Here is a 55,130-nt window from a genome sequence, read left to right on the forward strand (position 1 = left end):
GTTCAGAGCACTGGTTGATCAACGGTACACCCGCAGCGTGCCCAGGTGCGCAGGGCATCGGGTGCTTCCCGCAGCGAAATAAAGGAGGAGCGAAGCGGGGGACATTCGCGGAGGGAAGTACCCGGTGTCCTGTGCACGCACAAAGAATGACCCCGTGCGCCGCCGAGACAAGACCGCGGTCAACCGTGCGAATGCCAGAGCACCGCAAAGAAGTGGCAAGTGCTCCCAGCCAGCACGAACAAGTGCCACACCGAATGGGCGTAACGTACCTTGTTGTCGAACAGGAAGACAACCGCACCGGCCGTATAGAACAGCCCGCCGGCCACCAGCCAGCCCAGCCCCGCCGCCGACATGCGCTCGTACAAAGGCACCGCCGCCATCAGCGCCATCCAGCCCATCGCCACGTACAGGCCCGTCGACCACAGCGGATGCTGCAGCCGGTTGAACAGCTTGGCACTTACACCGAGAACAGCTGCCGCGCAGATCGCGCCGAACAGCGTCCAGCCCAATGGTCCACGCAACACACCGAACAGGAACGGCATGTAGCTGCCCGCGATGAACAGGTAGATCGCTGCGTGGTCCAGCCGGTTGAACCATGCCTTCGCACGGCCCATCGGCAGTGCGTGGTACAGCGTCGAGATCAGGTACAGCACGATCGCCGTGCCCGCGAACAGGCAGGCACCGACCACGCCCGCGGCCTGGCCCTTTTGCGAGGCGCTGTAGACCAGGATCGGCAGCGAGGCAATGGCCAGCAGCAGGCCCAGGCCGTGGCTCAGCGCGTTGAAGAGTTCTTCCATCCCCGTCTGGTCGCGCGCTGCCAAAACTGGGGCGCGTGGCGAGGGACGTGTTTGCGAAGGAGCAGTCATCAGGAGCGGGACCTCACGAAAAGATGTGCGTTGCGGCTTCAAGCTTGCCAGAACCGTGCCGCGCACCCGGGCCGCTTGACCAGCTTGCGAGCAAGGATTTTCCTGCCGGCCGATGTATCTACCTACCGGCCGGCCTGCCTGCCTACTTGACCTGCTGCTTGCCCAGCTTGCGCGCCAGCGTGCGCCGGTGCATGCCGAGCCTGCGCGCGGTTTCGGAAATGTTGAAGCCGGTCTCGGCCAGCGTCTCGTGGATGCGCTCCCACTCGAGCGTCTTGATCGACGTCGAGCGGTTGGTCAGCTCCACCTCGGTCGTGCCGGTGGCGCGGCCGAAGGCGGCTTCGATGTCGTCGGTGTTCGACGGCTTGGCCAGGTAGTGGCAGGCGCCGAGCTTGATGGCTTCCACGGCGGTGGCGATGCTGGCAAAGCCCGTCAGCACCACGATGAGCATCTTGGGGTTGTGCCGGTGCAGTATCTGCACGCAGGCCAGGCCCGAGGCCTCGCCGTTGAGCTTGAGGTCGACCACGGCATAGCCGGGCGAGCGGGTTTCGAGCAGCGTCTCGACCTCTTCGAGGTTGGTGGCCTGCGTCACCGTGTAGCCGCGGCGCTCGAAGGAGCGGCCGAGCGTGCGCGCGAAGGCATCGTCGTCTTCGACGATCAGCAACTGGCGCTCAGCTTCGGTTTCGGTCATGGCTTTCCATTTCGACGGTTCCGTCTTCGGCGGCCCCGTCTTCGTCCTCGTCGTCTTCCTCTTCCAGCACGATGGCCGCCAGCGGCAGCGTGATCTTCACGATGGCACCGCCTTCGGGCCGGTTGCCCGCCGCCACGCGGCCGCCGACGGTGCGCGCCACGTTGACGACCAGGAACAGCCCCAGCCCGCCACCGGGGCGGCCCTTGCTCGACTGGTAGGGCTTGCCGAATTCCTTGAGGATGCCCGGCAGGAAGCCGGGGCCGGCGTCGCTCACGGTGATGGTCAGGGCATCGCCATCGTGTGCCGCCTCCAGGCGCAGCCAGTGCGGCGAGGCCTCCAGGGCATTGTCGAGCACGTTGCAGATCATCTGCTTCAGTGCCGAGTCGGAAACCATGGGCAGGTCGTGCCCGAAGCGGTTGTCGTAGTCGAAGTCTTCCACGGGGCGCGTGGTGCGCCATTCTTCGACGAGGTCGTCCAGGAAGGTACTGACGGTGGTTTCTTCCGACGACTCGCCGCGCGCCTCGCCGGCCGACAGCAGGATGCCGCTCACGATGCTCTTGCAGCGCTGGATCTGCAGTTCCATTTCGGCCACTTCGGTCAGCAGCTCGGGGTCGGAGCTGAAGTGCGGCAGCCGGCGCCAGTCGCCGAGGATCACCGCCAGTGTGGCCAGCGGCGTACCCAGCTCGTGCGCGGCGCCGGAAGCCAGCAGGCCCATGCGCACGATGTGTTCTTCTTCGGAAGCCCGCTGGCGCAGGTCGGCCAGCCGTGCGTCGCGCGCGCGCAGGTTGCCGCTGATGCGGGTGATGAAGATCACCAGCAGCGCCGCGTTCAGCGCAAAGCAGATCAGCATGCCCTGGATGTACGGGCTCCACAGGCCGCGGTCGTGGTCCAGCGGCAGAGCGAGCGGGCGCGAGAACAGCGCCAGCAATGCAAAGCAGAAGCTGGTGACGACCACGATGGTCCAGGTCGACCAGGCCTTCAGCAGCACCGCGCCCAGGATCACCTGCAGCAGGTACAAAAAGACGAAGGGGTTGGTGGCGCCGCCGCTCAGGTAGAGCTGGGCCGTGAGCATGGCCACGTCGACCAGCAGCGCCAGGAACAGCTCGCCGTTGGTCACGCGGCGGTGCGTGCGCGAGCGCAGCAGGCTCACCACGTTGAACAGCGCCAGGCAGGTGAGCACCTGCAGCATGTGGTCCAGCGGCAGGCGGATGCCGAAGCCGTAGTGCACCACCAATATGGTCACGACCTGCCCGACCACGGCGAACCAGCGCAGCTGGATCAGCTGCTGCATGTTCTTGTGGCCGGTGGCGTTGTCCAGGCTCGCCACCCCGGCGCGGGGGGCATGCAGCTCCCCCGCGACCGCGATGGCTTCAGTCGCGGCGGGCATCTTGGGCGGGGCTGGCGTCGGCATGGGCGGCATTTTCGCCGTTGCCGTTCTTGTCGCCGTGCTTGTCCTTGTCGTTGCCCGGGCTCTGGCGGCGCCGTGCGTCGCGCCACACGAACCAGCCCGCGCCCAGCACCATCAGCGCCAGGCCGTACCAGGTGAGGGCGTAGACCAGGTGGCTGTTGGGGAAGGCGATGACCGTCAGGCCGCCGGCGGGCCATGCGGGGGCATCGCTGGCGCTGCCCGGGGTGGCTGGGGCGATGGGCACGGCCTCGGCGTCGATGAAGTAGGGCGCCGCATCGTTCAGGCCGCGCGCGGCGGCAATGGCCTGCACGTCGCGCGAAAACCAGCGGTCGGCCGCCGGGTCGTTCTTGCGCAGGAAGCCGCCCGCCGGCTCGGTCATGCGCAGCAGGCCGGCCACGGTGGTTTCGCCCTTGGGCTCGGGTGCGGTGCGGGCCGCGCGCTCGCGTGCCTCGGGCGGCACGAAGCCGCGGTTGACCAGCACCACGGTGCCGTCGGCGGCCTGCAGCGGCGTCAGTACCCAGAAGCCGGCACCGAGCCGGGTGCTGGCCTGGACCAGCGTCTCTTTGTCGTGAAGGAATGTGCCAGCGATGCGCAGGTGCCGGTATTCGTCGTTGGCCGCGGTGATGCGCGGCCAGTCGTTTCGCCCGGGGGCCGTGGTGGCCGGGGCGTGCACGCGTTGGTCGACGCGGGCAATGAGATCGAGCTTCCAGGCCCTGCGCTCGACCTGCCAGGTGCCGAGCGCGATGAAGCCGGCAAAGGCGGCGGCCAGGAAGACCACCAGTGCCACCAGCCCGGCCGCGGAGCGCTTGCGGCCGGTGGCTGCGTTGCCGCCGACGTTGTTGCTGTCGTCGTTGCGGCTGTGGACTGGCGGCGGGGGCGTCAAGGCATGTTCTTCATGTCGTGCATCGACGGCATCATGTTGGTGTTCATGTGGTACATGACCCACAACGAACCCGCCAGGGTGATGACGACGACCACGATCGTGAAGATCAGCGCCAGCATGTTCCAGCCGCCTTCGGACTTGGCGTCCATGTGCAGGAAATAGACCATGTGGACCACGATCTGCACCACGGCGAAGGCCAGGATGACGAGGGCGGTGGTGTTGGGCTTGTCGAACACCTTGGCCATCACCAGCCAGAACGGAATGGCGGTGAGGATCACGGCCAGCACGAAGCCGGTCATGTAGCCCTTGAAGGTGCTGTGGCTCGCGGGACCATCGTCGTGATGGTCGTCATGGCCATGCGTGCCGTGGCCGGCGTTGTCGATATGCGTCGTCGTGCTCATTGCAGCGATCCCATCAGGTACACGAAGGTGAAGACGCCGATCCAGACCACGTCCAGGAAGTGCCAGAACATCGACAGGCACATCAGGCGGCGGCGGTTGGCGGCGGTGAAGCCGTGCTTGGGCAGCTGGAACATCAGCACGATGAGCCAGACGATGCCGAAGGTCACGTGCAGGCCGTGGGTGCCCACCAGCGCGAAGAACGACGACAGGAAGGCGCTGCGCTGCGGGCCCGCGCCCTCGTGCAGCAGGTGCGCGAATTCGTACAGCTCCAGGCCGATGAAGCCCGCGCCCAGCAGGCCGGTGATGGCCAGCCAGACCAGCACGCCGCGCATGCGCTTGCGCTGCATCTCGAGCATCGCGAAGCCGTAGGTGATGGACGACAGCAGCAGCAGCGACGTGTTGATGGCCACCAGCGGCAGGTCGAACAGGTCGGCGCCCGAGGGGCCGGCCGCGTAGTTGCGACCCAGCACGCCGTACACCGCGAACAGGCAGGCAAAGATGAGGCAGTCGCTCATCAGGTAGAGCCAGAAGCCCAGCAGGGTGCCGTTCTCGGGGTGGTGGTCCTCGTTGCGGACGTGGAACAGCTCGAACGTCGGGACGCTCGCTGCGTTGCCCACCGAGTGGGTGTGGCTGGAGGGGAGGGCGGTACTGTTAGACATGGGCAGCCATCAGGCGCGTGCGCGCGTCTTCGGTGCGAACGACTTCTTCCGTGGGGATGTGATAGTCGCGCTTGTAGTTGAAGGTGTGGACGATGATCGCGACCAGCATGGCCACGAAGCCGATGCCGGCCAGCAGCCACATCTGCCAGATGAGGGCAAAGCCGCACACCGCGCTCAGCGCCGCGATGATGAAGCCGGCGGCCGTGTTCTTGGGCATGTGGATCGGCGAGAAGCCTTCCAGCGGACGCTGGTAGCCACGTGCCTTCATGTCGGACCAGGCGTCGTTGTCATGCACGCGCGGCGTGAACGCGAAGTTGTAGGCCGGCGGGGGCGACGAGGTCGACCACTCCAGCGTGCGGCCGTCCCACGGGTCACCCGTGGTGTCGCGCAGCGATTCGCGGCGGATGAAGCTCACCACCAGCTGGATGATGAACGAGGCGATGCCCAGAGCGATCAGCACGGCGCCGAAGGCGGCGACCTGGAACCAGATCTGCAGCGACATGTCCTGGAAGTGGCTCATGCGGCGGGTGACGCCCATCAGGCCCAGGATGTACAGCGGCATGAAGGCGAACCAGAAGCCGACGATCCAGAACCAGAACGAGCACTTGCCCCAGAACGGGTCGAGCTTGTAGCCGAAGGCCTTCGGGAACCAGTAGGTGATGCCGGCCAGCATGCCGAACAGCACGCCACCGATGATCACGTTGTGGAAGTGGGCGATCAGGAACAGGCTGTTGTGCAGCACGAAGTCGGCCGGGGGAACGGCCAGCAGCACGCCGGTCATGCCGCCGATCACGAAGGTGATCATGAAGCCGATGGTCCACATCATGGGCAGCTCGAAACGGATGCGGCCGCGGTACATGGTGAAGAGCCAGTTGAAGATCTTCGCCCCTGTCGGGATCGAGATGATCATCGTCGTGATGCCGAAGAACGAGTTCACGCTGGCGCCGGAGCCCATGGTGAAGAAGTGGTGCAGCCACACCAGGTACGACAGGATGGTGATCACGACCGTGGCGTACACCATCGAGGCGTAGCCGAACAGGCGCTTGCCCGAGAAGGTGGAGACCACTTCCGAGAAGATGCCGAAGGCCGGAAGAATCAGGATGTACACCTCGGGGTGGCCCCAGATCCAGATCAGGTTCACGTACATCATGGCGTTGCCGCCGAGGTCGTTCGTGAAGAAGTTGGTGCCGACGTAGCGGTCGAGCGACAGCAGGGCCAGCACGGCGGTCAGCACCGGGAAGGCGGCAACGATCAGCACGTTGGTGCACAGGGCCGTCCACGTGAACACCGGCATCTTCATCATCGTCATGCCGGGCGCGCGCATCTTCACGATGGTCGCCAGCAGGTTCACGCCGGAGAGCAATGTGCCCACCCCCGCTATCTGCAGTGACCATATGTAGTAGTCGACACCCACGTCGGGGCTGAAGAGAATGCCCGACAGCGGCGGGTAGGCCAGCCAGCCGGTCTTGGCGAACTCGCCCACGAACAGCGAGGCCATCACGAGGCCGGCGCCGAAGGTGGTCATCCAGAAGCTGAAGTTGTTCAGGAACGGGAAGGCCACGTCGCGTGCGCCGATCTGCAGCGGCACCACGAAGTTCATGAGGCCCGTGACCAGCGGCATCGCCACGAAGAAGATCATGATCACGCCGTGGGCGGTGAAGATCTGGTCGTAGTGGTGCGGTGGCAGAAAGCCGGCGTTGTCGCCGAAGGCCAGGGCTTGCTGGGCCCGCATCATCAGTGCGTCGGCAAAGCCGCGCAGCAGCATCACCAGGCCCAGGATGATGTACATGATGCCGATCTTCTTGTGGTCGATGCTGGTGATCCAGTCGCGCCACAGGGTGCCCCACAGCTTGAAGTAGGTCACCGCGCCCAGCATGGCCAGGCCACCCAGGATCACGGCCGCGAAGGTCACGAGCAGGATGGGCTCGTGCAGGGGAATCGCCTCCCACGAGAGGCGGCCGAAGACGAGCTTCGTCAGGTCAAGGTTCTGCAACATCTTATTCTTCGGTAGTGCACATCGCGGTGACGTACTTGCGCTTGGGCGAATCGACGAGGGTGTCGGTTTCCCAGGCCTGCTTGGTGGCAACGTTGAAGGCGCCGGGCTTGCCCATGCCGCCGTCGGCGTCGATGGCCATCATTTCCTTCATGCACATCTTGTTGCGGTCGACGCACAGGTTCAGGATGGCGTCGTACAGGGAGGGATCGACGGTGGCGTAGTGGCGCACGGGTTCGCGCTCGCTCGGCACTTCGAGCTTCTTGTATTGCTCGCGGGTGAGTTCGCCTTCCTTGCCGGTCTTGACCTTGGCAATCCACTGGTCGAAGCCTTCGTTGGTCAGGCCGTGGAACTTGAAGCGCATGCCCGAGAAGCCGGCGCCGCTGTAGTTGGCGGAAAAGCCTTCGAACTCGCCCGGCTTGTTGATCACCGCGTTGAGCTTGGTCTGCATGCCCGGCATGGCATAGATCTGGCCGGCCAGCGCGGGAATGAAGAACGAGTTCATCACCGAGGAGGCCGTGATCCTGAACTCGATCGGGCGGTCCACCGGGGCCGCCAGCTCGTTCACCGTGGCAATGCCCTGCTCGGGGTAGATGAAGAGCCACTTCCAGTCGAGTGCCACCACTTCGACCACCAGCGGCTTGGTGTCCGCGGGAATGGCGCGCTGGGCGTCGAGGCGGCGCAGCGGCTGGTAGGGGTCGAGCGTGTGGGTGCTGATCCAGGTGATGGCGCCCAGCGCGATGATGATGAGCAGCGGCGCCGCCCAGATCGCCAGTTCGAGCTGGGTGGAGTGGTCCCAGTCGGGGCTGTAGGTGGCTTCCTTGTTCGACTGGCGGTAGCGCCAGGCGAAGAAGATCGTCAGCGCGATCACCGGGATGATGATGATCAGCATCAGGATGGTCGAGACGACGATCAGGCGTCCCTGCTGATTGGCGATGTCGCCGGAGGGGTTCATCAACACCGTGTTGCAGCCCGCCAGGAGGATGGCGGGAAGCAAGAGGAGTGATCGGCGAAGGTTCTTGAGGATAGGCATGCCGAAGGGAGAAAAGGGAGCGGGACGGCGCAAAAAGACCCCACAATCTACGCCCGATGGCGGGTTTCGCCTATTGGACGTTTTGTCCTATGGCGGTAAACGGATTTCAGTGAGACGCTATAGGTTGTCCAGAGTCTTATGTGTCGCGTTGCGACGTGACACCCGAATTACAGCAAGCAATGACGACGTCCAGCATCAGTCCCCAAGGCGCAGAGCCTGTGCCGCACTCGCCTCCTCGCGGCAGTGACGGCAACGCCCGGCAGGGTGACGCCGACCATTCGCACATCGCCCCCGGCGAGATCGCGGTCGGCGTGATCATTGGCCGCGCCTCCGAATATTTCGACTTCTTCGTCTACGGCATCGCCTCGGTGCTGGTGTTCCCGGCGGTCTTCTTCCCGTTCGAGCAGAAGCTCGAGGGCGTTCTCTATTCGTTCCTGATCTTTTCCTTCGCCTTCATTGCGCGGCCGTTCGGAACTGTCATTTCCATGGCAATCCAGCGACGATTCGGGCGAGAAGCCAAGCTGACCCTGGCGCTTTTCGTGCTCGGCACGTCGACCGCCGGCATCGCCTTCCTGCCGGGCTACGCCAGCCTCGGCTTCACGGCCATCGTGCTGCTGTCGGTGTTCCGCTTCGGCCAGGGCCTGGCGCTGGGCGGTTCGTGGGACGGCCTGCCTTCGCTGCTGGCCCTGAACGCGCCCGCCAACCGCCGCGGCTGGTACGCCATGCTGGGCCAGTTGGGCGCGCCCATCGGCTTCTTCATTGCCAGCGCACTGTTCGCCTACCTGTACTCCAGCCTGCCGAGCGAAGACTTCCTCGACTGGGGCTGGCGCTACAGCTTCTACGTGGCCTTTGCCATCAACGTGGTGGCGCTGTTCGCCCGCCTGCGCCTCGTGGCCACCGACGACTACGCGCGCCTGCTCGAAGAGCGCGAACTGGAGCCCACCAGCGTGACCGAACTGGTCAGCTCGCAGGGCGCCAACATCCTGATCGGCGCGTTTGCCGCGCTGGCCAGCTACGCGCTGTTCCACCTGATCACCGTGTTCCCGCTCTCGTGGATCACGCTGTATTCGGACCAGTCGGTCACCGAATTCCTGGTGGTGCAGATGATCGGCGCGGTGCTCGGCGCCGGCGGCATCGTGGCCTCCGGCCTGCTGGCCGACCGCATCGGTCGCCGCTTCACGCTGGGTGGCCTGGCCGCCGTGATTGCCGCGTTCAGCGGCTTTGCGCCCACGCTGCTCGACGGTGGCCGCATCGGCCAGGACATCTTCATCCTGGTGGGCTTCGTGATCCTGGGCCTGTCGTACGGCCAGGCGGCCGGCGCCGTGACCTCGAATTTCGCGCCCAAGTACCGCTACGTCGGTGCCGCCCTGACGGCCGACGTGGCCTGGCTGGTCGGCGCGGCCTTCGCACCGCTGGTCGCCCTGGGCCTGTCGGCCCACTTCGGCCTGGCCTATGTCAGCGTGTACCTGCTGTCGGGCGCCGTTGCCACGCTGGCCGCGCTGGGCCTGAACCGGGCGCTGGTGCGCGACTGACCGGCACTTTCGCCGTTCCCGGCGTTCTTTCTTTTCAAGGGGCCTTCTGGCCCCTTTGTCATTTCCGGCGCAACGGTCGGCGCACTGGCTTAGCATTCACCGCATGTTTGCCGCCGCCATTTTCGACATGGACGGGCTGCTCATCGATTCGGAGCGGCCCATCATGGCCGCCTGGATCGAGGCCGCCCGCACGCTCGACATCGAGCTTTCGCACGGCCAGTACCTGCAGGTGGTCGGGCTGGCCACCGTGGAGTCGGAGCTGATCCTGGCGTCGCTGCTCGGCGGCCCGGAGACCTACCAGCATGCCGTGGCGCATGTGCGCCGGCGCCTGCAACTGGAGCGCGTGGACGGCACGCCGCTCTTTCCCATCAAGCCCGGCGCGAACGAGTTCCTGACTGCCTTGCGCGAGCGCGGCACGCGCTGCGCCGTGGCGTCGTCGTCCACCAGCGGCCAGATCCAGGCCTGTCTTGGCAGCCTGGGCCTGTTGCACCATTTCTCGGCCTTCGCGGGCGGTGACGAAGTGGCGCGCGCCAAGCCCGACCCGGCGCTCTACCGGCTCGCTGCCGAGCGGCTGGACGTGGACCCGACGCAGTGCATCGCCTTCGAGGACAGCGAGAACGGCGCCAAGGCGGCGCTGGCCGCCGGCATGCGCGTGGTGGTCGTCCCGGACCTGAAGCATCCGCCTGCCTCGATCACCGAACGCGCATTCCATGTGCTCGATTCGCTGCACGATGCCGTGGCGCATGTGCCGCGCTGGTTTCCCGTGCCGCGGGAGAAGCTGGGGTGATCAAGATCGGCACGCTCTGCCATGTGGTCGACAGCTGCCTGGCGTCGCCAATGACCGAGCGTGCGGTGGGCCGCATCGTCGAGGTGGTCTCGCTGCCCTACGAAGCACCGAGCGATCGCTACCTGCCGGGCACGTACTACGACGTGCTGTTCGAAGGCTGGACCTTCTATTGCCGCAGCGACAAGCTGGTGCCGATCAACGACCCCGATGCGGACGTCGGCCGGTGGGAGGACGAATTTGTCGACCCGCCGGCGAGCGCGGCTCAGAGCACTTCGTCGCGCAACTGCGGGAACACCTTCGACACCTTCGCCAGAAGGTAGTCGCCGTAGCGGCCGCTGAAGGCGTGCACGTTGGCGCGGTCCCAGCGCTCGGCACTGTCGTCCAGCGCCTCGGCGCCCGCCAGGCCTTCGATGCGCTGCACGCGGGCCTCGAAATTGGGATCGAAGAACAACGGAAACGACAACCGGTCGCGGCCCGAGGTGTTGCGCTTCACGCGGTGCGGCGTCGACTTGTAGAGCCCGCCGGTCATGCGGTCGAGCATGTCGCCGATGTTGCAGATGAACGAGCCTGGAATCGGCGGCGCATCGATCCAGCCCGCAGGCGTGTGCACGGCCAGGCCGCCCACGTTGTCCTGGTGAAGGATGGTCAGCAGGCCGTAGTCGGTGTGCTCGCCCACGCCCCATTGCACGTCGAGCCCTTCGGGAACGGCCTGTGTGGGGTAGTTGAACAGGCGGAACAAGATGAGCGGGTCGGCCGTGTAGCGCTCGGCAAAGTACGAGGCCGGCAGGCCGAGGCTCAGCGCAATGCCTTCCATCAGCCGGTGGCCCAGTTGCGCAACGGCCGCCATGTAGTCGAGGATGGTCTCGCGAAAGCCCGCCACATCGGGGAACAGGTTGGGCCCGTGCACCGGCGTCTTCGCCTGCACCAGCGGATGCGAGGTGGGCAGTTCGGTGCCGAGGTACAGGCCTTCTTTCCAGTCGGGCCGGCCCGAGGTCAGCTCGCCGCCGAGCGGGAAGAAACCGCGCCACGCACGGCCGCCCAGGGCCATGCGCCACTGCATCTTGGTTTCTTCGGGCAGCTCGAAGAACCGGTGGCTCAGGTCTTCGAGCCGCTGGACCAGTGCAGCATCGACGCCATGGCCCGTGACGTAGAAGAAGCCGTGCGCCCGGCAGGCCGCGCCGATCTGCGCGGCCACGGCGTCGCGTGCGGGCGTGCCGGCCACCAGTGGCGCGACGTCGATCACGGGCAGCGAGAGAAGGTCGGAAGAAGAGGTGGTGGTCATGGGGTCACTGTCGTGAAGAGCATGTCATGCATTGCGCGAGAACGGCGAGCGGATGTCCGAAAGAAACTGCTGCGCGCGGGGATGCTGCGGGCGATTGAAAAAGTCGTCGGGCGTGGCGCGCTCCAGCACGCTGCCTTCGTCCATGAAGAGCACGCGGTCGGCCACTTCGCGCGCAAAGCCCATCTCGTGCGTCACGCAGACCATGGTCATGCCGTCGCGCGTGAGGTCGCGCATCACCAGCAGCACTTCGCCCACCATTTCGGGGTCGAGCGCGCTGGTGGGTTCGTCGAACAGCATCAGCGGCGGCTGCATGGCCAGCGCGCGCGCAATGGCCACGCGCTGCTGCTGGCCGCCCGACAGTTCGCTCGGCCAGGCATTGGCCTTGTTCGACAGGCCCACGCGGTGCAGCAACGCCATCGCGCGCTCGTCGGCTTCCTTGCGCGTGAGGCCGCGCAGCTGCATCGGCGCCATGGTGCAGTTCTGCAGCACCGTCAGGTGCGGGAACAGGTTGAACTGCTGGAACACGAAGCCGATGCGCGAGCGGAAGGCATTCACGTCGGTGCCCGGCGCATGGATGTCCTTGCCCTCGACCCTGATGCGGCCCGACTGGATCGGCTCCAGCCGGTTGAAGGTGCGAATCAACGTCGACTTGCCCGAGCCCGAAGGCCCGCACACCACCACCACTTCGCCCTTGTGGATGGTTTCGGTCACGTCGACCAGGGCGTGGTAGTTGCCGTACCACTTGTTGACTTTGTCGAGCTCGATCATGCGGGCACCTTGGCGGAAGAGGCGACTGTGGAGAGGCCGCGGCGCGCGAGCCGGCGTTCCAGCCAGTAGGCGAAGCGCGACAGGCCGAAGCACAGGATGAAGTAGGTCAGGCCCAGGATCAGGTAGATCTGCGCGGGCTTGGTGAACACCTGCGTGTTGATCTGCGTCGCGATGAACGACACCTCGGCCAGCCCGATGATGTAGCCCAGCGAGGTCTCCTTGATGGTCGACACGAACTGGTTCACCAGCGACGGCAGCATGCTGCGCAAAGACTGCGGCAGCACCACCAGGCGCATGGCGCGGCCATAGCTCAGGCCGAGCGCGCGGGCGGTTTCCATCTGGCCGCGCGGCAGGCCCTGGATGCCGGCGCGCACGATCTCGGCCAGGTAGGCGGCGTCGAACACCACCAGCGCGATCAGCATGGTGGTGAACTGGTCGGTCTTGATGCCGGTCACGCTGGGCAGGAAGAAGTAGGCCCAGAAGATCACCATCAGCAGCGGCAGGCCGCGCACCACGAACACGAAGGCCGTGACGGGCCAGCGCAGCCAGCGCCACGGGCTCACGCGCGCCAGGCCGAGCGCGATGCCCAGCGGCAGCGCCAGCACCAGCCCGCAGGAGGCCAGCAGCAGCGTGAGCACCAGGCCGCCGAGCGGCCCGTTCGGGTACTGCCCGATGAGAAAGTAGACCCAGTAGTCGTTGATGATTTCGATCATGTGGCCCGCCCCGTCAGATGGTCCGCACCGGGAACCGGTGCTGGTACCAGGTGGCCAGCCCGGTGATGGCCAGCGACACCGTGAGGTAGGCCGCGCTCGCGAACGCGAACGACTCGAAGCTGCGGAAGGTCGCGCTCTCTACCTGGCCGGCCTGGTACATCAGCTCGGCCACGCCGATCACGGTGGCGATGGAGGTGTTCTTCCACAGGCTCAGCGTCTGCGAGATGAGCGGTGGAATGGTCACGCGCAGTGCCTGCGGCAGCACCACGCGGCGCATGGTGGCCAGGTAGCTGAAGCCCATCGCACGCCCGGCCTCGAACTGCACCGTGGGAATGGCGCGGATGCCGCTGCGGATGTCTTCCGCCATGAAGGCGGCCGTATACAGCGCCAGCGCAATCACCGCGCTGAAGGCCTCGATGTGGCCCGCATACAGCCACTGCTTGATGCCCTCGGGCAGCAGCTCGGGTGCGCCGAAATACCAGAACAGCATGTGCGCCAGCAGCGGGATGTTGCGGATCGACTCGACGTACGCAAAGCCGAGCCAGCGCAGTGGCGCGAACGGCGAGAGCCGCAGCAGCGCCACCACCAGCGCGATGGGCAGCGCCAGCACCAGCGCGGCCGCGAGCAGCTGCAGCGAAAGCAGCAGGCCCGCGACAAGCATGTCGTGGTACTTGCCGGTGAGCAGCAAGGAATAGTCGAACAGGGGCATGGGGGGCGACAGTATCACCGTCGCGAGGGGAATCTTCTCCCTCCCCCGCTGGGGGAGGGTTGGGGTGGGGGCACGACGGCGATCGATACGCCGCGGGCTGTGCAAAAGCCGTCAGCCCCCATCCCGGCCTTCCCCCGGAAGGGGAAGGAGAAACACAAACGCGGGGGCTCAGTCGATCTTGTCGGTCTCGAGCTTGAAGTCGCGCGTCTGGAAGCCCGACGCCGTGTTCGGGCCGTACCACTTGATGAAGATCTTCTGTGCTTCGCCCGACTTCTCGAGCTCGCGCAACGTGTCGTCCACCACGGCCTTCAACGCGGTCTCGCCCTTCTTGATGCCGATGGCCAGCGACTCGGTGCTCAGGTTCTGCTTGAGCACCACGTACTGCGCCTTCTGCGGGCCGAGCTTGGCATAGCTGCGCAGCAGCGCGGCCTCGTCGTCCACGTAGCCCACGCCCTTGCCCTGCTGCAGGGCCTGGAAGGCTTGCTGGCTCGTGTCGAAGGTCACGACCTCGGCCGTGGGCACGGCCTTGCGGATGTTCGGCTCCTGCGTGCCGCCGCGGATGGTCAGCACCTTCTTGCCGCCGAGTTGCGGCACGTCGGTGATGCCGCTGTCCTTCTTCACGATGGCCTTCTGGCCGGTCACGAAAGTGGTCAGCGAGAAGTCGATCTGCGCCTCGCGCTCCTTGTTGTGCGTGAGGCCGGCAGCCACCAGGTCGACGTGGCCCTGCTGCAGCTCGGGAATGCGCGCGGCCACGGCGATCTGCTTGAGCGTGGTCTTCACGCCGATCTTCTTGGCGATGGCGTTGGCCAGGTCGACTTCGTAGCCGACGATCTGGCGCGTCTTGGGATCGATGAAGGTGGCGGGCTCGTCGGTGCCGAGCACGCCGACCACCAGTTCGCCCTTCTTCTTGATGTCGGCCAACTGGTCGGCATGGGCCACCGTGCCGAGCAAAAGGGTGGAGGCGGCAACGGCCGCGGCAATCAGGTTCAAGCGCATGTTCTTCTCCTTCTGGGAAAGCAAGAGCGGCACCTTATCAATAAAACTTCAGATCATTAAATGGTCAATTCATATATCGACATGTGCGTGCGGCTATGAGCGGCGCACGGCTCATTGCTGCGGCTCCCACGGCATCAGCTTATCCGTGCCGCTGCTCCCGCAATACGGCCAGGGCTCGGCACCGCGTGTGCCGGTGTAGGAGGCGCCGAAGTTGGCGTTGAACAGGCGCCAGCTTGGCGGAGGCGGTGGCTCGTTGGCCGTGCGAAAAAGCTTGCCAAGGAATGAACGCTGCCCGGCAGGCGGCGGCGGTTCGACTTCGAAGATGCCCAGCATGGTCTCGAGCGATTGCCGCCATTCGGGGCCTGTGCCCACCATGCCGCCGATCTGGCTGGTGTCTAGGTGGACGTACTCAAAGGGCGTCCGTACCAGCATCGAGGCGAACTGGTTCAGCCAGACCGGGTCAATGCCTGGGAAATGCGAGATCAGCCGCGGGCGCCGCGTGTCGAGCATGGCGATGGCCTGCGTTCTCTTCTTGGCGAGGTAGGGCCAGACATCGTCCGATTCCTCCGACTCCCTGCGGTCGGCGATGTCTTCGCCATCGAACATGGCGAGCCAGAACAGCGGCACGTGGTACTTGGAGAGCAGATAGGGAGAGCTTTCCGAAAGCTCCCCGCGCCCCGGAGGTGACTTGGCCTCAGAAAAGTACAACTCCGAATAGCTTCCCATGGTCTTGCCTCCTTTTGCGAACAGATCCAGATAGTCATTTCGCCGTCTTGGCGCGCCGCGCGGATGCATTCTGCCTTTGGGGATGCTGAAGGTTTCTCTGCCGGGCTGGGGTAAATTCGCGGCGCGAAAAACGCGCTTCCGTCGTTTTCGCGGTTCCTCTTTCAGCGAGCTTTCCATGATCATCAAACCGCGTGTGCGCGGCTTCATCTGCATTACGACCCACCCCACGGGTTGCGAAGCCAACGTTAAGCAACAGATCGACTACGTCAAGGCACAGGCGCCCATCGCCGGCGGCCCGAAGCGGGTGCTGGTGATCGGCGCATCGACCGGCTACGGCCTGGCCGCGCGCATCACCGCGGCCTTCGGTTGCGGCGCCGACACGCTGGGCGTGTTCTTCGAGCGCGCCGGCAGCGAGACCAAGCCCGCATCGCCCGGCTGGTACAACACGGCCGCCTTCCATTGCGCCGCCACGGCCGAAGGGCGCTACGCGAAGAGCATCAATGGCGACGGCTTTTCCGACGCGGTGAAGCAGCAGACCATCGACACGATCCGGGCCGACCTCGGGCAGGTCGACCTGGTGGTCTACAGCCTGGCGGCGCCGCGCCGCACGCACCCCAAGACCGGCCAGGTCTTCAACTCCACGCTCAAGCCCATTGGCAAGGCGGTCAACCTGCGCGGCCTGGACACAGACAACGAGGTCGTGAAGGAGTCGGTGCTGCAGCCGGCCACGCAGGAAGAGATCGACAACACCGTGGCCGTGATGGGCGGCGAAGACTGGCAGATGTGGATCGACGCGTTGCAAGCCGCGGGCGTGCTGGCCGATGGCGCAAAGACCACGGCCTTCACCTACCTGGGCGAGCAGATCACGCACGACATCTACTGGAACGGCTCCATTGGCGCGGCCAAGAAAGACCTCGACCAGAAGGTGCTGGGCATCCGCGAGACGCTGGCCGCGAAGGGCGGCGACGCGCGCGTGTCGGTGCTGAAGGCGGTGGTCACGCAGGCCAGCTCGGCCATTCCGATGATGCCGCTGTACCTGTCGCTGCTGTTCAAGGTGATGAAGGCGCAGGGCACGCACGAGGGCTGCATCGAGCAGGTGCACGGCCTCTATGCCGAGAGCCTGTATGGCGCCGCGCCGCACGTCGACGACGAAGGCCGCCTGCGCGCCGACTACAAGGAACTGGCGCCGCAGGTGCAGGCCCGCGTGCAGGAACTGTGGCCGCAGGTGACCAACGAGAACCTGTACGAACTGACCGATTTCGCGGGCTACAAGACCGAGTTTTTGCGGCTCTTCGGCTTCGCCGTCGAGGGCGTGGACTACGAGGCCGACGTGAACCCCGATGTGGGAATTCCGGGCCTCATCCAGGTCTAGGAAGCCCGTGGAGGGATACTCCCGGGCATGCAGATTCAAGAAAAACCGCCAGCCGGAACCCCCTTCGAGTGGATCGGCGGCGAACCCAAGGTAGAGGCGCTGGTCGAGCGCTTCTACGACCTGATGGACCTCGAGCCGGCCTACGCGCAACTGCGTGCCGTGCACGGCACCAGCCTCGACAACGCACGCCAGCGCCTGTTCTGGTTCCTGTGCGGCTGGCTGGGCGGCCCGCAGCACTACACCGACCGCTTCGGCCACCCGATGCTGCGTGCGCGCCACCTGCCGCAGGCCATCGGCGGCCACACCATCGGCATCAAGGAGCGCGACCAGTGGCTGGCCTGCATGGACCAGGCGATGGGCGAGACCGGCGTGCCCGATGCCCTGCGCGAGCGCCTGCGCGGATCTTTTTTCCAGACCGCCGACTGGATGCGCAACCGCGGCGAATGACCGCCCGAATCACGACTCCGAAAGACTGTTCTTCACCATGAATTCCATCGTCATCATCGGCGGCGGCCACGCCGCCGCCCAGCTCTGCGCCGGGCTTGCCGAAGCCGGGCAGGGCGCGCGCGTGCACCTGGTCTGCGAGGAGGCCTGCGAGCCCTACCACCGGCCGCCGCTGTCCAAGGCCTTCCTGAGGAGCGCCGAGGAAACGACGCAGCCGCACAAGGTCGCCGACTGGTACCGCGAAGCCGGCATCACGCTGCATCTGGGCGACGCGGCCACGGCCATCGACCGCGAGGCGCGCACCGTCACGCTGCGCTCGGGCGCTGTCTTGCCGTGGGAGCGCCTCGTGCTGGCCACCGGCACGCGCGCGCGGCAGATGGTCGACCTGAAGCCGGGGCTCGAGAACGTGGCCAGCCTGCGCGCCGCCGACGAGGCGCATCGCCTGCGCGAGCGGCTTGCCGGGGCTGAACGGGTCACGGTGCTGGGCGGCGGTTTCATCGGGCTCGAAGTGGCGGCCACCGCCAAGGCGCTCGGCAAGTCGGTGCAGGTGCTCGAAAGCGCACCGCGCCTGCTGGGCCGCGCCGTGTCGCCCGAACTCTCGGCGCACGTGCTGGCCACGCACCGCGCGGCCGGCATCGACATCGTGCTGGGTGCGAAGACCGGTGCCTTCGAGGTGGACGGCGACCGGCTGGTGTCGATCGAAGTCAACGGCGCGAAGCAGCCGGTGGACCTGCTGCTGCTCGGCATCGGCGCGGTGCCCGAGACGGCGCTGGCGCAGGCCGCCGGCATCGAATGCGCGGACGGCATCGTGGTCGATGGCCACATGCAGACCAGCGCGGCCGACGTGCTCGCGGTGGGAGATTGCACCCGCTTTCCCGATCGCCGCGCGGGCCGCTCGCTGCGGCTCGAATCGGTGCAGAACGCCAACGACCAGGCCCGCACGGCCGTGGCCACCCTGACCGGCGCGGCGCGCGCGCACGATGCGGTGGCGTGGTTCTGGTCCGACCAGGGCAGCATGCGTTTGCAGATGGTCGGCCTGATGCCGGCCGAAGGCACCCTGGGCCTGACCAGCGTGCGCCGCCCGGGTCCCAAGCCCGAGGCGTTCTCGCTGTTCCACTATGTCGATGGGCAGCTGGTGTGCGTGGAATCGGTCAATGCGCCGGTCGATCACATGATGAGCCGCAAGCTGCTGGAGGCCGGGCGCAGCCCGGATGCCGCGGCGATTGCGGATGCGGCGATTCCGCTGAAGAACCACCTGGCCTAGCGCCGTATTGCTCCCTCCCCTCCCGGGGGAGGGCTGGGGTGGGGGCACGACGGCCTCATCGCATGCACGGCGCTTGTCCGAAGGCCTGCCCCCATCCCAATCTTCCCCCAAAGGGAGAGGGAGAAAAACTCAGCGCCGCACGGGCGCGAGCAACACCACCAGCGCACCCGCCCCGCCTTCGGCCGGCTTGGCCTGCACGAACGCAATCACCTCGTTCTTCTGGATCAGCCAGCGCTGCGTCTTGGTCTTGAGCACGGGCTGCTTGCCCGGCGAGCCCAGGCCCTTGCCGTGCACCACGCGCACGCAGCGCAGGCCCTGCTTGTGAGACGTGCGGATGAAGCCGCCGAGCGCCTCGCGCGCCTCGTCGCTGCGCAGGCCGTGCAGATCGACCTGGGCCTGGATCGACCAGTCGCCCTTGCGCAGCCGCGCCGTCACGTCGGTGCCGATGCCGGGGCGCCGAAAGCTCATGGCGTCGTCGACGTCGAGCAGGGTGGTCACGTCGAACTCGTCGGACAGCGATTCGCGCAGCACGCGCTGCTCGTCGAGCTGGTGCTGCACCGGAATCGGCGCCGGGGGCTCGGGCGTGAGCGGCACGGTGGCCTTGCGGCGCAGCGGTTCGGTGGCGCCGATGGCACGGGTGAACAGGTCTTTTTCGGCGGCGCGCCTGCGCTCGGCGGTGGCCCTGGCGGCGGCCTCGGCGGCTTCGCGCTCGCGGGTTTCGGCAATCACGCGCTGCACCTGCTTGAGGTCGGCGAGGTTCTTCAGCGTTTTCGGCGAGGAGGGGCGCGAGGCCATCAGAGCAATCCTTTTTCGGCCATCGAGAAGCTTTGTCCCGGGCTCACGATGATGTGGTCGAGCACGCGCACGTCGACCAGCGCCAGCGCGGCCCGCAGCGTCTGCGTGAGCGATTCGTCGGCGCGCGAGGGCTCGATGCTGCCGCTCGGGTGGTTGTGCGCCAGCACCACGGCCGCGGCCTGGTGGTGAATGGCCCGCGTGACCACTTCGCGCGGGTAGACGCTGGTTTGCGTCAGCGTGCCGCGAAACAGTTCTTCGAGCGAGATCAGGCGGTGCTGCACGTCGAGGAACAGCACCGCGAACACCTCGTGCGGGCGTGAGCCGATGTGCAGTTGCAGGTACTGCTTGACCGCATCGGGCGAATCGAACACCGTGCGGGCCTTGAGCTTTTCGCCCATGGCGCGGCGCGCCAGTTCGAGCACCGCGATCAGCTGGGAGCGCTTGGCATCGCCGCCCATGCCCTTGACGGCCTTGAGGTCGTCGGCGCGGGTGTGCAGCAGGCCCGAAAGGCCGCCGAAGCGCTCGAGCAACTGCTGCGCAAGTTGCAGCACGTTCATGCCCGCCACGCCGGTGCGCAGCAGCAGTGCCAGCAGCTCGGCGTCGGCCAGCGCGGCGGCGCCCCGGGCGATGAGCTTTTCGCGCGGGCGGGCGTCGATTGGGAGATCCTTGAATGCCATGAAACCCTGCTGAAACCTTGGAGGACGCGGGTCGAAGCCCCGATCCTTAAAATGAGGGCCAGTTTATCGGGACACCCACCTTGTCTTTGCCCACCTCTGATGCCTCCATGTCCCATGTTGTGACTTCCGGCTCCTTCCTGACCCTGCACTACCGGCTGGCCGGTCCGGCGGGCGACATCATCAACACTTTCGCCGACAAGCCCGCGACCCTGTCGCTCGGCACCGGCGAGCTTTCGCCTGCCATGGAGCAGCGCCTGCTGGGCCTGGAAGAGGGCACGCATGCCACCTTCGAGCTGCCCGCCGGCGAGGCTTTCGGCGAGCGCAACCCCGACATGCAGCAATGGGTGGCCAGGAAGCTGCTCGCGCAGATGGGCGACCCCGACGAAAAGTACGCCACCGGCGACGTCGTGCAGTTCCCCACGCCCGACGGCACGGGCAGCTACGCGGGCGCGGTGGTCGAGTCGAGCGACACCGCCGTGCGCTTCGACTTCAACCACCCGCTGGCCGGCCAACCCGTGACCTTCGAAGTGAAGCTGATCGGGGTTCTATGACGCCCCCACGCTCATCGCTTCGCGTATCGCTGCCCCCCGAGGGGGGGCGTGCCTCCTTTGGGGCGGCCCGGCAGGAGGCACCATGAACCCCGACATCTCCGAAGTCCTGCTCGCCGAACCGCGCGGCTTCTGCGCCGGGGTCGACCGTGCCATCGAGATCGTCGAGCGCGCCATCGCCAAGTTCGGCGCGCCGATCTACGTGCGCCACGAGATCGTGCACAACACCTACGTGGTGAACGAGCTCAAGGCCAAGGGCGCGATCTTCATCGAGGAACTGTCCGACGTGCCGCCCGGCGCCACGCTGGTGTTCAGTGCGCACGGCGTGAGCAAGGCGGTGGAGCAGGAGGCGCGCGACCGCGGCTTCGAGATCTTCGACGCCACCTGCCCGCTGGTGACCAAGGTGCACGTCGAGGTGGCCAAGCTCGCCAAGGAAGGCTTCGAGTTCATCATGATCGGCCACAAGGGGCACCCCGAGGTCGAGGGCACCATGGGCCAGCTGTCCAGCGGCATCCACCTGGTGGAAGACGTGGCCGACGTGGCCACGGTCTCGCCCTTGCAGACCGACAAGCTCGCGGTGGTCACCCAGACCACGCTCAGCGTCGACGACGCGGCCGAGATCGCCGCGGCCGTGCGCGCGCGCTTTCCCAACGTGCGCGAGCCCAAGCAGCAGGACATCTGCTACGCCACGCAGAACCGCCAGGACGCGGTGAAGATCATGAGCCCCCAGGTCGACCTGGTGATCGTGGTCGGCAGCCCCACCAGTTCCAACAGCAACCGGCTGCGCGAACTGGCTCAGCGCCTGGGCACCGAGAGCTACATGGTCGATTCGGCCGACGAGCTCAAGCCCGAGTGGTTCGATGGCAAGACCCGCATCGGCCTCACCGCCGGCGCATCGGCCCCCGAAGTGCTGGTGCGCGAGGTGATCGACCGCGTGCGCGCGTTCGGCGCGGTGTCGGTCCGCAAGATGGACGGCATCGAGGAAACCATCAAGTTTCCGCTCCCCAAGGGCCTCAAGCTCGACGACATTCCGCCCCCTGGGCATATCTCTTGAATACCATGAACATCACCAATTGGCGCTCTGAAATAGATAGCGCCGCCCGCAGGCTGCGTGAGCGCTCCGGCAATTTCTTGCGCGAAACCCCGCTGTGGAAGCTGCCCGCCGCCGCTTTCGGCGTCGCGGTGCCCGGCGCCGAAGTCTGGCTCAAGCTCGAGCACATGCAGGTCAGCGGCAGCTTCAAGGCGCGCGGCATGATGAACCGGCTGCTGGCCAACGACATTCCCGAAAGCGGCGTGGTCGTGGCCTCCGGCGGCAATGCAGGCATTGCCACCGCCGCCGCCGCCAAGGCGCTGGGCGTGCGCTGCCAGGTGTTTCTGCCCGGCGTGTCGCCCGAAGTCAAGCGCGCGCGCCTGCGGGCGCTGGGTGCCGAAGTGGTCGTGGTCGGCGAGCTGTACCCCGACGCGCTGGCCGCCTGCCTGACGCGCCAGAAAGAAACCGGCGCGCTGCTGACCCACGCCTACGACCAGCCCGAAGTGGTGGCCGGTGCCGGCACGCTGGGCCACGAGATCGAAACGCAGGGCGGCCTGCCCGACTCCGTGCTGGTCAGCGTGGGCGGCGGTGGCCTCATCGGCGGCCTGGCCGGCTGGTTCGAGAAGCGCGCCCGCGTGGTCGCGCTCGAACCCGAGAAGTCGCCCACGCTGTTCCGCGCCCGCGAGGCCGGCGAGCCGGTCGACGTCGACGTGAGCGGCATTGCCGCCGATTCGCTCGGTGCGCGCCGCATCGGCGCCATTGCCTGGGAAATCACACAGCAGCAGGTGCAAGACGCGCTGCTGCTGTCCGACGAGTCGATCCGCGCCGCGCAGCAGTGGATGTGGAAAGAAATGAAGCTCGCCGTCGAGCCCGCCGCCGCACTGCCGCTGGCGGCGCTGCAGACCGGCGCCTATGTGCCGCGCGAAGGCGAAAAGGTCTGCCTGATCATCTGCGGCGCGAACGTCGATCCGGCCACTGTCGCCTGATACTGCGGGCAGGGTGGGGCGGCCGATGCCGCGCCCCACCTAAAATCGGCGGATGCTCGACATCACCCTGCTCCGCAAAGACCTGGCCTCCGCTGTGGCCGGCCTCGAAAAACGCAAGAAGAACCAGCCTTACCTCGATGTGTCGGCGTTCAGCGCGCTCGAAGCCGAGCGCAAGACGCTGCAAACCCGCACCGAGGAAATCCAGGCGCGCCGCAACACGCTGAACAAGCAGATCGGCCCGCTCAAGGCCAAGGGCGAATCGACCGACGCGCTCATGGCCGAAGTCAACGCGCTCAAGGCCGAGCAGGAGTCGCAGTCCAAGCGCCTGGAAGAAATCCAGCCCGAACTGCACGCGCTGCTGCTGGCCGTGCCCAACCTGCCGCACACCAGCGTGCCGCTCGGCGAAGACGAAACCGGCAACGTCGAAATGCGCCGCTGGGCTCCGCAAGGCGGCGCCGGTGCCGACGCCAAGCCGCTGGCTTTTGCCGCCAAGGATCACGTCGATCTGGGCGCGCCGCTGGGCCTCGACTTCGAGATGGGCGCCAAGCTCTCGGGCTCGCGCTTCACCGTCATGAAGGGCCCCATCGCCCGCCTGCACCGCGCGCTTGCGCAGTTCATGCTCGACACGCAGACCGAGAAGCACGGCTATGCCGAGTGCTACGTGCCCTACATCGTCAACGCCGCCACCCTCAACGGCACCGGCCAGTTGCCCAAGTTCGAAGGCGACCTGTTCGCCGCGAAAAAGGGCGGCCAGGACGGCGAGCCCGCGCCCGACCATTCGGCGCTGTACCTCATTCCCACCAGCGAAGTGCCGCTGACCAACTTCGTGCGCGACGAAGTGGTGGCCGAGTCGCAACTGCCGATCAAGCTCACGGCCCACACGCCGTGCTTCCGCTCCGAGGCCGGCAGCGCAGGGCGCGACACGCGCGGCATGATCCGCCAGCACCAGTTCGACAAGGTCGAGATGGTGCAGATCGTTCACCCCGAGAAGAGCTACGACGCGCTCGAGCAGATGACCGGCCACGCCGAAGCCGTGCTGCAGGCGCTGGAGCTGCCGTACCGCGTGGTGCTGCTGTGCACCGGCGACATGGGCTTTACCTCGACCAAGACCTACGACCTGGAAGTGTGGCTGCCGGCGCAGAACACCTACCGCGAGATCAGCTCCGTCTCGAACTGCGAAGCCTTCCAGGCGCGCCGCCTGCAGGCCCGTTTCAAGAACGCGCAGGGCAAGAACGAACTGGTCCACACCCTCAATGGTTCCGGCCTGGCGGTGGGGCGCGCGCTGGTCGCGGTGCTGGAAAACCACCAGAACGAAGACGGCTCGATCAACGTGCCCACGGCGTTGCGGCCATACATCGGCGGCGCAGAAGTGTTGCGCGGTTGAGGCCGGGACTTCAAAAAGTCGAATTTCCTCGGCTATAATCGAAGGCTCGACAGCACCGGAGAGGTGGCAGAGTGGTCGAATGTACCTGACTCGAAATCAGGCGTACTAGCGATAGTACCGAGGGTTCGAATCCCTCCCTCTCCTCCAAGAATGGCCCCGCAAGGGGCTATTTTTTTGCCTGTTCCAACCTGGGTACAAGCGCCCACGCGCGACAGATATAGGCTGGACACCGATGAAAAGATTTGCCTCTCGCGAATGCTGCTCGCGGTTCAGCCCTCTTTCCTCGCGCCAGCATTTCCTGGCGAGGGCGATTCTTTGGCCCCTGCTGGGCATCGGCCTTGGCATTGCGCTGGTTCCCCAGGCGCGAGCCAGCGACGGCCCGCAGATCGCGCAAGCACCCGCCGCAGCCGCCCCTCGGGCTGCTGTCGTGCAAGACAGGCAGCGCGCTGCCGAAACCGATCTCGGCGTCACGCCCGAAGAGTTCCGCCAACGGTTCAACACCCTGATCGATTTGCTCGACAAGAACTGGCGGCTGGCTGAGCTGGAAGTGGAATCCGGCAGTAACGAGAACGTCTTCAACCGCAAGCTGGATGGCATTTCTATCATCGGCGGTGTCAGCAAGCAGACCGGCAGAGTGCTGAGCCTGCACTTCGCAGTCGAACTCGGGCGCGAGGCAAATACCGACTTTGCCTATGCCGTGTTGTTCGTGAGTGCGCGTGCCGTGACGAAAGGCGCGACCACGCAGGCGCTCGGGGATGCAATCACCGTCGTGATGGCCGAGGCCGTGGGCCGGCTCGACCAGACACCGATGGAATCCGTCACGCGAACGGTCGGGAATCGAACCGTTTCGGGCCTGGCCAGCACGGCAGCCGGGCTCCTCATCAGCGTCTATCCGACAGAGTAGCCGGCGAGCCTTGCCCTCATCCGGGCAGCCGCCATGGCGCACGCATCGCGTGTGCCTTTCCGTGTCCATTCGCGACGCGGACTCCCTGCGCCTCAGCACGGTGCCCACCCGCGCCATCCCGGGGCACTTCGCCCACCAAGCGCCCGTTCCAGCCCCCACATAAACACAAATCGGCTGGCATGCAACCTGCTAAATACACCGATAAGATATTTTAGATATCTTTCTAATATATTAGTGATTCGAGGGAGCCCGCTTCCTCACGCACCGACCTTCATCCACACCAGGAGCATTCACCGTGAGCAATCCCCGCTGGCAAGGCATCTTTCCCGCCATCACCACCAAGTTCCACGCCGACGAAAGCATCGACGCCGAAGGCACCGCCCGCCACATCGACTTCCAGATCCGCAACGGCATCCACGGCCTGGTCACCTGCGGCTCGCTGGGCGAAGCCAGCACGCTGACGCTCGAAGAGAAATTGACCGTTGCCAAGATCGCGCTGGAAGCCGCCGATGGCCGCATTCCGGTGCTGGCCAACGTGTCGGAAACGAGCACCCGCGAAGCACTGCGTTATGTAGACGGCGCCAACAAACTGGGCGTGGCCGGCTTCATGGTGATGCCCTCTGTGATCTACGTGGCCGATGCGCGCGAAGCCATGCTCAACGTGCGCACCATCGCCAACGCGGCCCAGCAACCCATCATGGTCTACAACAACCCGGTGGCCTACCGCGTGGACCTGAAGCCCGAGCACATGGTCGAGCTGGCCGACTGCGAGTGGATCGCGGCCATCAAGGAGAGCACGGACAACATCCGCCGCATCACCGACCTGCGCAACACCGTGGGTGACCGCTACCAGCTGTTCCTGGGCGTGGACGACCTGGCCTATGAAGGCCTGGCGCTGGGCTGCGATGGCCTGCTGGCCGGCGTCGGCTGCGCGTTCCCGCGCGAGACCGTGGCGCTGTACGACCTCATGAAGGCCGGCAAGTTTGCCGAGGCGCTGAAGCTGTACCAGTGGATGACGCCGATGCTGCACCTGGATGTGTCGACCAAGCTGGTGCAGAACCTCAAGCTCATCGACGCACTGGTGGGCGTGGGCTCCGAGCACATGCGCCGCCCGCGCCTGCCGCTGGTCGGCGAGGAGCGTGCCTTTGTCGAAGCGGTCGTGAAGAAGGCGCTGGCTGCGCGTCCCGCCCAGTACCAGTCGGTCGCCTGACGCGCCGACGCACCGAGCAGTTTGCGCGGAACCCATCGCATGGACACGGACATCATTCTCGAGACGCAGGGGCTCACCAAGGAGTTTCGCGGCTTCCTCGCCGTGCGCAACGTCGACCTGCGCGTGCGGCGCGGATCGATTCATGCGCTGATCGGGCCGAACGGCGCTGGCAAGACCACGGTCTTCAACCTGCTGACCAAGTTTCACATCCCGACCAGCGGACACATCCTGTTCAACGGCGCGGACATCACGCGCGAGAAACCCGCGCAGATCGCACGGCGCGGCGTGGTGCGTTCGTTCCAGATCTCGGCGGTGTTTCCCGAACTCTCGGTGCTGGAGAACGTGAAGATCGCGCTGCAGCGCAAGCTCGGTGTCGACTACCGCTTCTGGCAATCGGTGTCGGCCATGCGCAAGCTCGATGCGCCCGCAATGGCACTGCTGGAGCAGGTCGGCCTGCCGCGCTTCGCAACGTCGCTGGCCCGCGACCTTCCGTACGGCCGCAAGCGCACGCTTGAAATTGCCACCACGCTGGCACTGGACCCCGAGCTGCTCTTGCTCGACGAACCCACGCAGGGCATGGGCCATGAAGACGTCGACCGCATCAAGGACCTGATCAAGAAGGTCTCGGCCGATCGCACGGTGCTGATGGTCGAGCACAACATGAAGGTGGTCGCGGACATCAGCGACACGATCACCGTGCTGCAGCGCGGCGAGGTGCTGGCCGAAGGCCCGTACCCCGTGGTCTCGGTCGATCCGGCCGTGCGCGAAGCCTACATGGGAACCGAAGAGCATGAATGACGCGCACGTCAACGCCAACGTCAACGCCAACGTCAACGCCAATAGAAAGCCGGCCTCGGCCATGCTGACCATCCGCAACCTCAACGCCTGGTACGGCGAGTCGCATGTGCTGCAAGGCATCGACCTCGACGTGAAGGCCGGCGAGTGCATCACGCTGCTGGGCCGCAACGGCGCGGGCCGCACGTCAACATTGCGCGCCATCCTCGGGCTGGTCGGCAAGCGCACCGGCTCGATCCAGGTGGCGGGCACCGAGACCATCGGCATGCCGCCGCATCGCATCGCGCGGCTGGGCCTGGGCTACTGCCCGGAAGAGCGGGGCATCTACGCATCGCTCACGGCCGAAGAAAACCTGCTGCTGTTGCCCAAGGTCGGCAACGCGGGCATGTCGCTCGAGCAGATCTACGGCATGTTTCCCAACCTCAAGGAGCGCGCCTCGAGCCCGGGCACGCGGCTCTCGGGCGGCGAGCAGCAGATGCTTGCCATGGCCCGCATCCTGCGCACCGGCGCCAACCTGCTGCTGCTCGATGAAATCACCGAGGGGCTGGCACCAGTGATCGTGCAGAAGCTCGGCCAGGTGATCCGCGAGCTCAAGGCGCGCGGTTTCACGATGGTGCTTGTCGAGCAGAACTTCCGCTTCGCCAAGCACCTGGCGGACCGCCACTACGTCATCGAGCACGGCCAGGTGGTCGAGGTGATCGAGCGCAACGAAGTCGAGGCCAAGCAGGACCGCCTCAACGAATTGCTCGGCATCTGAGCCCGACCCGTTTCTCCGCCTTTTCCACACCTTGTCTTCCCGCCTTTAACCCTGGAGCCTTTCATGCATTTCAAGAAACTTTCCGCGTGCCTGATGACCGGCGCGGCACTCGCGGCCCATGCGCAGGTGAGCGACGACGTCGTCAAGATCGGCGTGCTCAACGACCTGTCGGGCATCTACTCCGACCTCGCGGGCCAGGGCTCCGTCACGGCGGCGCGGATGGCCATCGAAGAGATGGGCGGCAAGGTACTGGGCAAGCCGGTCGAGCTGGTCTTTGCCGACCACCAGAACAAGCCCGACGTGGCCGCCAACCTGGCGCGCGGCTGGTTCGACCAGGGCAAGGTCGACATGGTCACGGACTTTCCCACCGCATCGACCGCGCTGGCCGTGATGGAAATTGCCAAGCAGAAGAACCGCATCGTCATGCCGTCTTCCGGCCTGGCCACCGCGATCCTCGGCGAGAAGTGCACGCCGCTCACGGCGCAGTGGACCACCAACACCTACGCGCTGGCGGCCGGCACGGCGCGCGCGCTGGTCAAGGACGGCAAGAAGAGCTGGTACTTCATTACCGCCGACTACACCTTCGGCCACTCGCTTGAAAAAGACGCCACCGACGTCATCAAGGCCGACGGCGGCACCGTGGTCGGCAGCTCGCGGCATCCGTTTCCGGGCAACGACTTTTCTTCGTTCCTGCTGAAGGCGCAAGCCTCGAAGGCCGACGTGATCGCGCTCGCCAACGCGGGCAACGACACGGTCAATGCCATCAAGCAGGCCAACGAATACGGCATCACGCGCAAGCAGGTGGTGGCACCGCTGCTCACCTACATCTCCGACGTGCACAGCATCGGCCTCGAGAAAGCGCAGGGCATGTACCTGAGCGAAGCCTTCTACTGGGACTTCGACGACCGCTCGCGCGCCTGGTCGAAGAAGTTCTTCGACAAGCAGAAGCGCATGCCCACCGCCGCGCAGGCCGGCGTGTACTCGGCCACGCTCAACTACCTGAAGGCCATCCAGGCCGCGGGCACCGACGAGGCCAAGGCCGTCATGGCGCAGCTGCGCAAGATGACCATCGACGACGCGGTGATCCGCAACGGCAAGCTGCGCGAAGACGGCGCGCTGGTGCACGACATGCTGCTGCTGCAGGTCAAGACGCCGGCCGAGTCGAAGGCGCCGTGGGACTACTACAAGGTCAAGTCAGTGCTGAAGGGGGCCGACGTGTACCCGCCGCTGAACCCCGCCTGCCAGATCGGCCAGAACGGCAAGTAACACCCGCACCATGTTCGATATCTCGATGCAGGCCCTGGCGGCCCAGCTGCTGGTCGGCCTGATCAACGGCTGCTTCTACGCCATGCTGAGCATGGGCCTGGCCATCATCTTCGGGCTGCTCAACATCATCAACTTCGCGCACGGCGCGCAGTTCATGGTGGCGGCGTTCCTGGCGTGGATCGGGTTCACGCAGCTGCCGCTGCTGCTCGGCCCCACGTTCCAGGTCAACTTCTGGGTGGCGCTGCTGCTGGCGCCCGTCATCGTCGGCGGGCTGGGCGTGCTGCTTGAGAAGACGCTGCTCAAGCGCCTCTACCACCTGGACCATCTCTACGGGCTGCTGCTGACCTTCGGCGTGGCGCTGGTGCTCGAAGGCGTGTTCCGGCATTTCTACGGCATCTCGGGCGTGAGCTACGACCCGCCGCCGCTGCTGCAGGGCGGTGTCGACCTGGGCTTCATGTTCCTGCCCATCTACCGGGCCTTCGTGGTCGTCGCGGCCATCCTGATCTGCCTGGTGACCTGGTATCTCTTCGAGAAGACCAAGCTCGGTGCGCTGCTGCGCGCGGGCACCGAAAACCCCAAGCTGCTGCAGGCGTTCGGCGTGAACATCCCGTTGATGATCACGCTCACCTACGGCTTCGGCGTGGGGCTGGCGGGGCTGGCCGGCGTCATGGCCACGCCCATCATGCAGGTCAACCCGCTGATGGGCGCCAACCTGCTCAACATCGTCTTCGCGGTGGTCGTGATCGGCGGGCTTGGCTCCATTGCGGGTGCCGTGGCCAGCGGGCTCGCGCTGGGCATTCTCGAAGGCCTGACCAAGGTGTTCTATCCCGAAGCCTCGACCGTGGTGGTCTTCGTGATCATGGCCATCGTCCTGCTGACCCGTCCCGCTGGCCTGTTCGGCAAGGAGAAATAAAGCATGAAGTCGATTCCGACGCCCATCCGCATCCTGCTGGTGCTGCTGGTTCCCGCGCTGCTGGTGCCGGTCTTTCCGGAAATTGCGTACCCGGTCTTCGTGATGAAGGTGCTTTGCTATGCGCTGTTTGCGCTGGCCTTCAACTTGCTGATCGGCTTCACCGGGCTCGTGTCCTTCGGGCATGCCGCCTTCTTCGGCTGGGCCGGCTACACCACCGGCATATTGATGATCCGGTTCTCGGCCAGCGGCTTTCCGGTCGAGCTGGCCATCCTGGCCGGCGTGGCCGTTGCCGTGGCCATCGGCTGGCTGATCGGCACGCTGGCCATCCGCCGCACCGGCATCTACTTCGCGATGATCACGCTCGCGTTGTCGCAGGTGGCCTACTTCCTGGCGGTGCAGATTCCCTGGACCGGCGGCGAAGACGGCATGCAGGGCATTCCGCGCGGGCACCTGCTGGGGTTGGTCGACCTGTCGGACGACAACCACATGTACTACTTCACGCTGGCCGTGTTCGTGGCCGGTTTCCTGGCCACCCATCGCATCGTGCATTCGCCGTTCGGGCAGGCGCTGAAGGCGCTGCGCGACAACGAGCCGCGCGCCGTGTCGCTGGGCTACGCCACCGACCGATGCAAGCTCTACGCGTTCATGCTGTCGGCCGGGCTGGCGGGGCTTGCCGGTTCGCTCAAGGCGCTGGTGCTGCAACTCTCGGCGCTCAACGACGTGATGCTGAGCACATCGACCGAGGTGCTGCTGATGACGCTGCTCGGCGGCCTGGGCACCAGCTGGGGCCCGGTGGTCGGCGCGACGCTGGTCGTCAGCCTGCAGAACCAGCTTGCGGCGCTGGGCGGCGTGGTCACCATCGTCATCGGCATGACCTTCATCCTGTGCGTGTCGTTCTTCCGGCGCGGGCTGGTGGGGGAGTGGCAGGCATTGCTGGAACGGCGGAAAGAGAAATTGCAGCAGCGGTGATGCCGCGCGGCGGCGGCATCACTCTGCCCTCTGCCCTCTGGCTCAAGGCATTGAAAAACGCGGGGCCGCCGCTGCGACCACACCACCTTGTGCCAACGCCAGCGTGCCCCGCGCGCGCAGGTGCGGATGCCGGGCCGCTTCGTCCAGGTCGAGCACGGGCGCGAAGCAGACGTCCGTGCCTTCCAGCAAGGCGCTCCATTCGTCGCGCGTGCGGGTGGAAAACAACGCGGTGAACCGCGCCTTCAATGCCGGCCAGGTCGTGGTGTCGTATTGCAGCGCGGGGTCTACATCGGCCAGCCCGAGCTTGTCCAGCAGCAGCTTGTAGAACTGCGGCTCCATCGCACCGACCGTGATGTAGCGGCCGTCGGCGCAGGCATACACGTCGTAGAACGGCGCATCGTGAAAGGGGCTGGGCCGCTCGCCGCCGATCTGTCCGGCCGCATGGACCCAGTGCGCGAGCCCGCCGAGCATCGACGTGATGTCGACGATGGCCGCATCCACCGTGCGCCCGCGCCCGCTGGTGCGTGCCTCCAGCAGCGCACAGACGATGCCGAAGGCCAGGCCTAGCGCGCCGCTGGCATCGCCCACCACCGTCGGCGGCACGATGGGCCGCTCGCCCCGGTGCGCCGACAGCGACAGCAGCCCCGTCAGTGCGACGTAGTTGAGGTCGTGGCCGGCAGCCTGGGACAGCGGGCCGCTCTGGCCCCAGCCGGTCATGCGGCCGTAGACCAGCTTCGGGTTGCGCACGGCGCACTCGGCCGGGCCCAGGCCGAGCCGCTCCATCACGCCGGGCCGGTTGCCTTCGATGAGCGCATCGGCCGATGCCACGAGCGCCATCGCCTCGGCCACCGCGTCCGCGGCCTTCAGATCGAGCAGCACGACCTTCTTGCCGCGGCGCAGCGGGTTTGCCTCTGTGCCGCCGAGCTGCTTCGTCACCGCGCCTTGCTGCGGCCGCGCGATCACGGTCACTTCAGCGCCCATGTCGGCCAGCATGCGGCCAGCCAATGGCCCGGGGCCGATGCCTTCGAACTCGACGATGCGCACGCCTTCCAGCGGGCGGCTCATGCGCCCAGCTTTCGTGCGATCAGGTCTTTCATGATTTCGCTGGTGCCGCCGTAGATGCGCTGCACGCGCGCGTCGGCATACATCCGCGCGATCGGGTACTCGACCATGTAGCCGTAGCCGCCGAAGAGCTGCAGGCATTCGTCGGTCACCTTGCCCTGCTGCTCGGTGCACCACAGCTTGGCCATGTAGGCCGCCTGCTGGTCGAGCGTGCCATCGACCAGCCGCTGGATGCAGTCGTTGACGAAGCTGCGCACCACATGCGCAATGGTCGCGCACTCGGCCAGCTTGAAGCGCGTGTTCTGCATGTCGAACACGGTCTGTCCGAAGGCCTTGCGCTGCTGCGTGTATTCCACGGTCAGCTCGACCGCGCGTTCGATCACCGCGGCGGCCGGCACGCACAGGAACAGGCGCTCGTAAGACAGCTGGCTCATGAGCTGGATGAAGCCATCGCCTTCCTTGCCGCCGAGCAGGTGGTCGGCCGGCACGCGCACGCCGTCGAAGAAAATTTCGGCGGTGTCCGATGCATGCTGTCCCAGCTTTTCGAGCCGCCGGCCCACGCGAAAGCCCGGCAGGTCTTCGGTCTCGAGCACCACCAAAGACACGCCTCGGCTGCCCGCTTCGCCGGTGCGCACGGCCACCACCAGCAGGTTGCCCGTGAAGCCGTTGGTGATGAAGGTCTTGGCGCCGTCGATCACGTAGTGGTCGCCTTCGCGCCGTGCGCGGGTGCGCAGCGCCTTCAGGTCCGAGCCGCAACCGGGCTCGGTGAGCGCAATGCCGGCCAGCATCTCGCCGCTGGCGAGTTTGGGCAGCCAGCGCTTCTTCTGCTCGTCGGTGCCGTAGTCCAGGATGTAGTGCGCCGCCAGGTTGTGCACGCCGGTGTTGGCGGGAATCTCGGCCTTGGCCAGTTCGTCCTGCACCACCATCTGGTAGGCCAGCGAGGCGCCGGCGCCGCCGTAGGCTTCATCGAGCTCGGGCAGCAGGAAACCCATCTGCCCGAACGGGCGCCAGACCTCGCGCGGAATGAAGCCCTGGCGGCGCCAGCCGTCCAGGTGCGGCGAGAGCTCGGCCGCCACGTAGCGGCGCACCTGTTCGCGAAAGGCGTCGATGTCCTCGTCCATCCACCGGTGGCGCAAGAGTTGAGGCAGCATGCGTCAGAACCCCGTGAGGCCGCCGCTGCACACCAGCGTCTGGCCGCTGATGTAGTCCGACTCCGGAATGCACAGCAGGTACACCGCGCCCGCCGCCTCTTCGGGCGTGCCGCCGCGGCCCAGCGGAATGCTGCGCTCCATGGCGGCCATCAGGTCGGGGTTGACGCCCACCTTGATGTCGCGCCCGTCGATGTTGGCCGTGCCGCCATCGGCCGCGTTGCCCGTCAGGCGGGTCTTGATGAGGCCGTAGGCCACGCAGTTGACGGTGACGTTCATGCGGCCCCATTCCTTGGCCAGCGTCTGCGTCATGCCGGTGATGCCGGCCTTGGCCGCCGAGTAGTTGGCCTGGCCCGCGTTGCCGAACAGGCCGGCCATCGACGAGATGTTGACCACCTTGCGCATCACGCGCTGGCCGGCTTCGGTCTCGGCCTTGCCGAGCGCGCGGATCACGGGCTGCGCGGCGCGCAGGATGCGAAACGGTGCCGTCAGGTGGCAGTCGATCATGGCGTACCACTGCTCGTCGGTCATCTTCTGGATCACGTTGTCCCAGGTGTAGCCGGCGTTGTTGATGACGATGTCCAGGCCCTTGAATTCGCTCACGGCGGTGCCGACGAAGCGCTCGGCGAAGTCGGGTGCCGTGACGTTGCCGACACAGGCCACGGCCTGCCCGCCGGCCTCGCGAATGGCCTGCACGGCCTCTTGCGCCGGTTCGTTGTCGAGGTCGTTCACGACGATGCGTGCGCCTTCGCTGGCCAGCTTCAGTGCGATCGAGCGGCCGATGCCGCGGCCCGAACCGGTGATGAGCGCGACCTTGCCTTCGAGTTTGCGTGTCATGGTGTTCTTGTCTTCTTGAAAAGGAGGGGAGGGGAGGGGTTCAGGGCAGCGCCACGAAGGCTTCGCCGACGATCTTGGTCTGGCCGAACTGGTTGGTGCTTTGCAGTTCGATGCGCACGCCGCGTTCGCCGTTGCGCTCGGTCTTTTCCGCGATGCGGCCGGTGCAGCGCATGGCGTTGCCCAGGTGCGTGATGCCCTGGAAGCGCGCCTCGAAGTGGCGCAGCCGGCTTTGCGGCGCCCACTGCGTGAGCACGCGGCCCAGCCAGGCCATGCCCAGCATGCCTTGCGCAAACACGTCGGGCATGCCCGAGCGGCGCGCCATGTCGGTGTCGATGTGAATCGGGTTGTGGTCGCCCGAGGCGCCGGCAAAGAGCGCGAGCGTGGTGCGGTTCACGGCCGGCAACTGCACGGCCGGAAGCTCGTCGCCGACCTTTACGGAGTCGAAGGTGGGGGAGGTCATGAGCGGGCCTTTCTTCAGTTTCTGCAGACGATGACCGTGCGCAGCTCGGCCACCAGCTCGTCGCGCTGGTTGGTGGCGCGCGCGGTCTTCACGACGAATTCGAGCGCGCCGTTCTTCTTGTCGTAGATGTCGCTGATGGTGGAGCGAACCGTCACGGTGTCGCCCACGCAGGCGGCGCGGTGGTAGCTGAAGCTCTGCTCGCCGTGCAGCAGCTTGGCCAGCGGAATCTGCAGGTCGATCAGCAACTGGTCCGAGGCGCCCGAGTCCAGTTCGGCCGCGAACAGGAAGGTGGGCGGCGCCGGCAGGTCGGGGTAGCCGGCATCGCGGGCCGCGGCGGCGTCGGTGTAGACCGGGTCGGTCTCGCCGATGGCCTTGGCGAAGAACTGCAGCCGGCTGCGCTCGATGGGCAGCACCGACGCGGGCAGCTCGTGGCCGATCCATTTCTTGTCGATCATGCGTGCTCCCTTCAGACGCGTTCGTAGAGCGTGACCACGCAGGCGCCGCCCAACCCGAGGTTGTGCTGCAGCGCCAGCCGCGCGCCTTCCACCTGCCGTTTGTCCGCCGTGCCGCGCAGCTGCTGGACCAGCTCCGTGCATTGCGCAAGGCCTGTGGCCCCCAGCGGATGGCCCTTCGAGAGCAGGCCGCCCGACGGATTGGTGACGAACTTGCCGCCGTAGGTGTTGTCGCCATCGACGACGAACTTCTCCGCGCCGCCCACCGGGCACAGGCCGAGCGCCTCGTAGCTGATGAGTTCGTTGTGGGCAAAGCAGTCATGCAGCTCGACCACGTCGACGTCCTGCGGGCCGATGCCCGCGGCCTCGTAGACCTGGCGCGCGGCCTCCCGTGCCATGCTGAAGCCGACGACCTCGCGCATGTCGCGCGCCTCGAAGGTGATGGGGCGGTCGGTGGTCATGGCCTGCGCCCTGATGCGCACGCTGCGGTCCAGGCCGTGGCGCTGCGCGAATTCGGCCGAGCACACGATGGCGGCCGCCGCGCCGCAGGTGGGCGGGCAGGCCATCAGCCGCGTCATCACGCCGGGCCACATCACGGGGGTGGCCAGCACTTCGTCTTCGGTCACGACGTTGCGGAACAGCGCCACCGGGTTGTTGGCCGCATGGCGGCTGGCCTTGGCGCGGATCTTCGCGAAGGTCGACAGCTGCGTGCCGTATTGCTTCATGTGCGCCAGGCCCGCGCCGCCGAAGTAGCGCAGCGCCAGCGGAATGCCGGTTTCGCTGACCAGTTCGTCTGTGGCCGCGTCGAACCGCGCGAAGGGGCTGGGCTTGTCCGCGAACACCGAGCCCAGCGCACCGGGGCTCATCTGCTCGAAGCCCAGCGCCAGCACGCAGTCGGCGGCGCCGCTGGCCACGGCCTGGCGCGCCAGGAACAGGGCGGTCGAGCCGGTGGAGCAGTTGTTGTTGACGTTGACCACGGGAATGCCGGTCATGCCGACTTCATACAGCGCGCTCTGGCCCGCCGTCGAATCGGCGTAGACATAGCCCACGTAGGCCTGCTGCACCAGTTCGTAGCCGATGCCGGCATCGGCCAGCGCGCGGCGCGTGGCGTCGGCGGCCATCTCCTGGTAGGGCGCGCTGGCGCCCGGCTTGGTGAAGGGGATCATGCCGACCCCGGTAACGAAGACATCGTGGCTCATGGGAGTTTCCTGAGGGTTGAAAAGACGTGAGAAAAATGAAGCGGGCGCGTCAGGCGACAGCGCGCTCGCGGCCTTGCCAGAAGGGTTCGCGCAGCTTGGTCTTGAGCACCTTGCCGGCGCCCGACAACGGCAGCGCCTCGACCAGGTCTACGCTGCGCGGGCACTTGTAGCCGGCAATCAGCTGCTTGCAATGCGCGATGAGTTCCGCCGGTGCCGCGGCCTGCCCGGGCTTGAGCACCACCACCGCATGCACCGACTCGCCCCATTCGTCGTCGGGAATGCCTATCACCGCGCAGGCGGCAATGGCGGGGTGCTGGGCCAGGGCGTTCTCGACCTCGGCCGAATACACGTTCTCGCCGCCGCTGATGATCATGTCCTTCAGGCGGTCGGCCACGAAGATGAAGCCGTCGGCGTCCATGTAGGCGCCGTCGCCGGTGTGCATCCAGCCGTCGCGCAGGGCCGCGGCCGTCAGCTCGGGCTGGTTCCAGTAGCCCTGCATCACGTTGGGGCCGCGCACCAGCACCTCGCCCACGGTGCCGCGCGGCACCTCGTTGCCCACGGGGTCGACGATCTTCACCTGCATCGCGAAGCTGGCGCGTCCGGCCGAGCGCAGCTTGCCCAGCTTGCGCGCCTCCGCCCGGTGGTAGAGGGCCGGGTTGATGGTGGCCACCGGCGACAGCTCGGTCATGCCGTAGGCCTGCACGAAGTCGACGCCCGGCAGTGCCTTCATGGCGCGATCGATCACGGCCTCCGACATCGGCGACGCGCCATAGACCACCGTGCGCAGCTGGCTCAGGTCGCGCGGCTTCTGCATGGCGGGGTGGTCGACCAGCATCTGGATCATGGTCGGCACCAGCAGCACCTGCGTCACGCGGTCGCGCGCCAGGATGTCGAGCACCCCTTCGGGGTTGAAGGCCGGAACGATCGAATGCGCGTTGCCGTGGATCCAGTGCGCCATGGCGATGCCCATGTCGGCCAGGTGGAACATCGGTGCCGCATGCAGGTACGTGCCGTCGGGAAACGCCACGCCCTCGGCCACGATCGTCAGCCCCGAGCTGTACAGGTTGGTGTGGCTGAGCATCACGCCCTTGGGAAAGCCGGTGGTGCCGCCGGTGTAGAAGATGCCCGCCAGGTCGTCGCCCCGGCGCACGGCGTCTTCCACCGGCTGCGCAGTGGCCAGCAGTGCTTCGTAGCTGTGCGTGCCGGCGGGCGCATCGCCGTCGCCGCAATACACCACTTCGCGCACCGTGCTCGCATCGTGGCGAAGCTTCTCGATCAGCGGGCTGAAGGCTTCGTCGACCAGCAGGATGTTCGAGCCCGAGTCGTTCAGCGAATAGAGAATTTCGGCCGCCGACCAGCGGATGTTGCAGGGGTTGAGCACGCCGCCGCCCCAGGGCACCGCCATCTGGTATTCGAGGTAGCGGTCGGAGTTGAGCGACAGCATGGCCACGCGGTCGCCGGGCTGCATGCCCAGCCGCTGCAGGGCGCCGGCGAGCCGGGCGATGCGATCGCCGAACTCGAGAAAGGTGCGCTGCCGGTCGCCGAAGCGCACGGCAATGCGATCCGGGTGTTGCTGCATCGCGCGGTGCAGGGCTTGTGTCAGTTGCATGGCTTGTCTCCGTTCGACCCCGTGGATTCGTGGTCTTCCTTGTGAGGGCCCATGGTAGAAATCAACCCACCGGCGCGCGAGTGCGCATCGCATCGTTTCGATGGCAAAAGACCTCATTCGGCCGCCGTGGGGCCGGGGTCTCTGGAAATACGGGGACGGGCGGGAAGAAGGAAAGCGCGGTGCCGCAAGCCCGGCAGGGCGCGAGGGCAATTCAGCCCGGCTTAAGCTTGGCCGCCGATACTGGAGGCGACGGTCTTCTGGCGTTGGTAGAGGGCGCTTCGGCACCCGCCCGCAAGGGTGGTTCCTCGAGGCTGGAGGTCGTCACGAATTTGTGGTTTTCGCGCCGCCAGGGCGCGAGCCTCCGCGGCAGCAGGCCTGCCCCCCCGGGGCGCCGCCTTTTCAGGCTCAGGCCCCTCAGGCCCCTCAGGCCCGCGCCTGGGTCCGCTCTATCTCTCCGAGCCACACCGGCTCGTTCGACGTGTCCGGAAAGCCCGAGCCATTCGCGCCCGGGTGGCCGTTCATTTCCTCGCCCATCGACGAGGTCGGCAGGTGGCGCAGTTCATAGCCCCGCCCGTACACCGAGTGCAGCATGAACTCGCTGTCCTTGTGCAACGACAGCTTGCGGCGGATGTTGGCCACGCAGCAGTCGAGCACGCGGCTCTTTCTTTCGATCCTGGCGTCCACCCACAGCGAGGCCAGCAGCCAGTCGCGCTCCAGCAGCCGCCCGGCATTGCGGAACAGCAGCAGCGCCAGCTCGAACTCGCGCGGCTTCAGCCGGATCTCCGTGCCCTTGTGCACCACCACGCGCCGGCTGCCCAGGAACTGGTAGTCGCCGAAGAAGGCGCTCACGGCCTGCGGATGCAGCAGCGTCTCGTTGCGCCGCAGCGATTCGCGCACGCGCAGTTCCAGCTCGAAGTCGTCGATGGGCAGCACCGCAAAGTCGATGTGCGCGCCCGGCGAATCGTTGCCCGCCGCCGTCAGCACCTCGACCAGCAGGTCGCGCTGCGACGCGCTCGCGATCAGGCAGATCGGAATGCGCAGCGCCTTGCACATGGCCGTCAGGATCGGCCATGCGCCTTCGTCCTTCAGCGTGATCAGCAGCAGGTCGAACTGGGTGCCGCCGGTCACGGCCAGCAGAAAGTCGGCGCTGTTGTCGAAAGCGGCCGGCGTGCAGCCCATCAGGCGCAGCCGGTTGCCCCAGGCGGCCTGCTGGGCTTCGTCGCAACCCACCAGCGCGATCTGGCGCGTGCCCTGGGCGGCCATCATGGTTGCGCTCCGCCCGGCATTGCCACGTCGTTCGGGGGCACTGGCTTCGGAAGAGCGTTCTTCATGTCGATGGCGTCCATGCGCAAGAGGGGGTGGTGATGGAGGGGCAATGGAAAGGGCACCTGTGGCATCGGTCATTGGCCGCCGGCGCGCGGCAGCTTCCAGCCGATGCCTGCGTTCAGGCCCCAGTCCCTGCCGGTGCTGGCCACGGCCATGCCCCAGGCCGTGCGGCCGTCGTCCGACAGCGCCTTGAAGCCGAGGCTCGCCGCGGCGTAGCTTTTGTAGGTGCCCATGGCCAGGCCCACGGTCTTTTCGCCGGGGTGGAGCGTGGGCACGTAGGCGCCCGACAGGGCCACGGCCATGGCGGTGCCTGAATAGGCGATGCGGGCCACGTCGCCGGCGTCGGCGCGCGCCTGTTCGAGCTGCCCGAGGTTGACGGCGTCGCCCGGCAGCAGGCCCGGTGCCAGCCCGGCGGCGCCGGCATACAGCGGCACCGCGACGAGCGGAAAGAAGAAAAAAGCGGCCAGCACACGGGCGACCCGCACGCGGCGCACCAGCGGCACGGGCTTTTTGCCCTTGCCGTCGCCTGTCGCGCTGCCGCTGTGTGAAATGACCATGTCGATGGGCTGGAAGAAAACCTGCGGTGCAACCCGCCGGCAATGTGTGGCGGTGCCGTCAGCCTGCGGCGAGCCGCGTGCCGCTGCCCGTCTGCGTCTTGCGAACGCCATCGGGTCCGTAGAAAAGTTGTGCGCTGGCCTGCAGGAAGTGAAGCGCCTGCTGCGTGAAATCGAGGTGCGCGTAGACCATCGAGCCGTTGCGCATGTTGTGGCTGCGGGCCTCCACGGCCAGCACCAGCAGCTCGGACCAGGCCTTCTGCATGTCCGCACCGCCGGCGGCCGCCGCGGCATCCGCGCCGGCGCGGCCGGGCTCGAAGCCCAGGGCCGTCTGCAGGGCTTCGCGCTGCTGGTCGAGCTCGGCCATGCGGTCGAGCAGGCGGGTCTTCTGGCCGGCAATGGCGGCCAGGTCGGTGAACACGGCGCCCGACATCGCCTTGGCTTCGCGGTCCAGCACGCCGAGGAATTCCTCGATGCAGGCGGCCTCCGCTTGCAGGTGAGCCAGCAAAGTGTTCATGTCCCGCCCTTCGGATCGAGCAGGTCGCGCACGCTGGCCAGCAGGCCGTCGGCAATGCGCTCGGGGCGAATTTCGTAGCGGCCGGCGCGAATGTCCTCGCGGATCGCCGCCACGCGTGCCGCGTCGAAGTCGCTGCCGCCCACGGCGGCGGGCATCGAATGCACGTGCGCGGAAGCCTGCGCCGCTTCTTTCGGGCGCTCGACGGCCTCGGTGCCGGCCGGTGCGGGGGCCGCGCCGGGCGCTGGCGTTCGATGGAGGGGCGTTGCCGAAGGGGCGGGTTGATCGATTTTCAAGGTGATTCCTCAGGGGCTGACCCGTATATCGGCAGCTTGGGCAAGAACTTTAGGAATTGCGTGCACGAAGCTGGCGGATGGGCTATTGGGTCAGCTGGATCTGTCCTTCTTCGTTGGCGACACCGCTGATCAGCCTGCCGTCCACGGTCTTGGCCTGCACCACGGCGCCGACCTTGGCGCCGCTCAGGGCCTTGCCCTCGGTGCTGACGACGAAGCCTTCGCCTTGGGCCACGACCTTCACGGCCTGGCCCTGCTGGATGACGGTGACGCCGCGCACCAGTTCCTTGCGGATCGGCGCGCCGGGGGCGATGCGGTTGGCGCTCACTACGCCGACCAGTTCGGCGGCGCTGGTGACCACCGAGCGCGGCAGCCGCGTCAGGTCGCCGGTGCGCTCGGCCACGTCGCCCGGGGCCAGCGGCCGGCCGGTGTCGATGGCGCGGGTGGCCACGAAATAGCTGCCTTCCACCGCGACGCGGGCCTGCACGAAACGCGTCCAGGGCCGCTCGGCCTGGCAGCGCACGCCCACCGAGACCCGGCCCCACGGCGTGGCACCCGGCGGCAGGAAGACCTCGGGCGCCGCCTCGCAGGCGGGCAGCGCGGCGGTTCCACGCCCCTCGAAGCTGATCGTCACCTTGCCCGGCAGGCCGGCGCTCTGCACCTGCAGGTACTTCTCGATGGCCTGGCCGGCGGCGTCGGTTGCCGGCGCCTGCGCCTGCGTCTGCGTCTGCGTCTGTGCCTGCGTCGGCGGAACGGCAGTGGCAGTGCCCGCGACGGCCGCGAACGCGCAGGCCGAACCCATGGCCGCCATCAGGGTCGGCCACACGGTGCGCGCCAGTCGGGTCCGCAGCAGGTAGAGGTTCATCGGGTGAATGGAAAGAGTGCGAAGAATGCAATGCACCAGGGAGGGAAGACACAGTCCGGCGCCGTGCAATTTTAAAAATTCGGGCGCTGGCCGAAGGTGCGAGCAGCAGGCGAAAACCCCCTTTGTTCGGACGATTGCAAAAGCCTCGCATGCATAGACTCGCTTTCCATCGGTTGCCGCGCCCCGCGCAAAGGCAACGACTCAAGAGATGGAAAAAAGATGATCGACAAGCTGGATGCGGCGCTTCGCTTCAACCGCGAAGCCCTCAACCTCCGGGCTGAACGCCAGGAGGTGCTCGCGGCCAATATCGCCCATGCCGACACGCCCAACTACAAGGCGCGCGACTTCGACTTCAGCAGCCGGCTGAGCGAAGCCGTCGAGCGCGGCCGTGGCGCGCAGTCGGTGTCGATGGCCGTCACCTCGTCGCGCCACCTGGCCGGCCAGGCGCAGGCCATGCCCGACAAGGACCTGCTGTACCGCACGCCCAACCAGTCGAGCATCGACGGCAACACCGTCGAGATGGATGTCGAGCGCATTGCCTTCGCCGACAACGCGCTGCGCTACGAGTCCAACCTCACCATCATCAACGCCAAGATCAAGTCGTTGCTGTCGGCGGTCCAGCAGTAGCGCCAAGCCGCCACGCCACCCGCTACAGACCGCACGGAGCACGCATGCCCTTCGCCAGCAATTCCATGAACATCTTCAACGTGGCGGGTTCCGCCATGACCGCGCAATCGCAGCGCATGAACGTCACCGCCAGCAACCTGGCCAACGCCGAGAGCGTGGCCGGCCCCGACGGCATGCCCTACCGCGCCAAGCAGGTGGTGTTCGAGGTGGCCTCTTCGGGCAACCGCGACATCGGCGGCGTGAAGGTGTCGGGCGTCGTCGAGGACCCGTCGCCGCCCAGGCTGGTGTTCGACCCCAAGAGCCCGCACGCCAACGCCGAAGGCTACGTGGCGATGCCCAACGTCAATGTGGTCGAGGAGATGACCAACATGATCTCGGCCTCGCGCAGCTACCAGGCCAACGTCGAGGTGCTCAACACGGCCAAGACGCTGATGGTCAAGACGCTGAGCCTCGGCCAGTAAACAGGTCCCCTTCAAAAAAACACGAACACGCCATGGCCATTTCCGATACCTCTTCCATCAGCGGGCAGAACGCCTCGACCGCGACGAACAACAACAACGTTTCGAACGCCGACAGCGAGCAGCGCTTCCTGAAGCTGCTGGTCACGCAGCTGAACAACCAGGACCCGCTGAACCCGATGCAGAACGCCGAGCTCACGTCGCAGCTCGCGCAGATGAGCACCGTCAGCGGCATCGAGAAGCTCAACAGCACGCTCTCCGGCCTGGTCAACCAGACCGGTGCCAACCAGCTGCTGCAGGCCACTTCATTGATTGGCTACAACGTGCTGTCGCCGGGCAATACGCTCACTACCAAGAAGCCCGAAGAAGGCAAGGAAACGGCCACGCAGGCCTTTGCCGTGCAACTGCCGGGCACCGCCGCCGACGTCGAGATCAAGATCGTCGACGACACCGGCAAGGTGGTGCGCACCATCGACGCCGGCTCCATGAAGGAAGGCGTCAACGCCGTCACGTGGGACGGCAAGGACGACACCGGCGCCGTGGTGCCCGTGGGCAACTACCGCTTCACGGTGGACGCCAGCAACGGCGGCGTGGCCGTGAAGTCGACCGCGCTCACCTTCTCGCAGGTGGCGGCCGTCAAGCAGGGCGCCGGCGGCGTCACGCTCGAACTGGCCTCGGGCGCGAGCATCGGCCTGGCCGACGTGCGCCTGTTCCTCTGAGTCTCCGAAACGCCCTGCGCGCGGGCGGCCTTTTTTTCTAGGCCGTCGCGCGGCAGGTCTTTTTTCCATCGCATCGAACGCATTGAAGTAAGGATCCATCATGAGTTTTTCCCAGGGCATCAGCGGCCTCGGCGTGGCCGCGGCGAACCTCGACGTCATCGGCAACAACATTGCCAACTCGGGCACGGTGGGCTACAAGTCCGCCGCCGCGACCTTCCAGGACGTGTACGCCGGCTCGCGCGTGGGCCTGGGCGCCTCGGTGTCGGGCGTGACGCAGAACTTCACGCAGGGCGTGACGCAATCGAGCAGCCGCCCCCTGGACGTGGCCATCCTGAACGGCGACGGCTTCTATCGCCTGAGCAGCCCCAGCGGTGAAGTCATGTACTCGCGCAACGGCCAGTTCACGCGCGACAAGGACGGCTACATCGTCAACGCCTCGGGCCTGCGCCTCACGGGCTACGGCGTGAACGCCAGCGGCGGCATCAACGGCGGCACGCCGTCGCCGATCCAGATCCAGAGCGCATCGATGACGCCCAACCCGACCGGCAACGTCAACGCCGTGTTCAACCTCGACGCGCGCAGCACGGTGCCCACCAAGACGCCGTTCAACCCGGCCGACTCCGCCACCTTCAACTACTCGAACGCCATCGGCCCAGTCTACGACTCGCTGGGCAACCCGCACGACGTGGCCGTGTACTTCGTGAAGACGGCGGCCAACACCTGGAACGTGTACGGCACCGCGGACGGCACGCCGCTCGCGGCCGGTGCGCCGTTGATCACCGGCATGACCTTCGACACCAAGGGCGTGATGACGGCGCCGGCGGGCGGCTCGATGAACATCGGCCCCATCAACTTCGCCAACGGCTCCGCGCCGCTGACCGCCAAGGTCGACCTGACAGGCACCACCCAGTTCGGCGCCACCAACGGCATGACCAAGCTGAGCCAGGACGGCTACAAGTCGGGCGAGTTGACCTCGTTCTCGATCAACCCCGACGGCACCATCACCGGCAAGTTCTCCAACGAACAGACCAAGCTGATGGGCCAGATCGTGCTGTCGTCCTTCGCCAACCCGAACGGCCTGCAGCCCAAGGGCAACAACGTGTGGGCCGAGACGCTGGCCTCGGGCAATGCGCTCACCGGCACGCCGGGCGAGGGCACGAAGATGGGCTCGCTGGCTTCCGGCGCGCTGGAGTCTTCGAACGTCGACCTGACCTCCGAGCTGGTCAACCTGATCGTCGCGCAGCGCAACTACCAGGCCAATGCGCAGACCGTGAAGACGCAGGACCAGATCATGCAGACGCTGATGAACATCCGCTGACGCGGCCTCCCTTTCTCAGCACGACTGAACAGACCAGGAATACCCAGTGGATCGAATGTTGTACGTCGCCATGAGCGGCGCCAAGCAGGCCATGGAGCATCAGGCCTCGGTCGCCAACAACATGGCGAACGTCTCGACGCCCGGCTTCCGCGCGCAGGTGGCCAACTTCCGTGCCGTGCCCGTGGTCGGCCAGGAAGCGCCCACGCGCGCCTTCGTGGCCGCCACCACGCCCGGTGCCGACTTCACGCACGGCCCGCTCACCGAAACCGGCCGCGCACTCGACGTGGCCGTGAGCGGCGAAGGCTGGCTGGTGGTGCAAACCGCCGATGGCGGCGAGGCCTACACCCGCGTCGGCAACCTGCAGATCGGTGCCGACGGGCAGCTCACCACCATGGGCGGACGCCAGGTGGTGGGCGACAACGGCGCGCTGACCGTGCCGCCGGGCTCCGCCGTGAGCATTGCTTCCAACGGGCTGGTGGGTTCGCGCGATGCGGCATCGACCACGCTCACGGGCATTGCCGAAGTCGGCCGCCTCAAGCTGGTCAACCCGCCGACCACCGACCTCGTGCGCGGTGACGACGGCCTGTTCCGCATGCGCGAAGGCCTGCCGCCCGCCGAGGCCGACGAGGCCGTCACGCTGGTCGCCGGCGCGATCGAGGGCAGCAACGTCAATCCGGTCGAGGCCATGGTGGCCATGATCGCCAACGCGCGCAGCTTCGAGATGCAGATGAAGTCGCTGCAGACCGCCGACACCAACGCGCAATCGGCCAACAAGCTGCTGGCATACGGCTGATTCCCGGCCCGCCGCCCCGCAACACACCCGCAGGATTCTCCAGAAAATGATTCGCTCCCTCTACATCGCCAAGACCGGCCTGGATGCCCAGCAGACCCAGCTGGACGTCGTGTCCAACAACCTGGCCAACGTCGGTACCACCGGCTTCAAGCGCAGCCGCGCCGTGTTCGAAGACCTGGTCTACCAGAACCTGCGCCAGGTCGGCGGCCAGAGCTCCGACCAGACCCGCCTGCCTTCGGGCCTGCAGATCGGCACCGGCGTGCACGTGGTCGCCACCGAGCGCATCCACTCGCAAGGCAACCTCACCAAGACCGACAAGCCCACCGACGTCGCCATCAACGGCAGCGGCTTCTTCCAGGTGCTGATGCCCGACGGCACCACCTCGTACACGCGCGACGGCTCGTTCCAGACCGACCGCGACGGCCAGCTGGTCACGGCCAGCGGCTTCCCGGTGCAGCCAGCCATCACCATTCCGGCGAACGCCACCAGCATCACCGTGGGCCGCGACGGCATCGTGTCGGTGGTGCAGGCGGGCGGAACCAACACCGTGCAGATCGGCCAGCTGCAGCTTGCGACCTTCGTCAACCCGACGGGCCTGCAGAGCAAGGGCGAGAACCTGTATGCGGAAACCGATGCCTCGGGCGCACCCAACCAGGTGAACCCCGGCGTCGATGGCGCCGGCGTGCTGAGCCAGGGCTACGTGGAAGCCTCGAACGTGAACGTGGTGGAAGAGCTGGTCAACATGATCGCCACCCAGCGTTCGTACGAGATCAACAGCAAGGCCGTCCAGACTTCCGACCAGATGCTGCAGCGCCTGGCGCAGATGTGATGCGGGGCGCGCGCTTTCTTCATCGGGGTGTCTTCTTGCGGGCGCTGCTGCTGGTGCTGGCCACCGTGCTGGCCGCGGGCTGCGCGCAGGTGCCGCGCGAGCCGCTGGTGCACCAGCCGATGACCGCGCGCGCCGATTCGTATGCCGCCAACCAGGCGCGGCGCGCCCCCGGCGCGATCTTCCAGGACGGGCCCGGCGCCAACGCGCTGTTCGAAGACCGCCGTCCGCGCAACGTGGGCGACATCCTGACCATCCTGATCAGCGAAAAGGTCAACGCCACCAAGAACTCCGGCGCCAATGCGAGCCGCAGCGGTGGCACCACCGGTGTGTTCGCGGGCATTCCGAAGTTGATCGGCGGCCTGCTCGACGGGCAGGACACCAAGCTCTCGGGCACCAACACGCTCAACGCCAAGGGCGGCGCCAATGCCAACAACACCTTCAACGGCGTGATCACGGTCACCGTGACGGACGTGATGGGCAACGGCAACCTGCTGGTGAGCGGCGAAAAACAGATGGGCATCAACCAGGGCACCGAGTACATCCGCTTCTCGGGCGTGGTGAACCCGCGCACCGTTTCCGGCAACAACACCGTGCCGTCGACCCTGGTGGCCGACGCACGCATCGAATACTCGGCCAAGGGCTATATCGACGAAGCGCAGCACATGGGCTGGATGCAGCGCTTCTTCCTCAACGTGATGCCGTTCTGAACATGACTAACCCCCAGGCTTCGCGCACTTCGTGTCGCTGCTCCAACCCCCTTGCAGGGGGCGATACCTGCGGCCCGGCAAAGCCGGTTCCGCGGTATCCCACGAATGTTTCGGCTCGCTTGCGCATCGCCTTGCTGGGCGTGGTGGCGGCCTTGCTCTTTTCTCCCGCACACGCGGAGCGTCTCAAGGAGCTCGCGAACATCCAGGGCGTGCGCGACAACCCGCTGATCGGCTACGGCCTGATGGTGGGCCTGGACGGCACGGGCGACCAGACCATGCAGACGCCGTTCACCACGCAGAGCCTGAACAACATGCTGCAGCAGCTGGGCATCACGATCCCGCAGGGCGTGAACATGCAGCTGAAGAACGTGGCGGCGGTCATGGTGACGGCCACGCTGCCTTCGTTCGCGCGGCCGGGGCAGAACATCGACGTCACGGTGTCGTCGATGGGCAATGCCAAGAGCCTGCGCGGCGGCACGCTGCTCATGACGCCGCTGAAGGGCGTTGACGGCGCGACCTATGCGGTGGCGCAGGGCAACATGGTGGTCGGCGGCGCGGGCGCCGCGGCCAACGGCAGCAAGGTGCAGGTCAACCAGCTGAGCTCGGGGCGCATTCCCGCCGGGGCGCTGGTGGAGCGCACGGTCGAGGCACCGGTGGGCGCCGAAGGCACCTTCACCATCGAGCTCAACCGCTCCGACTTCGGCACCGCGCAGCGTGCCATGGACGCCATCAACCGGCAGTTCGGGCCCGGCACGGCCGAGGCCATGGACGCCCGCGTGATCCGCGTGCAGGCGCCGGAACCGCAGCGCCGCGTGGGCTTCCTCGCGCAGCTGCAAGACCTCGAAGTGACGCCGACGCAGGCCGGCGCGCGCGTGGTGGTCAACGCACGCACGGGCTCGGTCGTCATGAACCAGGCGGTCCGCGTGAAGGACTGCGCCGTGGCGCACGGCAACCTGTCGGTGGTCATCAACACCGAGCCGGTGATCAGCCAGCCGGGCGCGCTCTCGGGCGGCAGCACGGTGGTGGCGCAGACCTCGCAGATTTCCGTCAACCAGGGCGGCGGCGCCATCCAGATGGTGCGCGGCGGCGCTTCGCTCGCCGATGTGGTGAAGGGCCTGAACAGCCTGGGCGCCAACCCGCAGGACCTGGTGTCGATCCTGCAGGCCATGAAGTCGGCCGGCGCGCTGAGCGCCGAACTCGAGATCATCTGAGGCCGCGCGCATGACCATCTCGACCAACACTTCGAGTGCGAGCGCGTGGACCGGCACCGACGCCGCCAGCCGCGCCAGCGCGCTCGACCAGCGCTTTGCCCTGGACGTGCAGGGCGTCGATGCCCTGCGACGCACCGTGCGCACCTCGCCCGAAGAAGGGCTGCAGCAGGTCTCGCGCCAGTTCGAGGCCCTGTTCATGAACATGGTGCTCAAGAGCATGCGCGAAGCCACGCCGTCGAGCGGCATGCTCGACAGCCAGGACCAGAAGGTCTACCTCTCGATGTTCGACCAGCAGCTCACGCAGAACCTTTCGGGTCGCGGCGTGGGGCTGGCCGAGGCGATGCTGGCGCAATTGCGCCGGCAGCTGCCGGCAGGCGCGCCCGACGCCGAGGCCGACGCCGAGATCGGCGTCAAGCCCATGTCGCTGGAGCCGCGCGGCGGCTTGCCGTACACATCCACATACGGTCCGCGCGCGGGCATTCCCATCGGCTCCGCGCCGAGCGGCCGCGTATCGACCGCCGCCGACCTGGGCGTGTACCAGTTCAATGGCGAGCGCCGTGCGCCTGCCGCAGCCAATGCATCGCTGCAAGGCAACGTCGACGAGTTCGTGGGCCGCATGGGCGCGTCGGCCCAGGTGGCCAGTGCCGCGAGCGGCGTGCCCGCGCCGCTGATCCTGGCGCAGGCCGCGCTGGAGTCCGGCTGGGGCAAGCGCGAGATTCGCGCCGACGACGGCACGCAGAGCTTCAACCTCTTCGGCATCAAGGCCGACCGCGGCTGGAAGGGCGCGACGGTCGAGACCACCACCACCGAGTACGTCGACGGCGAGCCGCAGAAGGTGCGCGCCAAGTTCAGGGCCTATGCCTCGTACGACGAAGCCTTTACCGATTACGCGCGCTTCATTACCCGCAACCCCCGCTACGCCAACGTGCTGGCCACCGACGACCCGAACGAGGCCGCGCACGGCCTGCAGCGCGCGGGCTACGCCACCGATCCGAAGTACGGCGAGAAGCTGGTTCGCATCATGCAGAAGTTCGGCTGAGCCGTTCGCGGCCATCGTTTCATTCGCACGCGGCGGGACACACCACGCAAAGGAACACCATGCAAGAGATCGCAGGCACCCAGAGACCCCAGGCCCAGCGGCATGCGCCGCAAGGCAGCGCCGCCACCACCGCGCCCCGCCTGGAGGTGGTGACCTTCAAGCTGGGCGAAGAGGAATACGGCATCGACATCCAGAAGGTGCAGGAGCTTCGCGGCTACGACGCGGTGACGCGCATCGCCAACGCGCCGGAATACATCAAGGGTGTTGTGAACCTGCGCGGGATCATCGTGCCGATCATCGACATGCGCATCAAGTTCGAGCTGGGCGACCCGACGTACGACCAGTTCACGGTGGTGATCGTGCTGAACATCGGTGGCCGCGTGGTGGGCATGGTGGTGGACAGCGTGTCGGACGTGATCACCCTGACGGCCGAGCAGATCAAGCCGGCGCCGGAGATGGGCTCGGTGCTGGACACCGACTACCTGATCGGGCTGGGCACGCTGGATGAGCGGATGCTGATTTTGGTGGACATCGACCGGCTGATGTCGAGCGATGAGATGGGGCTCATCGAGAAGATCGCGGCCTGACAGGGCATCGGCGAGATCCAGAAAAAAGAGAAATCGAAACCGCACAACAACGACACAGAGGTTCGAGAGGAGACACGAAAAAATGAAAGACTGGACGATCGGAACGCGCATGGGCGCCGGCTTTGCGCTGGTGCTGGCGCTGCTGGTGGCCACGGCGGGCGTCGGCGTGCTGCGGTTGCAGGGCGTGGGCGAGGCCACGCAGGAGATGGCCCAGCGCTCGCTGGTGAAAGAGCGCCTGGCCGCGGCCTGGCAACTGGGCACCAGTACCAACAGCGTGCGCACCTTCTCGCTGCTCAAGAGCAACGACGCCGACGTGCAGGCCTACCTGCAGAAGAACATCGCCGCCACCAGCACCGTGATTTCGGAGACGCAGAAGAAGCTCGAAGACATGCTGGCGTCGCCGGAAGAGCTGGCACTGAGCGCCGACATCAAGAAAAAGCGCGGCGACTATGTCGAGCTGCGCAACCAGATACTGAAGCTCAAGGCCGAGGGCCAGCGCGACGAAGCCGCCAAGCTCACCGACACCCGGCTGCTGGCCGCGCTCGACAGCTACGACGCGAGCATTCGCGCCATGCTGGCGCACCAGCAACAGGAGATCGACCGCACCGCCGCCGCCATCGATGCGCAGTACCGCTCGGGCCGCGTCTACCTGATTGCATTGGCCGTGTTCGCGCTCGCGTTGGGCTCGGTGCTCGCATGGCTGCTGACGCGCAGCATCGTGCAGCCGATTGCCGAGGCGCTGCTGATTGCCGAAACCGTGGCGGCCGGCGATCTGAGCCAGGAATTCGAGACCGAGCGCGGCGGTGATTTTGGCCGGCTGTTGCGCGGCATGGGCGAGATGGAAGACACGCTCACCGACCTCGTGACACGCATCAAGACCTCCACCGATTCGATCGCTGTGGCGTCCCGCGAGATTGCGGCGGGCAACCAGGACCTGTCGTCGCGCACCGAGCAGCAGGCCAGCTCGCTGGAGCAGACGGCGGCGTCGATGGAAGAGCTGACTTCGACCGTGAAGCAGAACGCCGACAACGCACGCCAGGCCAACCAGCTGGCGGTGTCGGCTTCGGCCGTGGCGGTGAAGGGAGGCAACGTGGTGTCGCAGGTGGTGGGCACCATGGGTTCGATCAACGACTCGTCGCGCAAGATCGTCGACATCATCGGCGTGATTGACGGCATTGCGTTCCAGACGAACATCCTCGCACTGAATGCGGCCGTGGAAGCGGCGCGCGCGGGCGAGCAGGGCAAGGGCTTTGCGGTGGTGGCGTCGGAAGTTCGCAGCCTTGCGCAACGTTCGGCCGCAGCGGCAAAGGAAATCAAGACGCTGATTGGCGATTCCGTGGAGAAGGTCGAAGAGGGCAGCAAGCAAGTGGCTGAAGCGGGTCGCACGATGGACGAGATTGTCGGCAGCGTGAGGCGCGTGACCGACATCATGGGCGAGATCACGGCGGCGAGCCAGGAGCAGACGTCGGGCATCGAGCAGATCAACCAGGCCATCACGCAGATGGACCAGGTGACGCAGCAGAACGCGGCACTGGTCGAAGAAGCATCGGCCGCGGCGCAGTCGTTGCAGGAGCAGGCCGACAGCCTCGTGCAGGCCGTGAGCACGTTCAAGCTCGACGCCGACGACAACGCCCCGGTGGCCTGAAGCACCCGTGTTGCGCTCGCGTTTCAACCCGAAGATCGCTCTTCGCCTCGCTCTCTGTTCCACCGTCCTGCTGTTGCTGCTGGCGGCGGCACTGGTCCTTGGTTTCCAGGCCGGCTCCGGCGAAGACTGGGCCTACCAGGCGCTGCTGGCCCTGGCCGCTGGTGCACTGCTTGCCGGCATTGCCATCGCATGGCTGGTCACGCATTCGATCACTCGATCGACCCACGACGCCGAGAAGGTCGCGAAGCGGCTGGACCGGGTCTTTCAACATGTGAATGCCAAGGATTCCTGAAAGCGCCATGAACACCCTTTCCAATCTCAAGATCGGCACCCGTCTCGGCATGGGCTTTGCCACGGTGCTGTTGCTGTTGGCGGCCCTGGTCGGCCTGGGCCTCAATTCAATGGCCGACATCCAGGCGCGGCTCAATGGCATCGTGACCGGCAACAACGTCAAGGTGAGCGCGGTCAATGCGATGGTGGATGCGATCCGCGACATCGCGATCTTCGACAGCAACCTGATCCTGCTGACCGAGGAAGCCGCCATGCGCGAGGAGGTCAAGAAGATCGGCGCCGCGCGGGACCGCTTTGCCAAGGGCCGCGAGACACTCACGAAGCTGCTGGTCACGCCCGATGGCAAGGCACTGCTCTCCCGGGTCGAAGAGCGGCTGGGCGTGCTCGTGCCCTTGAACACCCAACTGACTGACCTGGGCCTGCAGAACAAGAACGAGGAAGCGACGCAGCTGTTCGTGACCAAGTTTCAGCCGGCCGTCCAGTCGCTGGTGGATGTGCTCAATGAAATGATCGTGCACGAAACCGCGCTGTCGGCGCGGGCCAACGAACAGGCCATTGCCGAGTATGCATGGGCGCGCAACCTGATGCTCGTGCTGGGCGGCATCGCGGTGCTGGTGGGCGCCGCGATCGCGTGGTTCATCACGCGATCGATCACGCGGCCCATCGGCGAAGCGGTAGAGGTGGCCGAGAAGGTGGCGGCGGGCGACATCAGTTCGCGCATCGAGGTGCAGTCGAAGGACGAGACCGGCCGGTTGATGTCCGCGCTGAAGGCGATGAACGAGAGCCTGGTGAGGATCGTCAGCGACGTGCGCACGGGTACGGACACGATCGCGACGGCTTCGGGGCAGATTGCTTCGGGGAACCAGGATCTTTCTTCGCGCACGGAAGAGCAGGCCAGTTCGCTGGAGCAGACGGCTGCTTCGATGGAGGAGCTGACTTCGACGGTGAAACAGAACGCGGACAACGCGCGTCAGGCGAACCAACTGGCTGTGTCGGCTTCGGAAGTGGCGGTCAAGGGCGGCAGCGTCGTGTCCCAAGTGGTCGACACGATGGGCTCGATCAATGCATCGTCCAAGAAGATCGTGGACATCATCGGTGTCATCGATGGCATCGCTTTCCAGACGAACATCCTGGCTTTGAATGCAGCTGTGGAAGCGGCTCGCGCTGGCGAGCAAGGCCGTGGCTTTGCGGTGGTGGCTTCGGAAGTTCGCAGCCTGGCGCAGCGTTCGGCCGCAGCGGCCAAGGAAATCAAGACCCTCATTGGTGACTCGGTGGAGAAGGTCGAAGAGGGCAGCAAGCAAGTGGCCGAAGCCGGCCGCACCATGGAAGAGATCGTTGGCAGCGTCAAGCGTGTGACGGACATCATGGGCGAGATCACCGCGGCGAGCCAGGAACAAACGTCCGGCATCGAACAGATCAACCAGGCCATCACGCAGATGGACCAGGTGACGCAGCAGAACGCTGCATTGGTCGAAGAAGCCTCGGCCGCAGCGCAATCGCTGCAAGAGCAAGCCGGCAGCCTCGTGCAAGCCGTGAGCATCTTCAAGCTCGATTCCAACGCCGTCCCCACGCCACCGCGTCCCGGCTTCAAGCACCTCACGCCGATCCCACAGCCTTCCAAGGCCGCGAAACCCGCGCCCAAGCCACGCGCCAAGTCGCTCCCCGCCACTCGCCGCGAGCCCGGCACGGGCGCCGCCCCGCAACTGGCCATGAGCAACGACGCCAAAGGCGACTGGACCGAATTTTGAGAAGAAAGGTCTCAAGTCTGGCGAACTGATGCCGATAACAGGGAGACGGCGTTGCCGCGGCGGCCCGTCTTGAATCCATTTCATGCCGGTGGCCCGCCGTGCGCCGCGGACACCGTCCCCCGTTATTGAAGGAAGAGAGCAATGAGTTTGAAGGATCTGAAAATCGGCACGCGCCTGGGGCTCGGCTTCGCGGTGATGCTGTTGCTGATGGCTTTCATTGCCGGTACCGGCGTGCTGCGCCTGACCAACGTGGGCAATGCCACGGACGAGATGGTGGAAGGCGCGCTGGTCAAGGAACGGCTGGCGAGCGAATGGCTCAGCCTGCTGAAGTCGAACACCGTCGCCAACTTCGCGATGGTCAAGACCACCGATCCGGAGATTGCCGCCTACTTCGCCAAGATCCAGGCCGCGGGCTCGGCACGCATCACGCCCGCGCAGAAAAAGCTGGAGGCGATGCTCAGCACGCCCGAAGAAAAGAAGCTGTACGCCGACGTGGCCGCTGCGCGCGCCGTGGTGCTCGAGACGGTGGGCGTCCTCAACAAGCTGAAGGACGAGAAGAAGCTCGACGAAGCCAATGTGCTGGTCGACACCAAGTTCACGGCCGCGCTGACCGTCTATGCCAACGCCGTCGAATCGCTGGCCAACCACCAGCGCGAACGGATCGACGCCGCCGCCAAGGGCATCACCGCCGACCACACGGCCGGCCGCACCACGCTGATCGTGCTGTCGGCCATTGCACTGGTGCTGGGCGCGCTGTTCGCATGGCGCCTGACGCTGGGCATCGTGCGCCCGCTGGGCCACGCGCTGGAAGTGGCCGAGACGGTGGCCGCGGGCGACCTGAGCGCCAACATCCGCGTCGAAAGCCGCGACGAAGCCGGCCAGCTGATGCAGGCGCTGAAGGACATGAACGCGAGCCTGGCCAAGGTGGTGGGTGAAGTGCGCATGGGCACGGACACGATTGCCACGGCGTCGAGCCAGATCGCATCGGGGAACCAGGACTTGTCTTCGCGCACCGAGCAGCAGGCCAGTTCGCTGGAGCAGACGGCGGCGTCGATGGAAGAGCTGACTTCGACGGTGAAGCAGAACGCGGACAACGCGCGTCAGGCGAACCAGCTGGCTGTGTCGGCTTCGGAAGTTGCAGTGAAGGGTGGCAGCGTGGTGTCGCAAGTGGTCGACACGATGGGGTCGATCAATGCGTCGTCCAAGAAGATTGTCGACATCATCGGCGTCATCGATGGCATCGCCTTCCAGACCAACATCCTGGCTTTGAATGCGGCTGTGGAAGCGGCTCGCGCTGGTGAACAAGGCCGTGGCTTCGCGGTCGTGGCTTCCGAAGTTCGCAGCCTTGCGCAACGCTCGGCAGCAGCAGCCAAGGAAATCAAGACCCTCATCGGCGACTCGGTAGAGAAGGTCGAAGAGGGCAGCAAGCAGGTGGCGGAAGCCGGCCGCACCATGGACGAGATTGTCGGCAGCGTCAAGCGCGTGACCGACATCATGGGCGAGATCACGGCGGCGAGCCAGGAGCAGACGTCGGGCATCGAGCAGATCAACCAGGCCATCACGCAGATGGACCAGGTCACGCAGCAGAACGCAGCGCTGGTCGAAGAAGCATCGGCCGCAGCCCAGTCGCTGCAGGAACAAGCCGGCAGCCTCTCGCAGGTCGTCGGCGTGTTCCGCCTCGGCGGCAACGGCAGCAGCGCGAGTACCGGCAACCAGCTGGCACTGGCCTGAAAGCGGCAACAGGACCATGCGCGTCAATCTGCCCATCACCGACACCGAGTACGAGCTTGCGGAGGGTGAGGCCCTGGTGTCCCGCACGGACCTCAAGGGACGCATCACCTACGTCAACCCGGCCTTCGTCCAGGCCAGCGGCTATGCCGTCGGCGAACTCATGGGCAAGGCGCACAACATCGTGCGCCACCCCGACGTGCCCGCCGAAGCCTTTGCCGACCTGTGGCAGACGCTGGGCCAGGGCCTGCCCTGGACCGGGCTGATCAAGAACCGGCGCAAGAACGGCGACTTCTACTGGGTGCTCGCCAACGTGACGCCCATCAGCCGCCATGGCCGCGTGCAGGGCTACA

At 66.4% G+C, this 55,130-nt stretch carries 60 protein-coding genes and 1 tRNA gene (1 of these 61 running past the window's edge); 33 read left to right on the plus strand and 28 right to left on the minus strand.

Features of this window, described 5'->3' with window-relative positions:
• Positions 1-179 precede the first annotated feature (179 nt).
• The 8 genes from DBV14_RS16550 to cyoA form a co-directional block, all read right to left on the minus strand.
• Entirely contained in the window at positions 180-797 is a 618-nt protein-coding gene (locus DBV14_RS16550; protein WP_311732840.1) for a hemolysin III family protein, read from the minus strand.
• 211 nt (positions 798-1,008) lie between these two features.
• A complete protein-coding gene (locus tag DBV14_RS16555; protein WP_124460253.1) occupies positions 1,009-1,554 on the minus strand; it encodes a response regulator transcription factor in 546 nt (181 codons plus the stop codon).
• On the minus strand, positions 1,535-2,941 hold the full coding sequence (locus DBV14_RS16560; RefSeq protein WP_124460254.1) for an ATP-binding protein: 1,407 nt from the start codon (positions 2,939-2,941) through the stop codon (positions 1,535-1,537). Before DBV14_RS16560 ends, DBV14_RS16555 begins: the two co-directional genes overlap by 20 nt.
• The gene (locus DBV14_RS16565; RefSeq protein WP_185546040.1) at positions 2,925-3,752 is read right to left on the minus strand and encodes an SURF1 family protein; all 828 of its coding nucleotides are present in this window, start codon (positions 3,750-3,752) and stop codon (positions 2,925-2,927) included. Before DBV14_RS16565 ends, DBV14_RS16560 begins: the two co-directional genes overlap by 17 nt.
• Positions 3,753-3,841: 89 nt before the next feature.
• Positions 3,842-4,246 carry a cytochrome o ubiquinol oxidase subunit IV gene (gene cyoD / locus DBV14_RS16570; RefSeq protein WP_124460256.1) on the minus strand — a complete coding sequence of 135 codons (405 nt, stop codon included), beginning with the start codon at positions 4,244-4,246 and terminating at the stop codon, positions 3,842-3,844.
• The gene (cyoC, locus tag DBV14_RS16575) at positions 4,243-4,905 is read right to left on the minus strand and encodes a cytochrome o ubiquinol oxidase subunit III (RefSeq protein ID WP_124460257.1); all 663 of its coding nucleotides are present in this window, start codon (positions 4,903-4,905) and stop codon (positions 4,243-4,245) included. The genes cyoD and cyoC overlap by 4 nt, the downstream gene beginning before the upstream one ends.
• The gene (gene cyoB, locus DBV14_RS16580) at positions 4,898-6,901 is read right to left on the minus strand and encodes a cytochrome o ubiquinol oxidase subunit I (RefSeq protein WP_124460258.1); all 2,004 of its coding nucleotides are present in this window, start codon (positions 6,899-6,901) and stop codon (positions 4,898-4,900) included. Before cyoB ends, cyoC begins: the two co-directional genes overlap by 8 nt.
• 1 nt (position 6,902) lies before the next feature.
• Complete coding sequence (gene cyoA / locus DBV14_RS16585) at positions 6,903-7,931, minus strand: ubiquinol oxidase subunit II (RefSeq protein WP_124460259.1); 1,029 nt, start codon at positions 7,929-7,931, stop codon at positions 6,903-6,905.
• Positions 7,932-8,110: 179 nt separating this feature from the next.
• Here cyoA and DBV14_RS16590 point away from each other — a divergent pair, with 179 nt between their 5' ends.
• From DBV14_RS16590 to DBV14_RS16600, 3 genes are all read left to right on the plus strand, one after another.
• Positions 8,111-9,463, plus strand: a complete 1,353-nt coding sequence (locus DBV14_RS16590) for an MFS transporter (protein WP_124460260.1) — start codon at positions 8,111-8,113, stop codon at positions 9,461-9,463.
• A gap of 103 nt (positions 9,464-9,566) precedes the next feature.
• Positions 9,567-10,250, plus strand: coding sequence for an HAD family phosphatase (locus DBV14_RS16595; RefSeq protein ID WP_124460261.1), 684 nt, complete (start codon positions 9,567-9,569; stop codon positions 10,248-10,250).
• On the plus strand, positions 10,247-10,570 hold the full coding sequence (locus tag DBV14_RS16600) for a hypothetical protein (protein ID WP_124460262.1): 324 nt from the start codon (positions 10,247-10,249) through the stop codon (positions 10,568-10,570). The genes DBV14_RS16595 and DBV14_RS16600 overlap by 4 nt, the downstream gene beginning before the upstream one ends.
• Here the strand turns inward: DBV14_RS16600 and DBV14_RS16605 are convergent.
• The 6 genes from DBV14_RS16605 to DBV14_RS16630 all read right to left on the minus strand — a co-directional run bounded on the left by DBV14_RS16605 (position 10,513) and on the right by DBV14_RS16630 (position 15,621).
• Positions 10,513-11,532 (minus strand): isopenicillin N synthase family oxygenase, encoded by a 1,020-nt coding sequence (locus DBV14_RS16605; protein ID WP_124460263.1) that lies wholly within the window; start codon positions 11,530-11,532, stop codon positions 10,513-10,515. The two genes, DBV14_RS16600 and DBV14_RS16605, sit on opposite strands and share 58 nt — an antisense overlap.
• A 24-nt stretch (positions 11,533-11,556) precedes the next feature.
• A complete protein-coding gene (locus DBV14_RS16610) occupies positions 11,557-12,300 on the minus strand; it encodes an amino acid ABC transporter ATP-binding protein (protein WP_124460264.1) in 744 nt (247 codons plus the stop codon).
• Entirely contained in the window at positions 12,297-13,013 is a 717-nt protein-coding gene (locus DBV14_RS16615; RefSeq protein WP_124460265.1) for an amino acid ABC transporter permease, read from the minus strand. Before DBV14_RS16615 ends, DBV14_RS16610 begins: the two co-directional genes overlap by 4 nt.
• Positions 13,014-13,026: 13 nt before the next feature.
• Positions 13,027-13,722: an amino acid ABC transporter permease gene (locus DBV14_RS16620; protein WP_124460266.1), complete on the minus strand. Its 696-nt coding sequence runs from the start codon at positions 13,720-13,722 to the stop codon at positions 13,027-13,029.
• A gap of 168 nt (positions 13,723-13,890) precedes the next feature.
• Positions 13,891-14,718 (minus strand): ABC transporter substrate-binding protein, encoded by an 828-nt coding sequence (locus DBV14_RS16625; RefSeq protein ID WP_124460267.1) that lies wholly within the window; start codon positions 14,716-14,718, stop codon positions 13,891-13,893.
• A gap of 111 nt (positions 14,719-14,829) precedes the next feature.
• Positions 14,830-15,621: a hypothetical protein gene (locus tag DBV14_RS16630; RefSeq protein WP_124460268.1), complete on the minus strand. Its 792-nt coding sequence runs from the start codon at positions 15,619-15,621 to the stop codon at positions 14,830-14,832.
• Here DBV14_RS16630 and fabV point away from each other — a divergent pair.
• From fabV to DBV14_RS16645, 3 genes are read left to right on the plus strand one after another with little or no spacing between them, the layout of a single operon-like run.
• Positions 15,620-16,816, plus strand: a complete 1,197-nt coding sequence (gene fabV, locus DBV14_RS16635; protein ID WP_124460269.1) for an enoyl-ACP reductase FabV — start codon at positions 15,620-15,622, stop codon at positions 16,814-16,816. The genes DBV14_RS16630 and fabV overlap by 2 nt on opposite strands.
• A gap of 27 nt (positions 16,817-16,843) precedes the next feature.
• A complete protein-coding gene (locus DBV14_RS16640) occupies positions 16,844-17,263 on the plus strand; it encodes a group II truncated hemoglobin (protein ID WP_124460270.1) in 420 nt (139 codons plus the stop codon).
• Between the two features lie 37 nt (positions 17,264-17,300).
• Positions 17,301-18,524, plus strand: coding sequence for an NAD(P)/FAD-dependent oxidoreductase (locus tag DBV14_RS16645; protein WP_124460271.1), 1,224 nt, complete (start codon positions 17,301-17,303; stop codon positions 18,522-18,524).
• Between the two features lie 129 nt (positions 18,525-18,653).
• Here DBV14_RS16645 and DBV14_RS16650 read toward each other — a convergent pair whose 3' ends face one another.
• Entirely contained in the window at positions 18,654-19,319 is a 666-nt protein-coding gene (locus tag DBV14_RS16650) for a Smr/MutS family protein (RefSeq protein WP_124460272.1), read from the minus strand.
• Positions 19,319-19,996, minus strand: a complete 678-nt coding sequence (radC, locus tag DBV14_RS16655; protein WP_124460273.1) for a DNA repair protein RadC — start codon at positions 19,994-19,996, stop codon at positions 19,319-19,321. Before radC ends, DBV14_RS16650 begins: the two co-directional genes overlap by 1 nt.
• A 107-nt stretch (positions 19,997-20,103) precedes the next feature.
• Between radC and DBV14_RS16660 the strand changes: the two genes are divergently transcribed.
• The 12 genes from DBV14_RS16660 to DBV14_RS16715 all read left to right on the plus strand — a co-directional run bounded on the left by DBV14_RS16660 (position 20,104) and on the right by DBV14_RS16715 (position 30,758).
• Positions 20,104-20,547 (plus strand): peptidylprolyl isomerase, encoded by a 444-nt coding sequence (locus tag DBV14_RS16660; protein WP_124460274.1) that lies wholly within the window; start codon positions 20,104-20,106, stop codon positions 20,545-20,547.
• An 82-nt stretch (positions 20,548-20,629) separates the two neighbouring features.
• Positions 20,630-21,598 (plus strand): 4-hydroxy-3-methylbut-2-enyl diphosphate reductase, encoded by a 969-nt coding sequence (ispH, locus tag DBV14_RS16665; protein WP_124460275.1) that lies wholly within the window; start codon positions 20,630-20,632, stop codon positions 21,596-21,598.
• A 5-nt stretch (positions 21,599-21,603) separates the two neighbouring features.
• Positions 21,604-22,560 (plus strand): threonine/serine dehydratase, encoded by a 957-nt coding sequence (locus tag DBV14_RS16670; protein ID WP_185546035.1) that lies wholly within the window; start codon positions 21,604-21,606, stop codon positions 22,558-22,560.
• A gap of 52 nt (positions 22,561-22,612) precedes the next feature.
• On the plus strand, positions 22,613-23,944 hold the full coding sequence (serS, locus tag DBV14_RS16675) for a serine--tRNA ligase (RefSeq protein WP_124460277.1): 1,332 nt from the start codon (positions 22,613-22,615) through the stop codon (positions 23,942-23,944).
• A gap of 57 nt (positions 23,945-24,001) precedes the next feature.
• Positions 24,002-24,091, plus strand: a tRNA-Ser gene (locus DBV14_RS16680).
• 85 nt (positions 24,092-24,176) lie between these two features.
• Positions 24,177-24,848 carry a hypothetical protein gene (locus DBV14_RS16685; RefSeq protein WP_124460278.1) on the plus strand — a complete coding sequence of 224 codons (672 nt, stop codon included), beginning with the start codon at positions 24,177-24,179 and terminating at the stop codon, positions 24,846-24,848.
• Positions 24,849-25,143: 295 nt separating this feature from the next.
• Positions 25,144-26,058 (plus strand): dihydrodipicolinate synthase family protein, encoded by a 915-nt coding sequence (locus DBV14_RS16690; protein ID WP_124460279.1) that lies wholly within the window; start codon positions 25,144-25,146, stop codon positions 26,056-26,058.
• A gap of 39 nt (positions 26,059-26,097) precedes the next feature.
• The gene (locus DBV14_RS16695; protein ID WP_124460280.1) at positions 26,098-26,856 is read left to right on the plus strand and encodes an ABC transporter ATP-binding protein; all 759 of its coding nucleotides are present in this window, start codon (positions 26,098-26,100) and stop codon (positions 26,854-26,856) included.
• Positions 26,857-26,917: 61 nt separating this feature from the next.
• Positions 26,918-27,610 carry an ABC transporter ATP-binding protein gene (locus DBV14_RS16700; RefSeq protein ID WP_124460339.1) on the plus strand — a complete coding sequence of 231 codons (693 nt, stop codon included), beginning with the start codon at positions 26,918-26,920 and terminating at the stop codon, positions 27,608-27,610.
• A gap of 63 nt (positions 27,611-27,673) precedes the next feature.
• The gene (locus tag DBV14_RS16705) at positions 27,674-28,876 is read left to right on the plus strand and encodes an ABC transporter substrate-binding protein (protein WP_124460281.1); all 1,203 of its coding nucleotides are present in this window, start codon (positions 27,674-27,676) and stop codon (positions 28,874-28,876) included.
• 10 nt (positions 28,877-28,886) lie between these two features.
• A complete protein-coding gene (locus DBV14_RS16710; RefSeq protein ID WP_124460282.1) occupies positions 28,887-29,789 on the plus strand; it encodes a branched-chain amino acid ABC transporter permease in 903 nt (300 codons plus the stop codon).
• Between the two features lie 3 nt (positions 29,790-29,792).
• Entirely contained in the window at positions 29,793-30,758 is a 966-nt protein-coding gene (locus tag DBV14_RS16715; protein WP_124460283.1) for a branched-chain amino acid ABC transporter permease, read from the plus strand.
• Positions 30,759-30,800: 42 nt separating this feature from the next.
• Here the strand turns inward: DBV14_RS16715 and DBV14_RS16720 are convergent, their stop codons facing one another.
• The 12 genes from DBV14_RS16720 to flgA form a co-directional block, all read right to left on the minus strand.
• A complete protein-coding gene (locus tag DBV14_RS16720; protein WP_124460284.1) occupies positions 30,801-31,823 on the minus strand; it encodes a CaiB/BaiF CoA-transferase family protein in 1,023 nt (340 codons plus the stop codon).
• Positions 31,820-32,971 (minus strand): acyl-CoA dehydrogenase family protein, encoded by a 1,152-nt coding sequence (locus tag DBV14_RS16725; RefSeq protein ID WP_124460285.1) that lies wholly within the window; start codon positions 32,969-32,971, stop codon positions 31,820-31,822. The genes DBV14_RS16720 and DBV14_RS16725 overlap by 4 nt, the downstream gene beginning before the upstream one ends.
• A 3-nt stretch (positions 32,972-32,974) precedes the next feature.
• Positions 32,975-33,805: an SDR family NAD(P)-dependent oxidoreductase gene (locus tag DBV14_RS16730; protein WP_124460286.1), complete on the minus strand. Its 831-nt coding sequence runs from the start codon at positions 33,803-33,805 to the stop codon at positions 32,975-32,977.
• Positions 33,806-33,845: 40 nt separating this feature from the next.
• A complete protein-coding gene (locus tag DBV14_RS16735) occupies positions 33,846-34,265 on the minus strand; it encodes a MaoC family dehydratase (RefSeq protein ID WP_124460287.1) in 420 nt (139 codons plus the stop codon).
• A gap of 14 nt (positions 34,266-34,279) precedes the next feature.
• Positions 34,280-34,720 (minus strand): MaoC family dehydratase N-terminal domain-containing protein, encoded by a 441-nt coding sequence (locus DBV14_RS16740; protein WP_124460288.1) that lies wholly within the window; start codon positions 34,718-34,720, stop codon positions 34,280-34,282.
• A gap of 11 nt (positions 34,721-34,731) precedes the next feature.
• Positions 34,732-35,916, minus strand: coding sequence for a lipid-transfer protein (locus tag DBV14_RS16745; protein ID WP_124460289.1), 1,185 nt, complete (start codon positions 35,914-35,916; stop codon positions 34,732-34,734).
• A 49-nt stretch (positions 35,917-35,965) separates the two neighbouring features.
• A complete protein-coding gene (locus tag DBV14_RS16750) occupies positions 35,966-37,525 on the minus strand; it encodes a long-chain-fatty-acid--CoA ligase (protein WP_124460290.1) in 1,560 nt (519 codons plus the stop codon).
• A gap of 423 nt (positions 37,526-37,948) precedes the next feature.
• Entirely contained in the window at positions 37,949-38,791 is an 843-nt protein-coding gene (locus DBV14_RS16755; RefSeq protein ID WP_185546036.1) for a response regulator transcription factor, read from the minus strand.
• Positions 38,792-38,925: 134 nt separating this feature from the next.
• Positions 38,926-39,408, minus strand: a complete 483-nt coding sequence (locus DBV14_RS16760; protein WP_260397084.1) for a YadA-like family protein — start codon at positions 39,406-39,408, stop codon at positions 38,926-38,928.
• Positions 39,409-39,466: 58 nt separating this feature from the next.
• Positions 39,467-39,922 carry a flagella synthesis protein FlgN gene (locus tag DBV14_RS16765; RefSeq protein ID WP_185546037.1) on the minus strand — a complete coding sequence of 152 codons (456 nt, stop codon included), beginning with the start codon at positions 39,920-39,922 and terminating at the stop codon, positions 39,467-39,469.
• Positions 39,919-40,215: a flagellar biosynthesis anti-sigma factor FlgM gene (flgM, locus tag DBV14_RS16770; protein ID WP_124460293.1), complete on the minus strand. Its 297-nt coding sequence runs from the start codon at positions 40,213-40,215 to the stop codon at positions 39,919-39,921. Before flgM ends, DBV14_RS16765 begins: the two co-directional genes overlap by 4 nt.
• Positions 40,216-40,297: 82 nt before the next feature.
• On the minus strand, positions 40,298-41,077 hold the full coding sequence (gene flgA / locus DBV14_RS16775; protein WP_260397085.1) for a flagellar basal body P-ring formation chaperone FlgA: 780 nt from the start codon (positions 41,075-41,077) through the stop codon (positions 40,298-40,300).
• A gap of 219 nt (positions 41,078-41,296) precedes the next feature.
• Here flgA and flgB point away from each other — a divergent pair, with 219 nt between their 5' ends.
• The 15 genes from flgB to DBV14_RS16855 form a co-directional block, all read left to right on the plus strand.
• Positions 41,297-41,704: a flagellar basal body rod protein FlgB gene (gene flgB, locus DBV14_RS16780; RefSeq protein ID WP_124460294.1), complete on the plus strand. Its 408-nt coding sequence runs from the start codon at positions 41,297-41,299 to the stop codon at positions 41,702-41,704.
• Positions 41,705-41,748: 44 nt separating this feature from the next.
• Entirely contained in the window at positions 41,749-42,165 is a 417-nt protein-coding gene (gene flgC, locus DBV14_RS16785) for a flagellar basal body rod protein FlgC (protein WP_124460295.1), read from the plus strand.
• 32 nt (positions 42,166-42,197) lie between these two features.
• Complete coding sequence (locus DBV14_RS16790; RefSeq protein WP_124460296.1) at positions 42,198-42,881, plus strand: flagellar hook assembly protein FlgD; 684 nt, start codon at positions 42,198-42,200, stop codon at positions 42,879-42,881.
• A 100-nt stretch (positions 42,882-42,981) separates the two neighbouring features.
• Entirely contained in the window at positions 42,982-44,199 is a 1,218-nt protein-coding gene (flgE, locus tag DBV14_RS16795) for a flagellar hook protein FlgE (RefSeq protein WP_124460297.1), read from the plus strand.
• A 46-nt stretch (positions 44,200-44,245) separates the two neighbouring features.
• Complete coding sequence (locus DBV14_RS16800; protein ID WP_124460298.1) at positions 44,246-44,992, plus strand: flagellar basal body rod protein FlgF; 747 nt, start codon at positions 44,246-44,248, stop codon at positions 44,990-44,992.
• Between the two features lie 46 nt (positions 44,993-45,038).
• Positions 45,039-45,821: a flagellar basal-body rod protein FlgG gene (gene flgG, locus DBV14_RS16805; RefSeq protein WP_124460299.1), complete on the plus strand. Its 783-nt coding sequence runs from the start codon at positions 45,039-45,041 to the stop codon at positions 45,819-45,821.
• A complete protein-coding gene (locus DBV14_RS16810; protein ID WP_185546038.1) occupies positions 45,821-46,528 on the plus strand; it encodes a flagellar basal body L-ring protein FlgH in 708 nt (235 codons plus the stop codon). Before flgG ends, DBV14_RS16810 begins: the two co-directional genes overlap by 1 nt.
• Positions 46,529-46,647: 119 nt before the next feature.
• On the plus strand, positions 46,648-47,739 hold the full coding sequence (locus DBV14_RS16820; RefSeq protein ID WP_124460301.1) for a flagellar basal body P-ring protein FlgI: 1,092 nt from the start codon (positions 46,648-46,650) through the stop codon (positions 47,737-47,739).
• 10 nt (positions 47,740-47,749) lie between these two features.
• Entirely contained in the window at positions 47,750-48,778 is a 1,029-nt protein-coding gene (gene flgJ / locus DBV14_RS16825; protein ID WP_124460302.1) for a flagellar assembly peptidoglycan hydrolase FlgJ, read from the plus strand.
• Positions 48,779-48,837: 59 nt separating this feature from the next.
• Positions 48,838-49,365 (plus strand): chemotaxis protein CheW, encoded by a 528-nt coding sequence (locus DBV14_RS16830; RefSeq protein WP_260397086.1) that lies wholly within the window; start codon positions 48,838-48,840, stop codon positions 49,363-49,365.
• Positions 49,366-49,447: 82 nt separating this feature from the next.
• Positions 49,448-51,010 (plus strand): methyl-accepting chemotaxis protein, encoded by a 1,563-nt coding sequence (locus DBV14_RS16835; protein ID WP_124460303.1) that lies wholly within the window; start codon positions 49,448-49,450, stop codon positions 51,008-51,010.
• Positions 51,011-51,020: 10 nt separating this feature from the next.
• The gene (locus DBV14_RS16840) at positions 51,021-51,302 is read left to right on the plus strand and encodes a hypothetical protein (protein ID WP_124460304.1); all 282 of its coding nucleotides are present in this window, start codon (positions 51,021-51,023) and stop codon (positions 51,300-51,302) included.
• Between the two features lie 7 nt (positions 51,303-51,309).
• Entirely contained in the window at positions 51,310-53,049 is a 1,740-nt protein-coding gene (locus DBV14_RS16845; RefSeq protein ID WP_124460305.1) for a methyl-accepting chemotaxis protein, read from the plus strand.
• 141 nt (positions 53,050-53,190) lie between these two features.
• Positions 53,191-54,780, plus strand: a complete 1,590-nt coding sequence (locus DBV14_RS16850; RefSeq protein ID WP_124460306.1) for a methyl-accepting chemotaxis protein — start codon at positions 53,191-53,193, stop codon at positions 54,778-54,780.
• A gap of 16 nt (positions 54,781-54,796) precedes the next feature.
• A protein-coding gene (locus DBV14_RS16855; protein WP_124460307.1) for a PAS domain-containing methyl-accepting chemotaxis protein crosses the window boundary here: on the plus strand, positions 54,797-55,130 show its 5' end (the start). The gene runs 1,289 nt beyond the window's last position; 334 of the gene's 1,623 nt are visible here — the first part of the coding sequence; its start codon is at positions 54,797-54,799; its stop codon lies off the right edge, out of view.

This window comes from Variovorax sp. KBW07 (assembly GCF_003852515.1).
Taxonomy (GTDB): domain Bacteria; phylum Pseudomonadota; class Gammaproteobacteria; order Burkholderiales; family Burkholderiaceae_C; genus Variovorax.

Bases quoted from the DNA above. Each gene is read 5' to 3' on its own strand.
- DBV14_RS16650 (WP_124460272.1), bottom strand. From the start codon at position 19,319: ATGGCCTCGCGCCCCTCCTCGCCGAAAACGCTGAAGAACCTCGCCGAC.
- DBV14_RS16615 (WP_124460265.1), bottom strand. From the start codon at position 13,013: ATGATCGAAATCATCAACGACTACTGGGTCTACTTTCTCATCGGGCAG.
- flgJ (WP_124460302.1), top strand. From the start codon at position 47,750: ATGACCATCTCGACCAACACTTCGAGTGCGAGCGCGTGGACCGGCACC.
- DBV14_RS16735 (WP_124460287.1), bottom strand. From the start codon at position 34,265: ATGACCTCCCCCACCTTCGACTCCGTAAAGGTCGGCGACGAGCTTCCG.
- fabV (WP_124460269.1), top strand. From the start codon at position 15,620: ATGATCATCAAACCGCGTGTGCGCGGCTTCATCTGCATTACGACCCAC.
- DBV14_RS16730 (WP_124460286.1), bottom strand. From the start codon at position 33,805: ATGACACGCAAACTCGAAGGCAAGGTCGCGCTCATCACCGGTTCGGGC.
- DBV14_RS16645 (WP_124460271.1), top strand. From the start codon at position 17,301: ATGAATTCCATCGTCATCATCGGCGGCGGCCACGCCGCCGCCCAGCTC.
- DBV14_RS16550 (WP_311732840.1), bottom strand. From the start codon at position 797: ATGGAAGAACTCTTCAACGCGCTGAGCCACGGCCTGGGCCTGCTGCTG.
- DBV14_RS16745 (WP_124460289.1), bottom strand. From the start codon at position 35,916: ATGAGCCACGATGTCTTCGTTACCGGGGTCGGCATGATCCCCTTCACC.
- flgE (WP_124460297.1), top strand. From the start codon at position 42,982: ATGAGTTTTTCCCAGGGCATCAGCGGCCTCGGCGTGGCCGCGGCGAAC.
- DBV14_RS16660 (WP_124460274.1), top strand. From the start codon at position 20,104: ATGTCCCATGTTGTGACTTCCGGCTCCTTCCTGACCCTGCACTACCGG.
- DBV14_RS16850 (WP_124460306.1), top strand. From the start codon at position 53,191: ATGAGTTTGAAGGATCTGAAAATCGGCACGCGCCTGGGGCTCGGCTTC.
- DBV14_RS16620 (WP_124460266.1), bottom strand. From the start codon at position 13,722: ATGCCCCTGTTCGACTATTCCTTGCTGCTCACCGGCAAGTACCACGAC.
- cyoC (WP_124460257.1), bottom strand. From the start codon at position 4,905: ATGTCTAACAGTACCGCCCTCCCCTCCAGCCACACCCACTCGGTGGGC.
- DBV14_RS16810 (WP_185546038.1), top strand. From the start codon at position 45,821: ATGCGGGGCGCGCGCTTTCTTCATCGGGGTGTCTTCTTGCGGGCGCTG.
- ispH (WP_124460275.1), top strand. From the start codon at position 20,630: ATGAACCCCGACATCTCCGAAGTCCTGCTCGCCGAACCGCGCGGCTTC.
- DBV14_RS16700 (WP_124460339.1), top strand. From the start codon at position 26,918: ATGCTGACCATCCGCAACCTCAACGCCTGGTACGGCGAGTCGCATGTG.
- DBV14_RS16605 (WP_124460263.1), bottom strand. From the start codon at position 11,532: ATGACCACCACCTCTTCTTCCGACCTTCTCTCGCTGCCCGTGATCGAC.
- flgG (WP_124460299.1), top strand. From the start codon at position 45,039: ATGATTCGCTCCCTCTACATCGCCAAGACCGGCCTGGATGCCCAGCAG.
- cyoD (WP_124460256.1), bottom strand. From the start codon at position 4,246: ATGAGCACGACGACGCATATCGACAACGCCGGCCACGGCACGCATGGC.
- DBV14_RS16725 (WP_124460285.1), bottom strand. From the start codon at position 32,971: ATGCTGCCTCAACTCTTGCGCCACCGGTGGATGGACGAGGACATCGAC.
- DBV14_RS16590 (WP_124460260.1), top strand. From the start codon at position 8,111: ATGACGACGTCCAGCATCAGTCCCCAAGGCGCAGAGCCTGTGCCGCAC.
- DBV14_RS16845 (WP_124460305.1), top strand. From the start codon at position 51,310: ATGAACACCCTTTCCAATCTCAAGATCGGCACCCGTCTCGGCATGGGC.
- DBV14_RS16790 (WP_124460296.1), top strand. From the start codon at position 42,198: ATGGCCATTTCCGATACCTCTTCCATCAGCGGGCAGAACGCCTCGACC.
- DBV14_RS16720 (WP_124460284.1), bottom strand. From the start codon at position 31,823: ATGAGCCGCCCGCTGGAAGGCGTGCGCATCGTCGAGTTCGAAGGCATC.
- flgB (WP_124460294.1), top strand. From the start codon at position 41,297: ATGATCGACAAGCTGGATGCGGCGCTTCGCTTCAACCGCGAAGCCCTC.
- radC (WP_124460273.1), bottom strand. From the start codon at position 19,996: ATGGCATTCAAGGATCTCCCAATCGACGCCCGCCCGCGCGAAAAGCTC.
- DBV14_RS16595 (WP_124460261.1), top strand. From the start codon at position 9,567: ATGTTTGCCGCCGCCATTTTCGACATGGACGGGCTGCTCATCGATTCG.
- DBV14_RS16760 (WP_260397084.1), bottom strand. From the start codon at position 39,408: ATGGTCATTTCACACAGCGGCAGCGCGACAGGCGACGGCAAGGGCAAA.
- DBV14_RS16835 (WP_124460303.1), top strand. From the start codon at position 49,448: ATGAAAGACTGGACGATCGGAACGCGCATGGGCGCCGGCTTTGCGCTG.
- DBV14_RS16705 (WP_124460281.1), top strand. From the start codon at position 27,674: ATGCATTTCAAGAAACTTTCCGCGTGCCTGATGACCGGCGCGGCACTC.
- DBV14_RS16640 (WP_124460270.1), top strand. From the start codon at position 16,844: ATGCAGATTCAAGAAAAACCGCCAGCCGGAACCCCCTTCGAGTGGATC.
- DBV14_RS16740 (WP_124460288.1), bottom strand. From the start codon at position 34,720: ATGATCGACAAGAAATGGATCGGCCACGAGCTGCCCGCGTCGGTGCTG.
- serS (WP_124460277.1), top strand. From the start codon at position 22,613: ATGCTCGACATCACCCTGCTCCGCAAAGACCTGGCCTCCGCTGTGGCC.
- DBV14_RS16750 (WP_124460290.1), bottom strand. From the start codon at position 37,525: ATGCAACTGACACAAGCCCTGCACCGCGCGATGCAGCAACACCCGGAT.
- DBV14_RS16765 (WP_185546037.1), bottom strand. From the start codon at position 39,922: ATGAACACTTTGCTGGCTCACCTGCAAGCGGAGGCCGCCTGCATCGAG.
- DBV14_RS16610 (WP_124460264.1), bottom strand. From the start codon at position 12,300: ATGATCGAGCTCGACAAAGTCAACAAGTGGTACGGCAACTACCACGCC.
- cyoA (WP_124460259.1), bottom strand. From the start codon at position 7,931: ATGCCTATCCTCAAGAACCTTCGCCGATCACTCCTCTTGCTTCCCGCC.
- DBV14_RS16670 (WP_185546035.1), top strand. From the start codon at position 21,604: ATGAACATCACCAATTGGCGCTCTGAAATAGATAGCGCCGCCCGCAGG.
- DBV14_RS16715 (WP_124460283.1), top strand. From the start codon at position 29,793: ATGAAGTCGATTCCGACGCCCATCCGCATCCTGCTGGTGCTGCTGGTT.
- DBV14_RS16555 (WP_124460253.1), bottom strand. From the start codon at position 1,554: ATGACCGAAACCGAAGCTGAGCGCCAGTTGCTGATCGTCGAAGACGAC.
- DBV14_RS16710 (WP_124460282.1), top strand. From the start codon at position 28,887: ATGTTCGATATCTCGATGCAGGCCCTGGCGGCCCAGCTGCTGGTCGGC.
- DBV14_RS16830 (WP_260397086.1), top strand. From the start codon at position 48,838: ATGCAAGAGATCGCAGGCACCCAGAGACCCCAGGCCCAGCGGCATGCG.
- DBV14_RS16755 (WP_185546036.1), bottom strand. From the start codon at position 38,791: ATGATGGCCGCCCAGGGCACGCGCCAGATCGCGCTGGTGGGTTGCGAC.
- DBV14_RS16560 (WP_124460254.1), bottom strand. From the start codon at position 2,941: ATGCCCGCCGCGACTGAAGCCATCGCGGTCGCGGGGGAGCTGCATGCC.
- DBV14_RS16695 (WP_124460280.1), top strand. From the start codon at position 26,098: ATGGACACGGACATCATTCTCGAGACGCAGGGGCTCACCAAGGAGTTT.
- cyoB (WP_124460258.1), bottom strand. From the start codon at position 6,901: ATGTTGCAGAACCTTGACCTGACGAAGCTCGTCTTCGGCCGCCTCTCG.
- DBV14_RS16630 (WP_124460268.1), bottom strand. From the start codon at position 15,621: ATGGAAAGCTCGCTGAAAGAGGAACCGCGAAAACGACGGAAGCGCGTT.
- flgC (WP_124460295.1), top strand. From the start codon at position 41,749: ATGCCCTTCGCCAGCAATTCCATGAACATCTTCAACGTGGCGGGTTCC.
- DBV14_RS16685 (WP_124460278.1), top strand. From the start codon at position 24,177: ATGAAAAGATTTGCCTCTCGCGAATGCTGCTCGCGGTTCAGCCCTCTT.
- DBV14_RS16625 (WP_124460267.1), bottom strand. From the start codon at position 14,718: ATGCGCTTGAACCTGATTGCCGCGGCCGTTGCCGCCTCCACCCTTTTG.
- flgA (WP_260397085.1), bottom strand. From the start codon at position 41,077: ATGAACCTCTACCTGCTGCGGACCCGACTGGCGCGCACCGTGTGGCCG.